The following is a 56,627-nucleotide window of genomic DNA, read 5'->3' as shown; positions in this document are numbered from 1 at the left end:
GCGAGCGCAACGCGATCACCGCGCCGCGCCTGTTCCCGTACGCGTTCTTCGGCCAGGGCCGCGAAACGCCGATCACCACCCCGGAGCAGGGCCGCCAGTGGGTGCGCGACATGAAGGCGCGCGGCGCGCTGGGCATGAAGTGCTTTGGCTTCCGCCCCGACATCCTCGAGGCCGTGTTCGACGAATTGAAGAAGCAGGGCATGGGCAGCGCCTGCCACCACGCCCAGCTCGACGTCGCGCGCGTGAACGTGCTGACCACGGCGCGCTGGGGCCTCACCACGATGGAGCACTGGTACGGCCTGCCCGAGGCGCTGTTCGAGGGCCAGACCGTGCAGCAGTACCCGGCCGGCTACAACTACCTCGACGAACAGGACCGCTTCGGCGAGGCCGGCAAGCTCTGGGCGCAGGCCAGCGAAAAGGGCAGCGATCGCTACGAGGCGGTGATGAAGGAGCTGCTTGCGCTCGACTTCACCCTCGACCCGACCTTCAACATCTACGCCGCCAGCCGCGACCTGATGCGCGCGCGCCGCGCCGACTGGCACGAGGACTACACGCACCCGGCGCTGTGGGATTTCTTCACGCCCAACCGCGGCAACCACGGCAGCTTCTTCTTCGACTGGGGCAGCGAGGAGGAAGTGGCCTGGCGCGACAACTACCGGCGCTGGATGGCCTTCGTGAACGACTACAAGAACCGCGGCGGCCGCGTCACCGTCGGCAGCGATTCGGGCTACATCTACAAGACCTATGGCTTCGGCACCATCGAGGAGCTGGAGATGCTGCGCGAGGCCGGCTTCCACCCGCTGGAGGTGATCCGCGCCGCCACGCTGTCGGGCGCCGAGGTGCTCAAGGCCGACGACCGCCTCGGTTCGGTCGAAGCCGGCAAGCTGGCCGACCTCGTCGTGCTGCCGGAAAACCCGCTGGCCAACCTGAAGGTGCTCTACGGCAACGGCCACCTGCGCCTGGGCGAAGACGGTCGCCTGCGCCGCGTGGGCGGCGTGCGCTACACGATCAAGGGCGGGCTGGTGTTCGACGCGCCGGCGCTGCTGGCCGACGTGCGCCGCAAGGTCGCCGGGGAAAAGGCGCGCCGCGGCATCGAGCGGCTCGCGCAGCCCGGCGAGTAGCCGGGCCGCGCGCGCAGGCGGTCAGGCCGCCTTCGTCGCCTTCTTCACCGCTTTCTTGGCGGCGGGCTTTTTCGCCGCGGTCTTGGTCGCTTTCTTCGCGGCCTTCTTCGTGGCTTTCTTGGCCGCCTTCTTGGCCGGTGCCTTCTTCGGCGCGGCCTCGGTGGCTTCCTTCTTCACCGCCTTCTTCGCCGGCGCCTTCTTGGTCGCGGCCTTCTTGCCGAAGCGGCCGCCCTTGCGCACCGGCTTGCCCTCGGCCAGCAGCGCCACGCATTCCTCCTGCGTGAGGCTGGCGGGGTCGCGGTCCTTCGGGATCTTGCCGTTCTTCTCGCCGTCGGTGATGTACGGGCCGTAGCGGCCGTTCAACACCTGGATGTCGGTGCCGGGGAAGACCTTGATGGTGCGGTTGGCGATCATCTCGATCTTCGCCTGCACGCGTTCCACCGCCTGCTCGAAGCTGATGGTGTACGGGTCGTCTTCCTTGCCCAGCGAGGCGTAGGTGTCGCCCCACTTGGCGAACGGGCCGAAGCGGCCGATCGCGACCGTGACGTCCTTGCCCTCGAACTGGCCCAGCGCGCGCGGCAGGTTGAACAGCGGCAGCGCCTCCTCCAGCGTGATGGTGTGCATGCTGGTGCCCGGGCGCAGCGAAGCGAACTTGGGCTTGTCCTCGTCCTCGGCGGTGCCGATCTGCGCGAACGGCCCGTAGCGGCCCAGGCGCACGGACACGGGCTTGCCCGACTTCGGGTCGGTGCCGAGCACGCGCGAACCGGTGGCCTCGGAGCGATCAACCGACTCGCTCTTCTCGTCAATCGTGGCCTTGAACGGCTTCCAGAAGCGCTCGAGCAGCGGCACCCAAGCCGCCTCGCCCGCCGCCACGGAGTCGAGCTCGTCCTCGAGCTTGGCGGTGAAGTCGTAGTCCACGTACTGCGTGAAGTGGCCGGTGAGGAAGTTGGCCACCGCGCGGCCGACGTCGCTGGGACGGAAGCGGCGGTTGTCGAGGTACACGTACTCGCGGTTCTGCAGCACCTGGATGATGCTGGCGTACGTCGACGGACGGCCGATGCCGTATTCCTCGAGCGTCTTCACCAGCGAGGCTTCCGAGAAGCGCGGCGGCGGCTCGGTGAAGTGCTGGTCGGTGTGGATGCTGCCCAGCGGCACGGTCTGGCCGGTCTTCATCGGCGGCAGCTTGCGGCCTTCGTCGTCGTCCTCGGCCGACTTGGCGTCCTTGCCTTCCTCGTACACGGCCAGGAAGCCCGGGTCGATGACGGTGGTGCCGCTGGCGCGGAAGCTGTGTTCGCTGCCGGCGGCCAGTTCGACCGAGACGGTGTTCATCGTCGCCGGCACCATCTGCGAGGCGACGGTGCGCTTCCAGATCAACTCGTACAGGCGGCGCGCGTCATCGTCGAGGTACTTCGCGATCGAGGCCGGCGTGCGCAGGGCGGACGTGGGGCGGATCGCTTCGTGCGCTTCCTGCGCGTTCTTGGACTTGGACTTGTACTCGTTGGGCTTGTCCGGCACCGCCTGGGTGCCGAAGTCGCGCGCGATCACGTCGCGGATCTCGACCACCGCGTCCACCGACAGGTTCACGGAGTCGGTACGCATGTAGCTGATCAGGCCGACCGAGCCTTCCTCGCCTATCGCCACGCCCTCGTACAGCTTCTGCGCCACGCGCATGGTGCGCGAGGTGGTGAAGCCGAGCTTGCGCGCGGCCTCCTGCTGCAGGGTCGAGGTAATGAACGGCGGCGACGGCCGGCGCTTGCGCTCCTTGCTGACCACGTCGGTGACGCGCAGGGCGTCGCCGGCGGCCTTCACCAGGCGCGCGCGCGCGGCTTCGGCGGCCTTGGAATCGGTGATCGTGAACTGCTCGAACTTCTGCCCGTCCAGCTTCACCAGCCGCGCCGTGAACGCCTGCTGCGGGTGGTTGAGCTCGGCTTCCATGGACCAGTATTCGCGCGGCACGAAGGCTTCGATCTCCTCCTCGCGCTCGACGATCATGCGCAGCGCCGGCGACTGCACGCGGCCGGCGGACAGGCCGCGCTGGACCTTGCGCCAGAGCACGGGCGAGAGGTTGAAGCCGACCAGGTAGTCCAGGGCGCGGCGCGCCTGCTGGGCGTCCACCAGGTCGCCGGCGACCTGGCGCGGGTTCTCGACCGCGGCCTTGATCGCCTTGGGCGTGATCTCGGTGAACACGACCCGGTGCAGGGTCTTGCCCTTGAGCAGGCCGCGCTCCTTGAGGATCTCGGAGATGTGCCAGCTGATCGCCTCGCCTTCGCGGTCCGGGTCGGTGGCCAGGTAGACGGCGTCGGCGACCTTGGCGGCCTTGGCGATGGCCTCGACGTGCTTCTCGTTCTTTTCGATCAGCTCGTAGCGCATGGCGAAGCCATGCTCCGGGTCGACCGCGCCCTCCTTGGGCACCAGGTCGCGCACGTGGCCGTACGAGGCCAGGACGTGGAAGTCCTTGCCCAGGTACTTGTTGATCGTCTTGGCCTTGGCGGGCGACTCGACGATGAGGAGATTCTTGGCCATGGCCGGGGGGTTGCTCCGCTGGGGCGCGCTTCGGGGCGCCCAGATGGCACGGCCCGCGGGGGTCGCGGGCCGGGGGTCTTCTTTTTCATTAAGGCACCAGCCCGGCCGGCACTGTCAAGCCGGGCCGGCGGGCCGGAGGGCGGGGGTGGGGGCCCGGCGGCGGGCCCCGGACCGGGTCAGAAGCAGTTGGACGGCAGGTATTTGGCCTGGTCCAGGTCACTGGAGCAGGCGTAGCGGCCGTTCTCGTCGCGGGTCAGGTACAGGCTCCGGCCGGCCAGGGCGCCGTTGGCATGCAGGCCGCCCAGGGCGAGCTCGATCACACATCGGCCTTCGCCCAGCGAGACCAGCTGCACCGACAGCTGGCCGTCCAGGGTCGGCTCGGACAGGCCCAGGTCGTTGAAGTCGGTCGGGCAGCGGCCCTGGGTCTGGAAGTGCTCTTCCACGGCGACCACCAGGCCGCGTCCTTCGGCCAGGGCCGTGGCCAGCTTGGCGCGGATGATGTAGTCCTGGTAGGCCGGCAGGGCGATCGCCGCCAGGATGGCCAGGATGAAGACCAGGACCATGCCGCCGCCGCCGATCACCAGGGCAGGGATCAGGCAGCCGTTCTTCTTCTTGTCCTCCGCTGCCGGCGAGGCGGCAACCGCGATGGTCGGCGCGGTGGCGGCCGGGGCCATCGGCGGGCCCATGCCCAGCTCGTCGCGGAACTGCCGCAAGGGCGCCCATTGGGCCAGGCCATCGCGCCAGACCAGGCTGTCGTCGGTCAGCTGTCCGGCCTGGAAGGCCGCCGCCACGGCCGCGGCATCCACCGGCCCCTGGCGGTTCCGGGCTTTGTCCACGTAGTACCAGATGTCCATCGTTTCCCCCATGCCGCCCCGGGCGGTTTTCCCCAAAGAAAACGCCCGGCCGGGGCCGGGCGCCGTGTCATTCCCGGCCGGGCTAGTGCACCGGTTCGGGTTCGTCCTCGAACATCTGGCTTTCCATCCAGGCGTAGGCCGCTTCCGAGCCCGGCTGGTTGAACAGCACCATCAGCACGACCCATTTCAGGTCGTCCACGTCCACTTCGTCCTGGTCCAGGGCCATCACCCGGTCGAGCACCAGCTCGCGCTGGTCGGCGTCGATCACGCCGGTCTGCTCGAGGAACATCAGGAAGCCGCGGCACTCGATGTCCAGGCGGTCGAGCTCGGGCTCGGCGTAGACGCGCACCGGGGTGTCGAGGCGGGCGACGGACGACGCCGGGCGCTGGCGCGCGAGTTCGTCGAGCCAGTCGAAGGCCTTGTTGATTTCCGCGGGGCTGAAGCCGGCCTGGATCAGGCCATTCTGGAGCGAGTCACGATCCCGGACGGCGTCGGGGTCGTCGTAGAAGTAGTGTTCGAACAGGTACAGCAGCACATCCAGGATGGTCTCTTTCATTACCCTCAGCCTGCGCCCCGGGGGCGCGTTGGGAAGGTCAGGGACGGCGGGCGTAGCGACCGTTGTCGGCGACCACTCGCCCTTCCAACTCCATGAGAAGCAGCATGGAGGACAGGGCGGCCACCGTCAATCCTGTCCGCTCGGCCAGGGAATCCATGCCGGTGGGGTCGTGGCCCAGTGCCGACCACAGCCGGTTGTGGTCTTCATCGGTCGGCGCCTGTCCGCGGGCTGACCGGGCGACGGGCGGTGGCGGGGCGGTTTCCAGGCGTCCGCGCAGGGCATCGGCCAGGGCCTGGGCCACCGGCGCGAGGGCCTCGACCACCTCCTCCGGCGACTCGACCAGGGCGGCCCCGTCCCGGATCAGGCGGTGGCAGCCGCGGGCGGTGGGGTTGTCCACCGAGCCGGGCAGGGCGAAGACTTCGCGGCCGGCCTCGGCCGCCAGCCGCGCGCTGATCAGCGCACCCGAGCGCATCGCGGCCTCGATGACCACCGTGCCCAGGCTGAGGCCGGCGATGATCCGGTTGCGGCTGGGAAAGTGGCTGGCGCGCGCGGGCGTCCCGGGCGGATGCTCGGTCACCACGGCGCCTGTGGCCACGATGCGCGCCATCAGGCCGGCATGCGAGGCGGGATAGCAGCGGTCCGGCCCGGTGCCGACCACGGCGACGGTGCGCCCGGCGGCCAGGGCGCCGGCATGCGCGGCCGCGTCGATGCCCTCGGCCAGCCCGCTGGTGACGGCCCAGCCGGCGCGCGCGAAGGCCTCGGCGAACCGGTGCGCACGCTCGCGCCCACCCGGGCTCGGATGGCGGCTGCCGACGATCGCCACCTGCGGGTGCCACAGCAGGCCGGCGTCGCCCGTCATGAACAGCAGCGGCGGCGGGTTGGGCGAGCGGCGAAGCAGCGCCGGGTAGTCCGGGTCCTGCCAGCCAAGCAGGCGGTTGCCCGGCGCGGAGCACCAGGCCAGGTCGGCCGCGAGCGCGGCGGGATCGGGCTGGCGCATGGCCATCCGCGTTTCGGGCGCGAGGTCCAGGCCGGCACCGTGGCGCGCGGCGTCAAGCGCGGCCGCGGGAGCGGGCCGGGCCTCGAGCAGGGCGCGCAGGGTCGCGGCCGGCAGGTCGGCGCGGGCCAGGATCAGGAGGGCGCGATCGTTTTCCAAGGTCCCCAAAGCATCGCGGCGCCCGAAGGCGCCGCGATGTAGGAACACTGCCTGACGCGATGTCTTACTCGGCCGCGTCCGGGTGCTTGAGCACGTCGCCCTGCGAGATCGGGCGGATGCCGTTCATCACCAGCGCGTAGCTGACCTTGTCGAAGGTGCGGAACACCATCACGTGGCCGAGGAAGTCATCCGGCATCTCGACCTTGTCCCGGCTGGCCATGAAGGCATTGCGGTTGGCGATCCGGTCCGGACGCACCGCACCCTCGCCCCAGACGGAGAAGGTGTGGCCGTTGCGGATGCCTTCGCGGGCACCCACCGACAGCGCGACCACGTAGCGCGGACCGGCGCCCATGCCATCGGCCACGGCCAGGATGCGGCCGTTGTCCGGGATGCTGTCCGGCGCCCGCGGCATGAACTGCAGGTCGTAGGGCTGCGATTCCGGCGGCAGGACGCGGTCGCCGACGCGGATCTCGCGGCCTTCGTCGCGCAGCAGCACCACGGCCACTTCGCCCTGGACGCGGGTCACTTCGCCGCTGGCGTGCAGCTGCAGCTCGTGGCCCAGGACTTCGCCCGAGGCTTCGCCGAAGCCCATCGGGGTCGTCCAGTGGCCGTGCAGGCGGTCGCCGCGGTCATCCAGGCGGGTGAAGCCCGGGATGCGCTTGCCCTTGCCACCGCCGAAGAGGTTGACCGGGCGGACGATGTCCACCAGCTGGCCCGGCTGGGCCCCTTCGAGGCCGCGGACGTAGACCAGCTGGCCAGCCGCCGCGCGCATCCGGTCTTCCTCGAGGCCGACCACGTGCGGCAGCGACTCGATGTCGTCCAGCACGGTGAACTGCTTCAGGAAGGCTTCGATGTCGGACAGCGGGATCGTGTTGACCGCCTCGCCGATCTGCGGGCCCTCGGCCTGCACGACGGGCTTGCCGTCGATGTAGACCAGGCTGAGCACGTCCCCCGGATAAATGAGGTGCGGGTTCTTGACCTGCGGGTTGGCCTGCCAGATCTCGGGCCACAGCCAGGGCTTCTTGAGGAAGCGACCGGCAATGTCCCAAAGGGTGTCGCCCTTCTTGACCGTGTAGGTAGTCGGATGATCGCCGGCAAGCTCCGCCGCGACAGCGGCAGTGGCGATGGTGAGCAACATGGCAGCAGTAACTGCAAGAAGCCGTTTAAGCATGGCGGCTATCCACCTGATTTTCCCCGGACAGGTTGGACGACTATAGCCCAAATCCCGTCCCTGAATGCAAGCCCACCCGGGCTATACTGACGACCCGGTCCCTTGAGGTCCGGTTCCGTCCTCCCCATCTCACCGTCCATGGCCAAGCTCCCCATCCTGGAATTCCCCGATCCGCGCCTGCGGACCGTCGCCAAGCCGGTCGCGCAGGTCGACGACGCCCTAAAGGGCCTGATCGCCGACATGTTCGAGACCATGTATGACGCGCCCGGCATTGGCCTGGCCGCGACCCAGGTCGATGTCCACCTGCGCCTGCTGGTATTGGACGTAAGCGAGGACAAAAGCAGGCCAATGGTCTTCATCAACCCGGAGATCCTCGAGACCGAGGGCAGCCAGGTCTACCAGGAAGGCTGCCTGTCCGTGCCCGGCATCTACGCCGACGTCTCGCGCGCCGACCGCATCCGCGTGCGTGCGCTGGACCGCGACGGCAAGCCGTTCGAGCTCGAGGCCGACGGCCTGCTGGCGGTCTGCATCCAGCACGAGATGGACCACCTGGCCGGCAAGGTCTTCGTCGATTACCTCTCGCCGCTCAAGCGCGAGCAGGTCCGCAAGAAGCTCGCCAAGCAGCAGCGCGCCGGCGCCGCCTGAGTGGCCCTGCGCATCGTCTTCGCCGGCACGCCCGGCTTCGCGGTGCCCTGCCTGCGCGCGGCCGCCGGCCGCGGCGAAGTGGTGGCGGTCTACACCCAGCCCGATCGTCCCGCCGGCCGCGGCCGCCAGCCCGCCGCCTCGCCGGTCAAGGTCGAAGCCCTCGCGCGCGGCCTGCCGGTGTTCCAGCCCGAGAACTTCAAGTCCGCCGCGGCGCGCGAACAGCTGCGCGAGCTCAAGCCCGACCTGATGGTGGTGGTGGCCTATGGCCTGATCCTGCCGCAGTCGGTGCTCGACATCCCGCGCATGGGCTGCTGGAACGTGCACGCCTCGCTGCTGCCGCGCTGGCGCGGCGCTGCGCCGATCCAGCGCGCGCTGGAAGCCGGTGACGCCGAGACCGGCGTCTGCCTGATGCAGATGGAGAAAGGCCTCGACACCGGCCCCGTGCTGCTGTCGCTGGCCACGCCGATCACCGCCGAAGACACCGGCGGCAGCCTGCACGACCGCCTGTCCCTGCTCGGCGCCGAGGTGCTGGAGGATGGCCTGAAGCTGCTGCGCGCGGGCATGCGTCCGCTGGTGCAGCCGCAGCCGGCCGAAGGCGTCACCTACGCCCACAAGCTCGACAAGGCCGAGGCCCGCCTCGACTGGTCGCGCCCGGCGCGCGAGCTGGCCAACCGCGTCCGCGCCTTCAATCCGTGGCCGGTGGCCGAGGCGGAGCTGGCCGGCGAGCGGGTGCGCATCCACGCCGCTGCGGCGCTCGACCACGCGCACGGCCGCCCGCCCGGCACGGTGCTGGCCGCGGGCCGCGACGGCATCGACATCGCCTGCGGCGACGGCGCGCTGCGCCTGCAGCAGGTGCAGCGCGAAGGCGGCCGCCCGATGGCCGCCGCCGACTACCTCAACGCCCGCCCGGCCCTGCGCGGCGCATGAATTCCCCCGCCGGCGCCGCCCTGCGCGCCCGTGCCGCCCGCGTGCTGGCGGCGGTGCTGGGCGAAGGCCGTTCACTCAAGGCGATGCTGGGCCAGGCGCTGCCGGCCGTGCAGGATCCGCGCGACCGCGCGCTGCTCGAGGCCATCTGCTTCGGCGCGTTGCGCAACCGGCGCCGCTACGACTACGCACTTTCACAGTGGCTGGCCAAGCCGCTGGCCGCGCGCGATTTCCCGGTGCACTGCCTGCTGCTGGCCGGCCTCGCGCAGCTCGATGCGCTCGGCCTGCCGGCGCACGCCGCGGTCGGCGCCACCGCCGAAGCCACCCGCGAACTGGGCCGTGCGCCCCTGGTCGGCCTGGTCAATGCGCTGCTGCGCCGCGCCAGCCGCGAGCCCTTGCCGGCCAGCAAGGACCTGGCCATCAGCAGCAGCCACCCGGACTGGCTGGTCGCCGCGCTTTACCGGGACTGGCCCGACGAGGTCGCGGCGGTGCTTGACGCCAACAACCGCCCGGCGCCGATGTGGCTGCGGGTGAACCCCGGCCAGTTGGGCATCGACCGCCTGTTGCGTTCCCTGCGCGAGGACGGCCTCGCCGCCACGGCCCTCGAGGCCTTGCCCGATGCCGCCCGCGTGGACGATCCGATCCCGGTCGAGCGGCTGCCGTTCTGGCATACGGGCGCACTCGGCGTGCAGGACGGCGCCGCGCAGCTGGCCGTGCACGCGCTCGCGCCCGGGCCGGACGACCGCGTGCTCGATGCCTGCGCCGCGCCCGGCGGCAAGACCGCGCAGATCGCCGAACGCCTCTACGGCGGCCACGGCGAGCTGCTGGCGCTCGACATCGAGTCGCGCCGGCTCGCACGCGTCACCGAGACGCTGGCGCGCCAGGGCCTCGACTACGACCGCGTGCAGGTGAAGGTCGCCGACGCCGCCGCGGTCGAGACCTGGTGGGACGGCCGCCCCTTCGACGCCATCCTGCTCGACGCGCCCTGTTCGGCCACCGGCATCATCCGCCGCCAGCCGGACATCAAGTGGCATCGCCGCGCGGACGACATTCCCGCGCTGGTGGCCCAGCAGGCGCGCCTGCTCGACGCGCTGTGGCCGCTGCTGCGCCCCGGCGGGCGGCTGCTTTACGCCACCTGCTCGGTGCTGCGCGACGAGAACGAACACCAGGTCGACCGCTTCCTGGCGGCGCATGCCGATGCCGCCGCGCTGCCGCTCGACGCGCGCTTCGGCCGGCCCAGCGGCGCGGGCCGCCAGCGCCTGCCCGGCGAGGACGGCATGGACGGTTTCTACTACGCGCTGCTGCAAAAGAAGGCGTGAGGCCGGGCGTGCCGGTTTGACGATCGTCAGGACGCACGGCCGGGCCGCCTGCTAACTTTTTCACCATGACCGCTTCCGCCACGAATCGTCGCGACGCCTGGTTGTTCTTCCTGCTGGCCTTCTGGGTGCTGGCGGTCGGCTTCGGCCTGCGCGATCCCTGGCCTGCCGACGAGCCCCGCTTCGTGCTGGTGGCCAAGCAAATGGTGGAGAGCGGCGACTTCCTGTTCCCGCATCGCGGCGCCGAGCTGTATCCGGACAAGCCGCCGCTTTATTTCTGGCTGCTGTCGCTGGCCTACGGCCTGGTCGGCAGCTGGCGCTGGAGTTTCCTGCTGCCCTCGCTGCTGGCCGGCCTGGGCACGCTGGCGCTGGTGCGCGACCTGGGCGCGCGCCTGTGGTCGCCCCGCGCCGGGCTGTGGGCGGCGACGGCGGTGCTGGTGTGCTTCCAGTTCCTCTACCAGGCCAAGCGCGCGCAGATCGATCCGACCCTGGTGTTCTTCACCACGCTGTCGCTGTACGGGATCCTGCGGCACCTGCTGCTGGGGCCGGCCTGGCGCTGGCTGTGGCTGGGTGGGTTCGCGGCGGGGCTGGGCGTGATCAGCAAGGGCGTGGGCTTCCTGCCGCTGCTGGTGCTGCTGCCGTATGCGCTGATGGCGCGGTCCGGCTGGCAGGGGCTGGCGCCGCGCGGCGCGAACAACGCCGCTCGCTGGGCGGGCCTGGCGCTCGCGTTCTTCCTGCCGGTCCTGCTGTGGCTGGGCCCGGTGCTGGCGGTGGCCTTCGCCAGCGGCAACCCGGAGCACGAAGCCTACCTGCGCAACATCCTGCTCAAGCAGACCGCCGAGCGGTACGTCGATCCCTGGCACCACAACGAGCCGTTCTGGTATTTCGGCCAGGTGGTGCTGCTGTTCTGGCTGCCGTTCTCGCTGGCGTATCCATGGCTCGTGTCGCCGTGGCGTGCGGCCTGGCGGGCGCGCGATGCGCGCGTGTGGCTGCCCTTGGCCTGGGTGGGGCTGGTGCTGCTGTTCTTCAGCGCCAGCGGCGGCAAGCGCGACATGTACATCCTGCCGGGGCTGCCCGCGCTGGCGTTGGCGGCGGCGCCCTTCCTCGAAGCGATCTCGGTTCGCGCGGGCTTCCGGCGCGCCGTGCTCGCCTTCGTGCTGCTGTTCTCCGCGTTGCTGCTGGTGGCCGGCGCGATGGCGCTGTCGGGCGAGCCCGGCTTCGAGCGCAAGCTGGTGCAGGAGCGCGGGCTGGGCGACGAGGCGCGCTGGCTGTGGTGGATGCTGGCGGGCGTGGGTGGCGTGGGCCTGCTGGCCGCCGCGCTGGGGCGTGTGCGCCACGCGCTGGCGGCCTGCGCGCTGCTGCTGGGCCTGCTGTGGAGCGGCTACGGCCTCGTCGTGCATCCGGTGCTCGACGACGAGAACTCCGCGCGGCGCCTGATGGCGCTGGCGCGTGAACGCGCCGGCGACGGCGTCGCCATCGGCCTGGTGGACTGGAAGGAACAGCAGCTGCTGCAGGCGGTGGGCCCGGTGGCGGAGTTCGGCTTCCGGCAGCCGGTGCCGGTGCAGCTGGGGCGCGCCGCCGCCTGGGTGCGCGAGGCGCCGGGCGAGCGCCGGCTGCTGGTCCAGCGCAGCGACGCACTCGCCTGCGTCGCGTTCGACGACGCGGCCCAGGCCGAACCGCTGGGCACCGCCAACCGCCGCGACTGGTGGCTGCTGCGCGCCAGGGCCCTGGCCGGCTGCCCCTGACGCTGGCCGCGCGTACACTATGCGCGCCGGGGTCGCCCCGGGCGCGACCGCGGCACCCCTCGACGACAAGGCCAAGGCTTCAATGAAGATCCTCATCCTCGGTGCCGGGCAGGTCGGCAGTTCGGTCGCCTCGGCGCTGGCCTCCGAGAACAACGACATCACCGTCGTCGACACCGACCACGCCCGCCTGCGCGAACTGGCCGAGAAGCTCGACATCCGCACCGTCGTCGGCCACGCCTCGCTGCCCAACGTGCTGGCCCAGGCCGGCGCCGACGAGGCCGAGCTGCTGGTCGCGGTGACCTCCAGCGACGAAGTGAACCTGATCGCCTGCCAGGTGGCCCAGCACCAGTTCCGCACGCCGACCCGCGTGGCCCGCCTGCGCGAGGCGCAGTACCTGGAAGTCGCGGCGCTGGCCGACCCCGAGCATTCGGCGGTGAGCGCCGCGATCAGCCCCGAGCAGCTGGTCTGCCGCCATGTCGAGCGCCTGATCGAATTCCCGGGCGCGCTCCAGGTACTCGATTTCGCCGACGGCCGCGCCCAGCTGGTGGCGGTGCGCGCCGTGCCGGGCGGTGCCCTGGTCGGCCACGAGATCCGCGAGCTGCGCGAGCACCTGCCCACCGGCGTGGATGCGCGCGTGGCGGCGATCTTCCGCAAGGGCAAGCCGGTCAAGCCCGAGGGCAACACCGTGATCGAGGTGGACGACGAGGTGTTCTTCCTCGCCGACCGCAAGAACATCCTCACCGTGATGAGCGAGCTGCGGAAGGTCGACCCGCGCCCGGCCCGGCGCCTGCTGATCGCCGGCGGCGGCAACATCGGCCGCAACCTGGCCCGCAGCCTGGAATCGCGCTATTCGGTGAAGGTGCTCGAGCGCTCGAAGGAGCGCGCCCGCGGCATCGCCGAGGACCTGCTGAACTCGATCGTGCTGGTCGGCGACTGCGCCGACGAGGACCTGCTGCGCGAAGAGAACATCGACCAGACCGACGTCTACTGCGCGATGACCAACGACGACGAGGCCAACATCCTCTCGGCGATGCTGGCCAAGCGCATGGGCTGTCCGCGCGTGATCTCTCTGATCAACCGGCCCTCGTACGCCGAGCTGGTGGAAGGCGGCAGCATCGACATCGCGGTCAGCCCGCAGCTGGTGACGCTGGGCGCGCTGCTGGCGCACATCCGTGAAGGCGCGCCGGCCCGTGTGTACTCGCTGCGCCGCGGCGCCGCCGAGGCGATCGAAGCCGTGGTGCGCGGCGACCGCCGCACTTCGCAGGTGATCGGCCGCGGCCTGGACGAACTCGAGCTGCCGCCGGCCACCACCATCGGCGGCCTGGTGCGCGGCGACAAGCTGCTGATCGCCCACCACGACGTGGTGATCGAGCCCGGCGACCACGTGATCCTGTTCGTGATGGACAAGCGCGAGATCGCCCAGGTCAGTGCCCTGTTCCAGACCGGGGCGACCTGGCTGTGATGAGCCAGCGCTTCCGCGCGATCCAGCGCATCCTGGGCGTCATCATCGTGCTGTCCTCGATGACCAAGCTGCCGCCGGCGCTGCTGGCGCTGGCCTGGGGCGAACAAGGCACGCCGCAGGTGTTCTTCGGCAGCTTCCTGGTCAGCCTGCTGATCGGCATCGGCCTGTGGCTGCCGGTGCGCAACGTCAACTACGACATGCGCCTGCGCGACGGCTTCCTGATCGTCACCATGACCTGGGTGTTCGCCAGCCTGGTGTCGGCGCTGCCCTTCGTGCACGGGCCGCCGAACCTGAGCTACACCGATGCGATCTTCGAGGCCACCTCGGGCCTGACCACCACCGGCGCCACGGTGATCAACGGGCTCGACGACCTGCCGCGCAGCGTCCTGTTCTACCGGCAGCTGCTGCAGTTCCTGGGCGGCATGGGCATCGTGATCCTCGCCGTGGCGATCCTTCCGATGCTCAAGATCGGCGGTACGCAGCTGTTCCGCGCCGAGAGCACTGGCCCGACCAAGGACACCAAGCTCACCCCGCGCATCGCCGAGACGGCCAAGGCCCTGTGGGCGGTCTATTTCGGCCTGACGGTGATGTGCGCCGCGTCTTTCTGGGTCGGCGGCATGAGCCTGTTCGACGCCATCGGCCACGCCATGTCCACCGTCTCCACCGGCGGTTTCTCGACCTATGACGCCGGCTTCGGCACCTGGAACAGCCCAGTGCTCGAGTGGATCGCGATCCTCTTCATGATGCTGGGCGGCATCAATTTCGGCCTGCATTACATCGCCTGGCGGCGGGCGTCGATGGGCGTGTATGGCACCGATTCGGAGCTGCGTTCCTTCCTGCGCATCGTGCTCGGTGCCAGCCTGATCGTCGCGGCCACGCTGTGGTTCGGCGGGGATTACGCGGGCATGACCGACGCGGTCCGCAACGCGACCTTCCAGGTGGTGTCCAACATCACCACCACCGGCTTCGTGGTCACCGGCTTCGACCAGTGGACGGGGCCCGCGCCCTTCCTGGTCGTGACCATCGGCGTCATCGGCGGCTGCGCCGGCTCCACCGTCGGCGGCCTGAAGGTCGCGCGCGTGGTGATGGTAGTGCGCCAGGGCTATCGCGAGATCAAGCAGCTGGTTCACCCGAAGGCGCAGTTCCTGGTGAAGATGGGCGGCCGGCGCGTGTCCGAAAGCGTGGTGCTGTCGGTGAGCGGCTTCATCGCGATCTGGATGCTGTGCTTCATCATGCTCGTGGTCGGCATGAGCGCCACCGGCCTCGACCTCGAGACCTCGTACGGTGCGGTGGTGGCCACGCTGGCGAACTCCGGTCCCGGGCTGGGCGAGGTGGCCTACAGCTTCGCCTCCGTCAACGACGCCGCGATCTGGCTCGGCACCCTCGGCATGATCCTCGGGCGCCTCGAGGTCTTCTCGCTGCTCGTGCTGCTTACTCCGGCGTTCTGGCGGGAGTAGCCGCGGCCTCCATCGCCGCGGCCAATTGGTCGCGCAGCGCGCGCGCCTCGGCCTCGGGCAGGTAGCGCACCCGCAGCGGGGGTTCGAAGGGGCTGGCACCCACGGTGTCCATCAGCAGGCTGGCCATGCCGTGCCGGCGGTCGAAGGGCGACTGCGCCAGCCGTAGCGACTGCAGCTTGCGCACCTGGGCGAAGCGCCAGGATTTGTCCAGCCAGCCCTCGCGTACCGCCACCAGGCCGCCTTCGAGGCTGTAGCCGGCGTAGCGTGCCCATACCACCGCGCGCAGCGCGAACACCGGCAGCAGCGCCAGCGCAGCCAGGCCCCACAAGCCATTGAGGAAAGTCAGTACGCCTGTCAGCGCGAGCGCGAACAATGCCGGGATGGCGAACTGACGGCGCCAGGCCTTGGGATGCAGCGGCCGCCACTGCGACATCGGCCAGGCGTGGCCGGGCAGCAGGTGGCGGATCAGCGCCTGCATCGCTTCCGGCGTCGCCACCGGCGCGAGGTCGCGCAGCGAACGGTTGTCGTTGGCGGTCTCCATGGAGGCGCTGTCCACCCGCAGGCCCTGCCGGCCCAGCCAGCGGTGGGTGAGGCTTTCGCGCAGGCTCCAGGCCTGGATGCGCGAGCGCGGCATGCTGGCGCGCACGCGCGTGAACAGGCCGCGCTGCGCACTGAGCCGGCGACCGTTCTCGGTGAGGACGAAGCCGTGGTATTGCAGCAGCGCCAGCAGCACCGACAGCAGCCGCAGCGCCACCAGCGCGAACACCAGCATCGCCACCGCCGCGAGCACGCTGCCCGCCACGCCGAGTTCATAGGCCCTGGACCAGTCGGTGGCGTGGTCGGCGACGTACTCGATGGCGTCGCCCACCTGCTCGCCCGCGGTCTGCGCCGCGATGCCGAAGGCCGCGGCGACCAGCAGCATGCCGCGGTTGGAGATCAGGCCGAGGCGCACGACTTCGCTGGTGGGCAGCGCGAGCAGGGCTTGAGCCTCCCGCGGCGAAGTCGTTTCGCCGGGCGCCGCCTCTCGCCGCGCCTCGCGGCCGTGGCTGCGCACCAGCAGCTCCAGCGCATGGGCATCGGCCAGCGACAGCACGCGCATCTCGCCTTCGGCCTGCATGCCGCCGGCCGATTCGAGCCGCACTTCGGCGACCTTGAACACGCGGTGCAGCAGCGTCTGGTGCAGCGCCACGTTGTGGATGCGCTGGAACGGGATGTGGCGCAGGCTCTTCTGCAGCAGGCCCTTGCGGATGACGATGCCTTCGTCGTCGACCCGGAACCGGAAGGTGAAGTATTGGCCCAGCGACACCAGCACCAGCACGCCGGCGCCGACCAGGCCCCAGAGCTCCCAGCTGTTCCCGCGCCCGGTGAACAGCAGCACCAGCAGCGGCAGCGCGAAGCTCTTGAGCTGCTGGATCAGGACGAACAGCCAGGACCAGGGATGCAGCCGGCGCTCGTCGCCGCCCGCGACCACGCCCTCAGAGGGAGTCGTCATCGCGCTCCGCCTCCGGCAGCAGGGCGTCGCGCAGGGCCAGGGCATCGGCGTCGAGCAGGCCGTGCTGGCGCAGCGCGTGCAGGCGCGTGCCGGCGGTATGCACCACCAGGGTGGCCAGGCCGAAGCGGCGCTCGATCGGGCCGCGCTCGATGTCCAGGTGCTGCACGCGCGAACGCGGCACCAGCAGCTCGTGCTTCCAGACCAGGCCGCGCCGGACCTGCAGGCCGCGGGCGTCGAGCTTCCAGTGCGTGCGGCGCGTGCGGGCGCGGCCGAGCAGGGCGCCGATGCCGGCCGCCGCCACGAACAGCGCGATGCCCAGCGCGAGCCGCGCCGGCAGCCCGTCGAAGGCCGTGCCCAGGATGCCCGCGCCGACCAGGAACGGAAGCCCGACCAGTGCGCCGACGATGGCCGAGACCTTGGCGGCCGCGGGCGGCAGCGCCTGCCAGTCGTCGGGCGTGGTCCAGGCGGAGGGAAGGGGCGTGTCGTTCAAGGCGTCACCTGCATTCTGGGCCGTAAGGGTCGATTTCGCCGGAGCCGGGTGGCCGCAGCGTGAAGCGTTTGTAGGTCCACTGGTATTGCCTGAAGTCACGCCGGGCAATCGCCTCCACGCCGGCATTCATCGCGGCGGTGGCGGCGGCGATGTCGGCGCCGCCGATCGCGGGATCGGCCGGCTCGAAGCGCAGCTCGAAGCGGCCGTCCCCGCGCCGCTCGGCATAGGCGAACAGCACGGCGGCGCCGCTGCGTTCGGCCAGCCGCGGCACCAGGCTCAGCGTCAGCGCCGGCTTGCCGAAGAAAGGCGCGAACTCGCCCGCGCCCAGCTTGGGCTGCTGGTCGGGCGTGATGCCGGCCACGCCGCCGGCCTTGAGCGCCTTCCACAGCGGGCGCATCGCGTTGCCTTCGGCCGGCACCAGGGTGATGTTCTCGCCGCCGCGGGCCAGGCGCAGGAAGCCATCGCCGATGCGGCTTTCGGGCACGCGGTAAACCAGCGTGAACGGGCCGCGCGCCGCCATCGCTTCGATCACCAGTTCGAGGTTGCCGTAGTGCGGCGCGGCCAGGATGACGCCGCGGCCGGCCGCCAGCGCGGCGGCCAGGTGCGTTTCGCCGGAGACCGCCGCCACCAGCGCGAGGTTGTCCGCGCGCGGCCGGGTCCAGATGCGCAGCGTTTCGAAGGCGTTGCGGCCGGTGGCGCGCAGGATGCCGGCGATCGCCTCGTCGCGCGCGACGTCGTGCGGCGCGGCGGCGACCAGTTCGAGGTTGCGCCGCGCGACGCGGGCCTCGCGGGTGCCGCGGCGGTGCGCGAACCGGCCCAGCGCATCGCCCAGCCGCTGCTGCAGCGCCAGCGGCAGCCGCCCCACGCACCACGCGGCGGCGAACAGCAGGCGGCTGGCGAACGGGATCGGGGGCATGCGCCGAGTGTAAGGGATGCCCGCCGGCGCCCGCGCCCTTACACTCGCGCCATGATCGCCCTCATCCAGCGCGTCACCGAAGCCAGCGTCCGCGTCGAAGGCGAGCTCGTGGGCGCGATCGGCCCCGGCCTGCTCGCGCTGGTCGCCGTCGAGCCGGGCGACGACGAGGCCCGCATCGGGCGCATGGTCGACCGCCTGCTGGGCTACCGCGTGTTCGCCGACGCCGCCGGGCGCATGAACCGCTCGCTGGCCGACACCGGCGGCGGGCTGCTGCTGGTCAGCCAGTTCACCCTGGCCGCCGACACCTCGAGCGGCATGCGCCCCGGCTTCAGCACGGCCGCCACGCCCGAGGCCGCGCGGGCCGGCTTCGAACGCCTGGTCGCCGCCTGCCGGGCCCGGCATCCGCGGGTTGAAACCGGCCGCTTCGGCGCCCACATGATGGTCAGCCTGGTCAACGACGGCCCGGTGACCTTCCGACTGCAGTCCTGAGCCCCTCCGGGGCCTCCCGTTTTCCCCAGGTTAATCAAAAGGTTATCCACGGGGCGGCGGCACCTGTATACTGCGCGGTTCCATTTTCCCAGTCTCGGGACAGTTTTCATGGCCAACGATCGTCCGGCTCAGCAGTCCGAAATCAAGCAGCTGATCAGCAAGGGCCTCGAGCAGGGTTATCTGACCTATGCCGAGGTCAACGACCACCTGCCCGACGACATCGTCGATGCCGAGCAGCTCGAAGACATCATCGGCATGATCAACGGCATGGGCATCGAGGTGCACGAGGTCGCGCCCGATGCCGAGACGCTGCTGCTGTCCGATTCGTCCTCGCAGCGCGATTCCGACGACACCGCCGCCGAAGAAGCCGCTGCCGCGCTCACCGCGCTCGACAGCGAGGGTGGCCGCACCACCGACCCGGTGCGCATGTACATGCGCGAGATGGGCTCGGTCGAGCTGCTGACCCGCGAGGGCGAGATCGCCATCGCCAAGCGCATCGAGGAAGGCCTGAACCAGGTCCATGCCTCGCTGGCCAGCTTCCCGTGGTCGATCCAGCTGCTGCTCGAGGACTACGACCAGCACCTCGAGGGCAAGAAGCGCCTGAACGAAGTCGTGGTCGGCTTCCTCGACATCGAGGAGCCGGAGGAAGTGATCCCGGTCGCCGCGGTCGAGGAGATCTCCGAGGACGACGACGACGCCGAGGTCGAGGCCGCCGACGAGGAAGAGACCGCCGTCGACACCGGCCCGGATCCGGCCGAGGTCGGTCGCCGGATGGACACGCTCAAGGGCCTGTACACCAAGTTCCAGAAGACGCACGCCAAGTACGGCGCCGCCGACAAGAAGACCATCAAGGTCCGCGAGGAGATGGCCGCCGAGTTCCTGCGCCTGAAGCTGCCGCTGGCGCTGATGGACGCCTTCGTGCGCAAGCTGCGCGAGGTGGTGAACTCGATCAAGGAGCACGAGCGCCGCATCCTCGACGTCTGCACCCGCAACGCCAAGATGCCGCGCAAGGACTTCCTGCGCGCCTGGCCGGGCAACGAGGTCAACCTCGACTGGGCCGACGACGTCATCCGCCGCAAGCAGAAGTGGTCGTCGGGCATGCGTGAGTTCAAGGACCTGATCGTGGCCGAGCAGCAGAAGCTGGTCGGCATCGAGCAGTCGCTGTGGCTCACCCTGCCAGACATCAAGGAAATCAATCGCGCGATGGCCTACGGCGAGGCCAAGGCCCGCAAGGCCAAGAAGGAAATGGTCGAGGCCAACCTGCGCCTGGTGATCTCCATCGCCAAGAAGTACACCAACCGCGGCCTGCAGTTCCTCGACCTGATCCAGGAAGGCAACATCGGCCTGATGAAGGCCGTGGACAAGTTCGAGTACCGCCGCGGCTACAAGTTCTCCACGTACGCCACCTGGTGGATCCGCCAGGCCATCACCCGCTCGATCGCCGACCAGGCGCGCACCATCCGCATCCCGGTGCACATGATCGAGACGATCAACAAGCTCAACCGCATTTCCCGCCAGATGCTGCAGGAAATGGGCCGCGAACCGACCCCGGAAGAGCTGGCGAAGAAGATGGAGATGCCGGAGGACAAGATCCGCAAGGTGCTCAAGATCGCCAAGGAGCCCATCTCGATGGAGACCCCGATCGGCGACGACGAGGACAGCCATCTCGGCGACTTCATCGAGGACACCAGCATCGAGTCCCCGATCGAGGCCACCACCAACCTCGGCCTGATGGAGACCGTGCGCGACGTGCTCGCCGGCCTGACCCCGCGCGAGGCCAAGGTGCTGCGCATGCGCTTCGGCATCGACATGAACACCGACCACACCCTCGAGGAAGTCGGCAAGCAGTTCGACGTCACCCGCGAGCGCATCCGCCAGATCGAGGCCAAGGCCCTGCGCAAGCTGCGCCACCCGACCCGGTCGGAGCAGCTGCGGTCGTTCCTCGACCTCGAATAACCTTCGGCAAGTGCTAGCATTCAGGGGCCCCGCATCCGCGGGGCCCTTTCGTTTTGGGGACCGGGATGGCAAGCAACAGCAAGCTCACGTGGTGGATCCTGGCCGGCCTCGTGCTCGGCGTGGTCGTCGGCACCACCCTCAACTACACCGTGCCGGACACGGCGCCCTGGGTCTCGGGCTTCGGCGTGGTCACCACCACCTTCCTGCGCCTGATCAAGATGATCATCGGCCCGCTGGTGTTCGCCACCCTGGCGGTGGGCATCGCCAAGATGGGCGACCTGGGAACCGTGGGGCGCGTCGGCATCAAGTCGCTGGCCTGGTTCATGGGTGCGTCGCTGGTGTCGCTGGGCCTGGGCCTGGTGCTGGTGAACCTGCTGCAGCCGGGCGTGGACCTGGGCATCGAGCTGCCGGACCTGGCCGCGCGCAGCGACATCGCCGTCACCGGCCTGAGCTTCGCCGAGTTCGTCACGCGCCTGGTGCCGACCAGCATCGCCGATGCGATGGCGCGCAACGAGATACTGCAGATCGTGGTGTTCTCGGTCTTCTTCGGCGTGGCCGCCTCGGCCGTGGGCGAGAAGGGCAAGGTGCTGGTGGATGCGCTCGAGGGCCTGTCCTACGTGATGCTCAAGGTCACGATGATCGTGATGTGGGCGGCGCCGTTCGCGGTGTTCGCCGCGGTGGCCGCCGCCATCGCCAAGAGCGGGCTGGGCGTGCTGGCGGTGTACGGCAAGTTCATGGGGCAGTTCTACCTCGGCATCCTGATCCTCTGGGGCCTGCTGTTCCTGGCCGCCGTGGCGGTGCTGGGCAAGCGGGCGCCGAAGCTTTTCCGCGCCGTGCGGGAGCCCACGCTGCTCGCCTTCGCCACCGCCTCGTCCGAGGCCGCCTATCCGAAGACGCTGGCGCAGCTGGAGAAGTTCGGCTGCAGCAACCGCGTGGCCTCGTTCGTGCTGCCGCTGGGTTACTCGTTCAACCTCGATGGTTCGATGATGTACTGCACCTTCGCGGTGATGTTCATCGCCCAGGCCTACGGCATCGACCTGACGCTGGGCCAGCAGCTGGCCATGTTGCTGGTGCTGATGGTCACGTCCAAGGGCATCGCCGGCGTGCCGCGCGCTTCGCTGGTGGTGATCGCGGCCACGCTGGCGCAGTTCAACCTGCCCGAGGCGGGCCTGCTCCTGCTGCTGGGCATCGACCACTTCCTCGACATGGCCCGCTCGGCCACCAACGTGATCGGTAACAGCGTCGCCACGGCCGCGGTTTCCCGCTGGGAGGGGCAGCTGCGTGCGGAAGGCGAGATCCCCGAAGACCTTGCCGAGGCCATCAAGCCCGTCACGCCCAGGGATCTGCACGGCTAGCGCGACCGGTGCGGGTGGCTGGCACAGGACAACGCCGCGGCTCTATCATGGCGTCGTCTTAACGGGCCTATAGCTCAATGGTTAGAGCAGGGGACTCATCGAATGGTGTCGCCGCCCGGTAACGGGCGGACGAGAACGGGATGAACTCAGGGAAGCCTCAGCGGTTCGGCCGGTGGTAACCCTGAGCCAAGCCGGCGGTACACCGCCGGAAGGTGCAGAGACTACCTGAGGGCTACAGCGCCCTTGATGACAGGCTCGAGCGTCCCGCACCCCACCCGCGACAGCGGAGGGTGAAGAGATAGTCCGCGCCGGAGGGAAATCTCCGGGCTACGCGAATCCCTTGGTTCCAGGTTCGAGTCCTGGTGGGCCCACCACGCTGCCGCATTCCGGTCATGCACGTCTGCGCGATCCACCGAAGTCTGGCCAAAACGGCCAAACCTCGATGGACGTCCGGCAAGTTTGGCCGCGGATGTGACCGGTCATGTTCCGGCTGACTTGATCTTCGTTGTCGGTCGAGGCTGACCAAGCCGCTGTTGCTGACTGCGGCGAGGCCCGGGTAGCTGGCCACCGCCGGTTCCGACCCCGAGCGGACATCGGATCTGACCGCACCTGCCAAAGCCACAGCCGCCCGCTTGAGGTCCGAACGCGGGACGGCGAGAACGGTAATAGAGTGTCGGAAGATGAATGGCCAAGCGAGGACATAGCGTGCGCACATCCCATCCCCCTTATGACGAGTACGAGGAGGAACGCCGAAAGGCTTCGGCTGACTGGCTCGATGCCGCGTCGGTTGCGGCGCGGCTGGGCAAGGTCCCAGGTGAGATAACGGCGCTTCGCAAGGCAGGCGAACTCCTAGCGGTATGGCTGCCCAGCGACCAGCGATTTCTGTACCCCACATGGCAGTTCGACGAGCGAGGCAACCCCATTCCTGAGGTTGTGGCGCTGCTGGCACTGCTGAGGTCTCCCAACGGGATGGGTATTGGCGTCCCATCTACTGGCTGGGGTGAGGTGGAGTGGTTCATCTCATATCATGTCTTGCTCGACGGGCTGAGCCCTTCCCAGGTGCTTGCCTCCGATCCCGAGCGTGTGCTCGCGATAGCTCAGGAGGAGTTCTCAGGATAGATGTTAGGCAACCATGAGCCCGGCGGGCACCCAAGCGCCTTCGTTTAAGGAATCTCGCCTTCATCCAATTCAAACCAGTCTTGGCCGACCGGACGCCTTCCTGCTTCCGGTTCCGACCCATGGCGGACGTCGCGTAGTTACGGCCCACCACCGCCGTCGATCCGAGTCGAAGTTTCAGGGATGCGGCGCGGAGGGTTGTGGGCGGCTGCAAGCAATCGGACAATTAGGCCGTCGCGGAACTACTTCTAGGTTCGCCTCTACGGATCCCGGGCTGACCACAGGAGATGGCTATGCGCAATTCAGTCTGGGGCGCGCTTTCAGCGCTACTAATGGCGGGCTCGGCGTCAGCCGCGCAGCCGCGCACCGCGCCAATGGTTTTGACGGATCACGAACGTGGCCGTGAGATTCCCGTCCAGGTCTACTTCCCCGGCGAGCACAACGACTGTGTGGCGCGAGCAACTTGCCCGGTGGCATTCTTCAGCCCGGGCTATGGCATTCCGCACACGAGGTATTCCTTCCTCACGAACAATCTGGCGGAACAGGGCTATCTCGTCGTGGCTGTTCAACACGACCTGCCGTCAGACCCGCCGTTGGTTGGAAAGGGAGACTTGGTTGTGGTCAGGACGCCGGCCTGGAAGCGGGGCGCGGCCAATCTTCGCTTCGTAAAGACTGAGCTTACCCGGTTTCTTCCCGACTACCAGTGGTCGAATCTGACCTTGCTTGGCCACTCGAATGGCGGCGATATCTCCTCGCTACTCTTGACCACGTCGCCGGAGTTCGCTGCCAGGCTTGTCACCCTGGACCATCGCCGCGTCGCCTTGCCGCGGGATGCCTCGATATCCGTGCTTTCGATCCGTGGCAGCGACTTCGAGGCAGATGATGGCGTTCTGCCCTCTGAAACGGAAAACGCAAGCCGGCGAATCTGCGTCGTCGAAATACCGGGCTCTCGGCACAACGACATGTTCGATGGAGGGCCGTCGCAACTCAAGATTGACATCAACAGTCTGATCGACCCTTTCATGCGTCAGGGCAGCTGTGAGCGATAGTCCCCGTCTGAATCAGCGGTGCGACGTCCCGAGGAGCGGGTCCGCTCCTGGCCGGCGGAAGTCGGCCGCCCCCTCCCCGGGGTACCAGTCGTCGTCGCACCAGCGGGCTGGCTCCGTCAACACCAGCATCGCTGGTCAGCTCTTTTCGGCGCATAGGTCAAAGTCGACCAGCGCCTGCAACCGGAGCCTAACTTTTAATCTCTATCTCCCGCGAGTTCGTCGCCGATGCTGAAAGCTCCAACTCATCCCTACGAAATCCATTTCGACACTCGCGCCATGGGAACGGTCGACCAGTACGCTCTGCTGGCGCGGCAGGCGTACAACCTGGGCGACCCCGGCGCGTGGTTCGGCGCGTTTCGTGGCGGCTACCAGGGATTCAACGTGCGCCTGTACGCGGTAGAAAAGCACTACGCCGAGTTGCACGCTTGGCAGCTTCGCTGTCGCTGGCACCTCGAGCCGGAGTACCATCTCGCGACGATCTTCTTCGGCCTAGACTCCGCTCTGGAGTGTTTCGTGTTCGCGATGAATGCTTTGGGCTACGCCGCGCGCCCCGCGGAATTCGTCGATATCACCTCGGACAAGGCGCTGCGTTCGATCACGCCGCGGCTAGTGCTGGGCAGCGGCCCCCAGTCAGCGCCGCACCCTGCATTTTCCAGCCACTTCTCGCGCGTGACGGCGTTGTGGCAACAACGCCGCCACCTAGTCGACGAGGTACAGCGCCAGCACGACGTGTCCAAACATCGCTCGTCCATCTACCGCGGCGGCCAGCGGCGCATGGATCCGCCTCCCGGCTTCCATGCGCGCCTAGGACTCACCGACGATCACCCGCGCCGGTTCGACTTTGCTCCAATGGCCGCGATCATTCTCGATCCGGATCCCAAGCGTCCCGGCGCTTCGCCGCGGCCGCGCGTGAAGTACGAAGACCTGCAGACGCTCGAAGGCCTGTGCGTGGAGTTCGCTGAGCTGATCGAAGACTCCTGCCAGGCCCTGCTCGACGATGTCCGGCAATTGATGCCGCTGACTCATGCAGGCTTCCTGGAGGGTTTCGTGGTGGTCGGGCAAGCCGCCATTACGTTGTTTGCCGACGAGGATTGCCAGCAGCCGATCGAAGGCATCCAGGGCGTGCGCATCGACCACGGCCATGCCGGATATGCCGCCGAAACGGGCCGCGTGACGCCAGCCTGTGCAAGCATTGCGTACCGCGTTGGCGATCGCTTGCCCCTCGGCGGCGAGCATGACAAAACACGCAAAGTCGGCCCGGCGTGGTTTCGCGATCCCGATACCGGCGCCATCGAGCGCGCCTGGTGGTCGTCCTCGCTGGTTTACGTTTCGCCGCCGCTCGTACCCGAGGCGATCAAAGGGTAGGGCTGCCACGCTCTGCGCGCCAGGACACAATCACAAGACTCGGATCCGAGCGCTCCTGACAGTCGCCCAGAATCAAGCGGGACTTCAAGAAAGGAGATAGACGCGCTCATCGCTACTGAGGTGGACGCGTGAACGAAACAGCGAATGTGGCTCGCCCGTCGCCAGACACTCGATTGCCGGCTGCTGGCACCCTGCTGAGGCTGACATCTCGGTCGGAGTTGAATGTCATGTTTCCTTGCTTTGACCAGAATTCCTAGTCGGCGACGCGTGACCGAGGCACGTGCAGTCCATTTGCCTTCCGGTATCGGGTATACGCCTGCTGGCCAAGGTGCTTCTTCAAGGCTGCATCCGCAGCAAGCCGGCCAATCCGAACCCCGACTCCCGCATTCTTGGCGGCCGCGGCTGCCAGATGATCATGGCTTGGAAAGCGAGGGGAAGGGTAATCGGATACTGGGCCCGCAAGGAGGAATCTGGTTGCTCGGTCGATGCTTTCTTGGTACTTCAGCTTTCCGCACTCGCGCCGATGGCGCCCGTACGCGGCGCAAAGCGCAGTGAGGCGATAGTTCAAGAAGCCCTTGGAAACACCCAGATCGGTGGCGACCCTGCGCAACGAAGGAATCAAGTCGTAGTCCCTGCTCTCCATAGCTGTTGATGCGCGCCCAATATTGACCAGCCCTGCGCGTTCAAAATTGACCAGGGCATGGTCCGGGGGATTCCAGCCCCGGGGTTGATCGCAGTGTAGCTTCAGCCGCCGGTTTCGGTAGCCGGTTCGGCATCCTCCTTTGCCTGTTGCGCTCGCGCCTGCTCCCGGGCCCGGATCTTGGTCTTGGCCGTCCGGCTGCTGTGCCGGAACCGGTAGGAGTCGTTGCCGGTCTCGACGATGTGGCAGTGGTGGGTCAGCCGGTCCAGCAGCGCCGTGGTCATCTTGGCGTCGATGAAGACGTTGGCCCATTCGGCGAACAGCAGGTTGGTGGTGATGACCACGCTGGTGTGCTCGTAGAGCTTGGACAGCAGGTGGAACAGCAGCGCCCCGCCGGCCTGGCTGAAGGGCAAGTAGCCCAGCTCGTCCAGAACCACCAGGTCCAGGTTCAACAGTTGGTTCGCTAGTCGGCCGGCCTTGCCGGCCGCCTTCTCCTGTTCCAGCGCATTGACCAGCTCGATCGTGCTGAAGAACCGCACGCGCTTGCCGTGCCGGCCCACGGCCTCCACGCCCAGCGCCGTGGCCAGGTGGGTCTTGCCGGTACCGGTGCCGCCGATCAGCACGATGTTCTCGGCCCGCTCGGTGAACGCCAGGGTCGCAAACTGCTCGATCTGGCGCCGATCGACCTTGGACTGTTCAAACTCGAAGCCCGCCAGATCCCGGTGCAGCGGGAACCGCGCCGCGTGCATCTGGTAACGGACCGACCGCAAGGCGCGGTCGGTCGTCTCCGCCTCCAGCAGATGCCGCACGATCCACTCGGAGGCGGCCACCTCGGGGCCGCCGTTGCCCACCAACTCGCCATAGCCGCCGGCCATGCCGTGCAGGCGCAAGGCCTTGAATGCCGCGATTAGCTCAGTCATGGGCCACCTCCGGGCGCAGGTGGTCGTAGCGGGCCGTATCGGCCAGCGGGGCCGTGGTGACGGTCAACGCCGTTTCCACCCGATCCGGCGGCGGCCCCTCGTGCAGCCGCGCCAGCAGGTTCAGGACGTGTTCGGCGCTGGGCCGACCCGATTCCAGCGCCAGTTCGACCGCCACCAGCACGGCTTCCAGCCCAAAGCGCGGCACCGCCGCCAGCACCTGGGCCATCACCCGGTCGCCGCCGGCGCGGCGCAGCAGGTGTCGGCTCAGTTGCAGCAGCGGCGCCGGCAGGTCCGCGAACGGCGCGCCGTTGCGCAGTGCGCCGGGTTTGCGCTCGATCAGCGGCACGTAGTGCCGCCAGTCGTAGACCACCCGGTCCCGATCAATGATCCGCACGTGCTCGGCCACCACGGTGCGGTTCGCCACGACGCTCACCCGCTCCGGGTACAGGTGCACCACCACCCGGTGCCCGGCCAGGGCGCATGGCACGGAATAGCGGTTGCGGGCGACGGTCACCAGGCAGGTGCTCGACACCCGGGCGTCGGCCTCGACGTAGCCGTCGAAGGCCACCGGCACCGGCATCAGCTCCGGCAGTTCCAGCGCCCGCGCCTCGGCGATGCTCATGTCCCGGCAGTCCGGATGCGGGGCCGACCAGCCCTGCGTACATTGCGTCGCCAACCAGACGTTGAGCTCGGCAAAGCTAGCCCAGCGCTTTTCCTGCGCCCGCTGCCAGATGCGCCGGCGGCCATCCAGGACCGCCTTCTCGACCCGGCCCTTTTCCCAGCCCGACGCCACGTTGCAGAAGTCCGGCTCGAACAGATAGTGCGTCGCCATCGCCGCGAACCGGCTGTTCACCTTGCGCAACCGATCCGGCCGCGGGGTCTTGTCCACCGCCGTCTTCATGTTGTCGTAGATGCCCCGGCGCGGCACCCCGCCCAGCCCGGTCAGGCACCGCAGGTGCGCATCGAACAGCATCTCGTGGCCCTGGCTCGGATAGGCCACCAGCCAGAAGGCCCGGCTGGCGCACAGCTTCATGTGCGCCAGCTGCACCTTGCGCCAGATCCCGCCGATCACCAGCCCTTCCTCGCTCCAGTCGAACTGGAACGCCTCGCCCCAGCCAAACTGCAGCGGCACGTAGGCCGAGCGGGCCGTCACCGCGCCCACCGCCGCCCGTTTGGCCCGCAGGTACTCGGTCACCCGGCAGTAGTGGCCGGCAAACCCCTGTTCCTGCAGCTGCTCAAACAGCCGCCGGGCCGTCCGGCGCTCCTTGCGTGGCCGGTGCTCGTCGGTCTTGATGGCCTGGTCGAGCCAGGCCGTGAATCCGGCCAACACCTTGGGCCCGGGAGGCCGCTGGTAGGCCATCTGCGTCCGGGGCGCGGGCTCCCGGAGCCAGGTCTTGATGGTGTTGCGGGACAGGCTGGTCCGCCGGGCAATCTCGCTGATCGACAGCCCTTCGCGCAGCCTCAGCCGCCGGACCTTCGCGTACATCGACATGGTGTGCACCTCTTCTCCCCACAGGCCTGGTCGCCTGCAAGGTAAGGGGAAACACCCTGGTCAATTTTCAGCGCGCATTACCGCCGTTTGCTGGTCAATTTTCAGCGCGCCTCAACAGTAATGTCACATGTTACGACCCAGCTTCGGGTTCCGGCACCCTCTTGATGGCCTTGGCTCACGCCATCGGTGAAGCGCATTGCAGTATCTGGTCGCAAGACATCTCGCAGAAGTCCTCCAGCCTGCTGCGCCTGAATCTGGTCCTCAACAAGCTCGTGCACTCCATCCCGAACATAACCCAGGGCAACACCATCCTGCATCCGGTACATAAAGACGGGAAGGCGCTGAAGCAGTTCGATTACATCGTGTCCAATCCGCCGTTCAAAATGGATTTTTCAGATTTTCGCGACGATTTGGATAACGACGTCAACAAACGTCGCTTTTTTGCCGGCATCCCTAAAGTACCGAAGAAAAAGATGGAGGGCATGGCAATCTACTTACTTTTCATTCAGCACATCATTGCCAGCCTCAAGCCGGGTGGAAAAGCAGCCGTTGTCGTGCCCACCGGCTTTATTGCCGCGGTCAGCGGGATAGAACTGCGTATCCGCAAGAAACTGGTTGACGAAAGGATGATCGCTGGCGTGGTATCCATGCCAAGCAACATTTTCGCAACCACTGGCACTAATGTCTCCATCCTGTTCATCGATAGGACTGCGCACGATAGCGTGGTGCTCATTGATGCATCCGCGCTTGGCGAGAAAGTGAAAGATGGAAAGAACCAGAAGACACTCCTCAGCCCCACTGAAGAGCGTCGAATCGTGGATACCTTCAACGCGCGCAAGCAGGTGGAGGACTTCTCGGCGGTGGTGGATTGCGAGACGATTGTCGCAAAGAACTACTCGCTGAGTGCAGGACAGTACTTCGGAGTAAAGGTCGCATACGAGGACATTTCGACGAAAGAGTATGCGGCACGGATGGAAGCGTACCAATCGAATATTGCGGGGATGTTCGAAAACTCGCGGGCGCTCGAGGCCGAAATCCTCAAGTCGATTAGAGGACTCAGGTATGCCGACTGAATTGCAAACTACGCCTCTCAGGCGTTGCCTCGAGAAAATCATTGACTATCGAGGCAAGACTCCAAAGAAGCTTGGTTCGGATTGGAAGAATGATGGCTATCGGGCGCTGTCGGCGATCAACGTCAAGGACTCCGGCCTGACCAGCACGGAAACGATCCGTTGCGTGGATTCTGAGACGTACAAAAAGTGGATGAGGGAAGAGGTAAGAAGGGGTGACATTCTGTTGACCTCAGAGGCACCTGCCGGCGAAGTGATGATCTGGGAGTCCGACGAGAAGATTGTTTTGAGTCAGCGCCTGTTTTGCCTCAGGGTTAACAAGCAGTTCAATAACAGATTCATCAAGTATTACCTGCAAAGCCCGACCGGAAAGCGCGAAGTAAATAGGACGCGAAGCGGGAGCACTGTCGCTGGTATCTCTGCCGAGATGTTCGACCAGATTCAAGTCGTCCATCCGGAGAAGGGCAGACAAAAAAAGATCGCCTCCGTACTCTCTGCCATTGACGCCAAGATCGATCTCAATCAGCGTATCAACTTTGAGTTGGATGCTCTGGCGAAGACTATCTACGACTACTGGTTCGTGCAGTTCGACTTTCCGGACGAAACGGGGCGCCCCTACAAATCCAGCGGTGGCGAGATGGTATGGAACGAGGCGATGAAACGGGAGATTCCGCGGGGTTGGAAAGCCCAACCCCTTTCAGCTTGGATTGCGAAGCAAAAGGGTGGCGATTGGGGAACAGATGCCGCCAGCGGAAAGAACGACGCTCAAGTCACGTGCATTCGTGGTGCAGACATCAATGCGTTGAATGGTCGTGGCGACTTGAACGCGCCTACCCGGTACATCCCGCCATCGAAGGCGGAGAAGTATCTCGCGCCCCACGACTTAGTTATTGAGATCTCGGGCGGCAGCCCGACACAGTCTACAGGGCGTGCTGCTCTCGTCAGCCCTCATGTCATCGAGCGATTCAATGTACCGCTGGTTTGCTCAAATTTCTGCAAGGCGTTGACCTTGAAAGATGCGACGCAGGCGTTTTTATTCCTCCAGCAATGGAACGCGCTCTACACCGCGGGCGTATTTTTTGGTTGGGAGGGAAAGACAAGCGGAATCAAGAACCTACAGTTCGACTCTTTTGTAGGTGACTATCGCGTCCCTGTGCCGCCGGCAGCGCTGTCGAATTGCTTCCACGATTTGTGCAGTTCGTTGGAGCAGCGAAAGCAGCGTGGGCTTCACGAGAACCACGAACTTGTTCAACTCCGTGATTGGCTGCTGCCGCTGCTGATGAACGGCCAGGTGAGTGTGACTTGATAAGTGCCTATGGGCAAGACAAGACATCGGAAGGGTACTGTCTGTGAAGCCCGCAGCAGCCCTCGAAAGGATGAGTAGAACCAATGGCAGCCCCTAAAACCGAACGCCTGGGCGTATCTACTCTTGATCATTTTTTTTCCAGGAATGGATGGTTGTTTCGCGAGCAGACCACGCACGACTACGGCATTGACGCTCACGTCGAGATCGTCGAGAAGGATCGGCCAACTGGGAAGTTGATTGCGTTTCAGATCAAGAGTGGCGCGAGCTTCTTCGCCGAAGAAACTGACACCTCGTTTGTATTTAGAACGGACGATAAGCACGTTGCATATTGGGTAGGGCACTCGATGCCCGTCGTGTTGGCCTTGTACAACCCTGCGTCCGATACCGTTCATTGGAAGCAGGTGACAAGGGAGAGCATCCAGAGGACGAAAAGTGCCTGGAAGATCGAGGTTCCCAAAAACAACGTCCTAGCAGATGTCGTCCATGCTTTGGGTGAGCTAGCTTCAATCACACAGCCAGAACCTTACATCCGTAGGCTGAATAGGCTTCGTATCGACCGCAAATGGATGGACCTCATCCAGCAAGGCGTTGAGGTTCGAGTCACTTTCGACGACTGGATCAATAAGGGGCTTTCTCGATTCCAGGTGACGATCTACACCGAGGAAGAGAAAGAAGCTTGGCCAGTGCTCTATACGCCGGGAGTCGATGTAGGCGATATGTTGGAGCACTTTTTTCCGTGGGCCGACTTCGCAGTCGACGAGGAGGAATATCGCGAGGGCGTTTGGTCCATTTGGGAAGCAAACAGCTATCAGGGTCGCGACTCAGAGACCGGAACGATCTTTTACGGAGAGAGTTTCGAGGATTGGTACGAGCCGCCGAACGGGATCGTCCCGGTGGCCGAGAATGGTGAAACGGAAACGTATGTGCTCTTGCTGTCTTTGAACAATTTCGGGAGGAGTTTTCTCGCAGTCGATGACTATCTTTCCGATCCAAACGCGGCCGAAACTATCGGCTTCACTATGGATTGAGTTGGAGTTGCCATCGCTCGTGCACTTCACCCTAGTGCCAGACCCCACCATTTAAGGTTATGGCGGCCTGAGTCGAACAATGGTTAGGGAATGTGACGTGCGTATGCGCGAAAATCTATCGGAACCACATTTGCCATATCTTGCAATCGCGCCATCAACTCAAATAGAAATCGAGTTGCGGACGTGGGTGCGACCTCAAGCGAAGCAATTCCCGCCGTCGACCGGTGAAACCACCCGTGGCTTGCGACGCAACCAATGTCCAGGATGCCGCCATCCAAGTCAGCGTCTAGTTGGCGCTTGAACGCATCGCCGAACGGGGGATTCCACGAACTAGACAAGGCCAGTAGACCCGCAAGAATCGGCTGCGGCTCGCAGTTGGCAGGACCGTTAAGCGTTTTCACCATCGCGCTGTATCGATGCAGTCGCCGAACACTAGCCGCCTTCTTCTGCGCGCACTTAATAGTCGTGCTCGAAGCCTCCTGCTTAGCTTCGAAGACGGCATACACGCTCTCTACGGGTACGAAGAGCTTATTCTTGAAGGCAAACACCGTCGGTGAGTAATACCGATCGTGAATCACGACGTCGATCTGCTCGCTCACCTTGCCGCGACAGTCAACAACGTGCGCCTTGCTTGCTACATATCGACGAGGAAGATACTCGCTCAGGAGCTCGATCCACGTCGACTCGCTCGCATCGCCCTTGTCCGTCGGGTGTGCCAACGCCTGGCGTGCCGTCGCCAGGTCGCGCTCCACCTGCTCGTGGAGGTGCTCAAAGACGGTGCCAATCTTGAAGTGCTTCATCGCACAAGGTCTCCCCATGGGGTCTGCAGGGCGCGGGACGCGGCAAACCTGATCGCGTTCTTTTCGACCACAGTGAGGTCGTTCGAGATCACGTTGTTGGTGTTGGCGGGATCGACAAACCGCGCGCTCGCGAATGGCCCGGCGAGATATCGGTAAACCTCGCCGACGCGGAAGGATAAACTCATGGCCGAGCTTCCACGAAGCGCCTCGATCACCGCAAGTTCCAGATAGAATGACGGGAATTGCAGTCGGGCTTGATTGCGCCAGAGCTTCATGACGCGAGTTTCCGCCTGGCGGCCGCCATTCCTAATATGTGAAATGTGCGAAAGGACATTCGTCTTGGTCCACGTGTCGGCCTTGCGACGGTACAGACTGTGATCGGTGGTCAGGACCGTCTGCTGTTTCCCGGGGACAAGGTCGATATCGGTTCCGTCAACACGCAACCCGATGGAGACATCCTGCCTGCGCGCCTCGTATCCTGCCCACGAAAGTGCGCCGTAGAGGGACTCGTAGAGCACCTTGAGCGGTGCAGGATGTTCGGGAGACACCGAAAGGAACAAGTCAATGTCCGTACCGCTGCGATTCGCCGTCCCTTTGGCGAACGATCCGCTCGGTTCGACACTACGCAAGTAGCGACCGCCCCATGGCACCAGTACTGGCATCAGCGCCTTTTTTGCTGCTGCCAGTATTGGAGAAGTGGGTGACGCGTCGACGCGCTCGCGAGCAAGGATGGCAAACAGGTATTCGTCTGGCGTCATCAATTCCTCCACAACGCAATAGAGCGTAGGTGCGCACCACGGGCCGGTTCGGGCTTCGGGACAAGGTTCGCGCGTGGATGCCGAAGGCATTCAGCTCTTATCGGCGGTACCACCAATGCTGGTCACGACGCTCGCATACGCCGACCAGTCGATGGCGGGCACGGTCCCCAGCGATTGCAGCTTGGACAATAGGCGAAAGAGGAAGCGGATCAACCCGCCCTCGCTTGGATATATCTGCAAGGCCGGACCAAACGTATCGAAGGCGCCATCGTCCAGAGCGCACCCGCAATCCAAGAGCTCCTCGGCGGCCACGGGCAGGTTCTTCTGGAACGTCGGGCCCAAGCCATCTGCCCAGCTGGAGCGAGGTGCCACGAGCCCAGCGACGATGGGGAACAAAGCCTTAGCCGGGAACGTACCGCCCGCGTGCGAGATCGGCACGGACGTGCGGACCAATCTGCGCACCGAAGCGGCTTTCTGGCCGGCGTACTCCAGGTAGCTCTTGTCGAAGTGCGGCTTCGACTCGAATACGGCGTACACCGCCTCGGCGGGGATGTATCGATGCCGCTGCTGGTCGAGCAGGGTGGGGGTGAAGTGCCGATCGAAGATGATGATGTCTATCTGATCGCTACGACCTCCCGCGCTGTCGATTACGAAGCCGGTCTCGACCTTATAGCGATCCGGCAGGTAAGCGCGGAACACTTCGATCCAGTGGTCCTCGTTCACGCTGCCCTGAGTGCCGGCATGGCCGATCGACTGCGCCGCGCGACGGATCTTCAGAGTGAGCTCTTCCTGCACGCCCACGAACGCGTCGCGCAACCATGCGGTATCGTCTTGCGGCGTGTTCATTCCGGCATCCTTGCTCATGATTTGGGGAACTTCGGCCCAAACAGCTTACGCCAAGCATCGAGCGCCTCGCCGTGCTTGCCCTGCCGCGCCAGGTGAATCGCCAAGGTGGCCTCGCGCCCGGCCGCCTCTAGCAGGGACTTGGCCCGGTTCTTCCTCGCCGCGTCCATCCCGTCGCTCACGGGAGGACCGAGGCCTGCCGGATCCGGCCAGCTCTCGTGGATGCGGTTAGCAAGGGTCGCGAATAGGCCCTGGAATTCGCGGTCGAACTGACCTCCCCACTTGCCGTGCAGGCAATCGAGCGCCATCACTTCCAGAAGGAAGGAGGGCTTCACCGGCTTCTCGCCGTGCTTCGGGTTGTTGTTCCAGTACTTGAGCATACGCACAAGGCCCTTCCACTCGTTCGAATAGTTCTTGTGGGCGGCCGTTGCCTTGTCGGCGTGGACTTCCGGGTTGGTCTTGATCCATTTCCCAGACGTGGTGTCCGGGATCTCGTAGTCGACCGCGGCTCGGAACGCCGGCACAACGTCGACGCTGAGGATGCGGTAGTTGGTGTTGTCGTCCTCGTCCACGTCTACCCCGAAGTCGACACAAATCGAGCGTGCCTGCTTTTTTACCTTCTTGTCGCCGTACTTCTCCACCAGCGCCTTGTGGAAGGCATCGATGATCTCGGACGGCGGCCTTTCGCGATAGCCGCGCTCGCTTCCCTGCAGCACGAAGAAGATGTCCACATCCTTCAGCGGCTTGGTCTTGGTGTAGCGCGCGTATGAGCCGGTCAGGAAATCGCACTCGATTTTAAACTTGCTACGAACGTGTTCGCGCACTTCAGTATGCCGAGCACTAGCGTTCTTCTGCTCCCTTTCGTTGAGCTCAAGTCGCGAGCGGAACTTTCGGAAGGCGTCGTCCAAGGTGATCATCCGGCCTTCCTCCAGTAGGTGGCGTTGGCGCCGAGGCCCTGGTGCTCGATTGTGGTCCCCAAGCTCTGCGGCACCATGCCGGCCGTGGAGTGGCCCGTGGCATCGCCCCAGCCCAAGACTTCGGGCGCGCCCGGTGCGACGGTCAGCAGCAGGGAATAGCTGCACTCGCTGGGCACCAGCCCTTCCTTGGCGATGGCATAGCGCAGCTGCGCGGTGTCGGTCCAAAAGGTACCGTCGCCGCTTGACCAGCTGTAGACGATCTCCAGGTCCCACCGGAAGACCAGCTTGTCGGTTTTCGGGTCAATGATCTCGAGCTTTACGCTACGCAGGTGGCCGGATTCCATCCATGCCGTGAGCGCGCGCAAGTTGCTCTCCCGGCCTTCCACGAACTTCGACGGATTCAGCCCACTGAGAAGAAGGATGTTCTTCAGGCTGGTGAGGATGTTGTCCGCCACGTAGCGGACCGAATGCGTGTACGAGTAGACGCTGACAGTGCTCATTTCAGCAGGCCCTCCAGGTCGAGCGTCAACGCGCCGGTCGACGACTGGTTGTTCGCGCCTTCCGCCAGTTCGATGCCGATGGCAGCATCGCGCGCGGTGATGCGGGTGCTCTTGCTCTTGAGCGCCCCCTGTACCCATTTCAGGTCGTCCGCCAGGCACGGCAGCGAAATCGCCCAATCGTCCTTGAGCGGGTCGAAGCCGAGCGGCTCCTCGCTGGCCTCGGACTCGTCCAGCGCATCTTCGTCGTATGTGCAATACACGCGCGTGCGCGGGCCGTTGCAGGTCACCACGATCGGCGCCGAGCGCAGGGCGCCATCGCCGATTACGCTCGCGGCGATGCCAGCCACTGCTTCCATTTCCGCGGCCGCAGCCGGGTTCTTGCCCCGGGTGAGCAGCTGCACGATCACGCTCCAGGTGGCGCCAGCGTCTCGGTAAGGGACGCTGCGGATGGTGCGACGAACGGTGCTCATCGCTGCAGCCCTCCCTCGGTGCGCATCTTGCGAGCGCGCTCGAGCGCGTCGCGGAGGACGGGCAGCGTGAGCGTGTCCGGGTTCAGCGCGATGGAGAGGGAGCTGCTCAATGCAGCGGCCACCGTCTTGCGGATGGCGCGTCCGTCCAAGCCGACCGCGGCCGCCGCGCAGGCGTCCAACTCCTTTGACTTGGCAAGCGCCTGCATTGCCGGATAACTCTCCGCAAGGCCGTTCAAGCACTCGACCAAGATCTGCCGGCACGCCGCCGCCTCAGGCAGCGGGATCTCGAGGACCAGGTCACACCGCGAGGTGAAGGCGCTATCGACCGCCTTGGGGAAGTTGCTGGTGGCGACGAAGAGCAGGTCCGGATACTGCTGCGCCAGGGCGTCGAGCTGGACGAGTACCGCGTCGGTGGCGCGGTGGGCGTCGATGGGGTTGGCGTCCATGCTCATCTTGGCGCGGTCGGCTGCCAACGTTTCGACCTCGTCGAGCAGCACGATGGTCGGCCCGCGCAGCGCCGCCTCGGCGATGGTCTTCGAGAACAAGTCGGTCACCGCGCGCTGGCTCTTGCCCATCATCGAACTGGTCAGCGAGTGGGGCTCCACCTCGACCAGACGGAATTCCTTGCCCTTGAACGACTCGGCGACGCGGTGAGCCAGTCCGCGGGCCAGTGACGTCTTTCCCGTGCCTGGCGGACCGACGAGCAGGATCACCCCGTGTAGCGGCAGCACCGTGCGCGAGACCTTGCGGCGCATGGTGAAGTTGAGGACCGCCTGTCCGAGCAGCTGTTCTTTGAGCTGTGCATCCAAAACGATGGAGTTCCACAGCGCCCCCAGCTCCGGGTCGGGGAGGGGGCGGTCAACATTAATTCCCTTGACGAGGTCGCTGGGAACTGAGGCAAGATGGGACATGGGTATTGGCTCCTTGATCGGTCGATGGACGATCCGACCCGGAGGTCCCCTCGCCCTGCTGTTGACACTGGCTTACCGGCTGCTCAACTCTTGGTTAGCCGCTCCGGCCCGCGGCTACCCTTCATTACTTGGTGACGCTCTCCCGCGAGTTCTAGTGGACCCGCCGCGCGGCGATGTTTCCGCTGCAGCAATGGCACTTGTGGTAAGGCCCGTAGCGGCCGTCGATGAGGGCCCCCAGCGGGCCACCGCACTTTGGGCATCGCAGCCCCTCCCCCCGCTCCCACTGCCAGAACCGGTACATGGGCTCACTGGCCAACAACGCGGCGAGCCCGATCCCGCCCAGGAACACCCACGGTGCGAACCCCGCGAAGGTGGCCAGGAAGGGAAATGTCCCTGCCTGCTTGAGCACCAGCGCTAGTGCCGAGGTGAAGGCCAGGACCAAGCCCGACGGCACCAGCGCCCTCATGTACATCCAGTCCAGCCGATCCATTACCCTGTCCTCGTGTAGGTGGTTGCGTTCCGGGCGGCCCCCCCCCCCGTCACCCCGTATAGCCGGGGGCGGTCTCACGAACTGAGATTCGCCGGACTGGGAGGGCCGTCACCTAGTAGGGCTCCACCGAGGGCTGGTTTCGGACACGCGTCCGAGAATGCCGCCCGGCGGAGCCCTATAAAGCAAAGGAGGCTGCATTGGCGGATTCCAGCGAAGTTGAGCAACCGCCCGGGGGTGCAGGCCAGGCCGACGTCCTTGAGGCGATTACCGAGCAGGACCTGCGCTACCTGCGCGCCTGCGCCGGGCGCATGTGCCTGGGCGACGTGGTGTCGCCCGACGACCTGGTCCAGGAAGCGCTCGCCCGCACGGTCCTGGGCGACCGGACGTGGCGGAAAGACGTGGCGTTACGTACCCAGCTGGTCAGCACGATGAAGAGTGTCCTGCATGCTTGGCGCAAGGCACGAGGCCGGAATCCCGAGGTGCAATGGCAGGAAGCCGTTGATGGTTTTGTGTTGGAAGATGGCGATGGCGAGATGTCGCATGCTGACCCGGCCTACGAAGTGCGGCTGACAGAGCAACTCGATGAAGTGGGCGCGTTTCTCGCCAGCGATCCGGCGGCCCGGGATGTGATGCACGGCGCGCTCGCCGGCTACGAGGGAGAGGAATTGGAAATCGTTACCGGACTGAGTGCCGAACAGATTATCGCCGCGCGCAAGCGTATCGCGCGCAAAATTGGCAAACGGGAGAACTGACATGAGCAGCAGTGAACGCCCGTCGCAGAAATACCTGCGCTTGCTGAATTTCCTTCACGTGGATGTCGACGACCTGCCGGCCGATGCTGAACCGGTCAATGTCGATCGGGATGCAGTGCTGGCGGCCGCGCGCCAACGGGCGGGGCGGCTACGATTCTTGCGCGCAAGATCGGAGATGGAAGCAGCCAGATCAAGGTTCTCACAACCAACGTTGTCTGAGTTGGTTGTTCAAAAAGCAAGAGCAGTGCTAGAGCAGATCGTGCAGAGCGATTCTGCATCTCGCGAAAAGTTTTCTTTAGCTTTTCGCAGCGGAAAAGCGCTTCCAGACAGCGAAGTACTATCCATCTTAAGTGAGTTCCAGGCGCTTGGACACGACCTGGAAGCTATTGCTAAAAGACTGAAAGAGTGAATACGCCTGAGTCACTGCTCCGCTCGCTAGGCATCAGTTCGGCGGACGGAATAGATCTCGAAACAATTGCTTGGCACTGTGGTTTGACGGTGCGGTTCGCGCCACTGACCGGATGCGACGCACGAATTGTCGGGAAGGGCGATCGGGGCGTACTTACCGTCAGCTCAGCGCAAAGTCCTGCGCGTCGACGATTTTCACTCGCACACGAGCTCGGGCATTGGCAGCTACACCGAGGCCGTTTGATGTTATGTAGAGCCGAAGAGATCGAGGGCTCGGTAACGGAAGCTCGAGGGTTCGAGCTCGATGCTGATCAGTATGCGGCGTCGCTTCTCATGCCGCGTTTCCTATTCGTGCCGGCAGCTGACCTCATCAAGAACAAGCCGCCATGGTTGATAGCAGAAGCATTGTCCGCGCAGTTCCAGACAAGCCTGCTCGCTACGGCGTTGCGGATGATTGCGTTGGATGTTTGGCCCGGATGGTTGGTATGCCACACGCGCCACGGCCGCCCTTTCTGCTTCAAAGCACCTTCGGTCGATGACATCGGCCGACCGCCATTGGCTGTGGACTATCGTTCCGCCGCCTTCGATGTAGTTCATGCAAATGCCAGCGGGCTACACGCTCGCAAAGTCGCCGGCGACGTTTGGTTCGCGGGAGCCAAGCACCGAATTGCCATGGAGTATGCTCGAGCCTACCCGCCAGAACGCGTCTTAACTTTCGTCCGCCTGCTCTGATTCGGGGCGGGTCCCGGGCTGCAGAACGTCGTGGCGGCGCGATAACGAGCTTCGCGTTTCCTTCGAAGATTCTCCGCGCCAGTCACGCTAGGTCGCTGGCAATAGCGACCTAGCGGAACGCCTGTTAACCTATCTGGGTGTCCAACTATTCGAGCACGCGAAACAATGGCAGTCGGGGAATTTGATGCGGCGCTTTCGGAACTCGCGGCGTTGGACCGCCTCGAGCAGTTTTCCGCAATTGCGGAAGGCATACTTGCGCAGAATGCTGTCAACCAAGTGCGTTCTGACGAGCGTTTTGCCCAAGGAATATCTCGAGCGACCGCTCTCCTTCGCCAATCCTCTGACGAGGAATTCTTGAGAGGTATCGCCGCTCTCTTTCGGATGGGATCTGCCTCAAAGCCGGTAATGACCATGGTGCGCCATGCAACGCGCGGCCAGTTGGAGAGTCCGATCCCTCCCCTCGATAGGTTGAAGGACGGAGAATCTAGGTACTATGCGGCGCTCAGTTTAGAGGACTTGAATGCTCCTTGGATCGCGCCTTACTGCGCTCGCGGCATAGCAAATGAAGAGACTGCTGAGAAGGCAAGAGCTGGTCTCTCGCGAACGCTACTTAGGCTCTTGCCTCTGGACCAAGCGCTGGAATTGATTGCCGTGGAGCTTGGTAAGCTCAAGTTCGAGACGGACGAACCAATTGAATCCGCGACGCGACGAATGAAGCGAGTAGTCGCGGCTTTGAGGCCTGCCCTAGTGTCGGGATCGGTAACGGCTGGTGAGAGCATTGGCAAAGCTATTCAGTCCTTTCTCTTGAGCGGTTTCACCAGCGGGGTGCCTGCGGCTGGTAGAGCGCTGAATGAGTTTGCGGCTGAAAGTTGCGGTTTTGTCTTTGACCTGGCGAGAACTCAGGTTGCGACAATTGCGGACCCAAAAATTTATCGAGCCCTTGGGCCAATCCGAAATTGGATGACTCCTCCTCACTGGTCTCGCTTTGTCAAGAAGACAGCTCCGGCTCAAGGACTACTTGCAATACTCGTGAGTGCAATTGTCCTTCTAGGCAGACAGAACGTCGCGGACGGCGAGCTCCTTGAGGCACTGCAAATCTTCGCTGCGAACCGCAAGGAGGCGGAGGCTATCGCGGCAAATATCGCGACGGAGCACCCCGAGCTGCCGGCGGACATCCGCGAGTGGATTTCAAAGTTTGGTCGCACCCGCTCAACTCCGGTTCTCACGTCGATGAGCGAAGCAAGGGACGCGGGCTCTGACTTCGAGCTGGCGGGAATCCTGGTCGGGGCGGCGTCCTTGCGGAGTTCTTCACCTGATGGCGAAGGTAGGGGCGTGCTTAGACTTCTTGAGGCGATTGATTCGCTGGCAACCAAGAGGGGGATGCGAGTCAAACACCAAATCGGAGACGTGATCCCCTATTCGCCAGTGGCCCACGAGCTGGTTGGCGGACACAGATTAGGTATCGCAAGGGTTAAGGTCGTTGCGCCGCTCGTTGAGCGCACTGCGGCTGATGGAAGCGCGTTAACTGTTCTTAGGGCCGTGGTTGAACCTATCGGGGATTTAGCATGACGTCGAACGAATCCGAATTACTCGGTCTGCTGAGAAGTCTGGTCGCCAAGGTTGATGCGATCGAAGCTACAGTCGCAGATGTCGCTAGAAGGGTTGGTTCCGTCGAGGAGCGGCTGAAAGGAAGAGACGCAGAAAGCAACGGTTCGGGCGCGCCGCTGGCCGTCTTACGAGGCAATGCACTTTCCGTGCGGGCGGCTGAGGACCCTGACGTGTTGCTCTGCTTGGATTTTGGCACTGCCAGATCGAAGGCATTTGCGACTCGGGGAACTGACGAGAATCTGGTCGACATCGCGGTCGGCAGGCGAGCTGGGTCTCAAACGATGCACAGCGTCTTGTCTTGCATGTTTATCGGAGACGACGAGCGAATCTATTTCGGAGAGGACGCCGCCAACCGAAGCGAGCTGGCAGTGTTGCAAGGTTCCAGACGCCGGATCGATTCTTTCAAGGCAATCATTACGAACGCGAATCCAGGCGCCGACCTGCGGGCGACTATCCTAGGCGTAGATCTAAATCCTTCGGACATTCGCTTGTCCGAAGGCGACATTCTGAGCCTCTATTTGGCGTATCTAACGGACTTGGCGGCGAGCGAGCTAGAAGCGCAAGGTATCTCTCGCTACGTTACTCGCCGGTTTACCACCCCAGTTTTCCCAGACGATCATAGGCGCTGGGCGGCTCCGACTCTAACAAGGCACTACTCGGAGGCTGTCCTGCTTGCCGACCATTTCAGTGGGCAGTGGCGCGAGGGGATCACCGTGTCCGACGCGGCAAATGCTATTCGAAGCGCGGCGGCGAATTTCCCTGCGGTACTTCATCTGGTAGCCGAGCCAGAGGTTGAGCCGGTGGCTGCATTCGGTAGCCGCTTCCGTTCATTTGAGCCTGAAAGACGCAGCCGAAAGTTGTTGACGATCGTTGATGTTGGTGCGGGCACGACTGATTTCGCGACGTTTGCGTTGATCGTGGATCCAGAGTTGGGCCTCAAGATGTACCTGGTCCCGAACTCGGTCCACGCCCTACGAAAGGCCGGCAACGAGGTCGATCGGATTCTTCAGGAACTGATTCTTCGAAAGGTTCTGGCGGAAAGGCCTGGCCTAGACGCGTCGTTGCTAGCCAGGATACGAGCAACGCTTTCTCTCCAACAGCGTGTGCTCAAGGAACGGCTCTTCAGGGATCAGGTCGTTTCATTTGAACTGGCGGATGACACGCGAGGCGAGGTTACTATCGAGGAGTTTCTAGCGGACCCGGACCTGCAGCGGTTTTCGAGCGAGCTTCGAGAGCACTTCACGCGATCGCTCGCGAAAATCGAATCTTCGTGGTTTCGGGAAGCTGGCGGAAACACCCTAGAAGTGGTTTTCACGGGAGGTGGCGCGAACTTGCCAATGATCCAGGGCCTCGGCCGAGGGCAAGTTGCTGGTCTAGCCGATTACGTCGACTGCGTTGCGTCTCCCTCCCTTCCCCGGTGGGTTAGTCGGGATTACCCAGAGTTGGGAGACGAGTTCCCGCAACTGGCAGTGGCGATCGGCGGCGCTTCCCGAAATCTGCCGCAGTACCCGGAGCAGCAATTTGCCAGCTTTGGCGGGCTAACCGAGCAGGGAGCCTGGGTGATCCCCCCTGCCAGAAAGGGATAGAGCCCGGGGTGCTGCGGCCAAACTACCCTGGATTGACATGGCCAATCTTTATTGGATCGCGCAACGTCCGCTACGCTGCCGGGCTGCATCTCCAGGAAGCTTCGTCATGACCGCCACCCTGCGCGCCACCCTGCTGGCGTCGTCCTTCGCCCTCGTCCTGGCCGCCTGCTCCGAGCCGGCCACCGCGCCCGCCGCCGATGCGCCCGGGGAGCCCGCCCCGGCGGCCGCGATCGCCCCGACCGACGAAGCCGGCCTGCGCCAGGCCGTGCGCGAGGCGACCTCGGCGCAGCGGGTCTACGCACCCGCCGGCGACAATGCGATCGAGTACTACCTGGCCCTGCGCGACCTGCGTCCGGAAGACCCGGCGGTCGCCACCGCGCTGATGGAGTTGCTGCCGTATGCCGTCATCGGCAGCGAGCAGGCCGTCGGTCGCGAGGACTTCACCGAGGCCCGCCGCCTGCTCGGCCTGATCGAGCGCACCGACGCCAACGCCCCGGCGCTGTCTCGCCTGCGCGAGAGCATCGCGGCGGCCGAGGCCAGCGCCGCGCGCCGGCTGATCGCCGAGGCCGAGGCCGAGAAACTGCGCGAGCAGCAGGCCGCCGAGCAAGCCGCGGCCGCCGAACGCGAGCGCCAGCTGGCCGAGCAGGCCGCGCGGCAAACCCCGGCGCCGGCGGCCGCTGCGCCCGTGGCGGCGGCGCCTGCCGCGGCGCCGGCTCCGCCTGCGGCGGCAGCGGCGGCCCCCCGCGTTTCTGCCAACGGCATCGGGACGGAAGTCCCTCCCACAAGGGCGGCTGCGGTCGAGCCGCGGCTGATCAGTGCGCCGCCGCCGCGCTATCCGCTCACGGCGATGCGGCGCAAGCTCGAGGGCCAGGTCACGCTGGAGTTCACCGTGCAGCCCGACGGCAGCGTGTCCTCCCCGCGCGTGGTCAGCGCCACGCCGGAGGGCGTGTTCGACGAAGCGGCGCTGGTGGCGGTGTCGCGCTGGCGCTTCGAACCGATGCCGCGCGCGGTGACCACGCGCCGGCAGCTCCAGTTCAAGCCCTGACCCCGGCGATATCCCTGGTCAGGAGCGTCAGGACTTATCCGCCGGGCGACGGGCTGTCCGGGACCCTGCATCGCCGTCGGCCTGGGCCGAGCGCTTGAGCTCGAGTTTGGCGATCGTGGTGTTGTGCACTTCGTCGGGCCCGTCCGCCAGGCGCAGCGAGCGCGCCGCCACGTAGAACTGCGCCAGCGGGAAATCTTCGCTGACGCCGGCGCCGCCGTGGGCCTGGATCGCCCAGTCCACGACCTGCTGCGCCATCTTCGGCGCCACCACCTTGATCATCGCGATCTCGCGCCGCGCGACCTTGTTGCCCACCGTGTCCATCGCCTGCGCGGCCTTGAGCGTGAGCAGGCGCGCCTGCTCGATCAGGCAGCGCGACTCGGCGATGCGCTCGTGCCACACCGAGTACTCGCCGATCGGCCGCCCGAAGGCCACGCGCGTGCGCACGCGCGCGCACATCAGCTCCAGCGCGCGCTCGGCCAGACCGATCAGGCGCATGCAGTGGTGGATGCGGCCCGGGCCCAGGCGGCCCTGCGCGATCTCGAAGCCGCGGCCTTCGCCCAACAGCAGGTTCGACGCCGGCACCCGCACGCCTTCGAGCGCGATGTCCATGTGCCCATGCGGCGCTTCGTCATAGCCGAACACGGTGAGCGGCCGGATCACGCGGATGCCGGGCGCGTTGGCCGGCACCAGGATCATCGACTGCTGGTGGTGCACGTCGGCATTGGGGTCGGTCTTGCCCATCACGATGAACAGCTCGCAGCGCGGATCGCCGGCGCCCGAGGACCACCACTTGTGCCCGTCGATCACGTAGTCCTCGCCGTCGCGACGGATCGAGCACTGGATGTTGGTGGCATCCGACGACGCCACGTCCGGTTCGGTCATCAGGAAGGCCGAGCGGATGCGGCCGTCGAGCAGCGGGTCGAGCCAGCGGGCCTTCTGTTCCTCGGTGCCGTAGCGCTCCAGCGTTTCCATATTGCCGGTGTCGGGCGCCGAGCAGTTGAACACTTCCGGCGCCCAGGGCACGCGGCCCATCACTTCGCACAGCGGTGCGTACTCGAGGTTCGACAGGCCTTCCGGCGCGCGCTCGGAGCGCGGCAGGAACAGGTTCCAGAAGCCGCGCTCGCGGGCCAGCGGCTTGAGCTCCTCGATCACCGGGTTGGGCGTCCACGGTTTGCCGGCGGCGCGGGCCTTGTCGGCCTCGGCGCGGTAGCGGGCCTCGTTCGGGGTGATGTGCGCGTCGAAGAAATCGCCCAGGTCGCGCAGCATCGCCTGCACGCGCGGGGAATAGTTGAAGTCCATGGCCATCCTGCGGAGTCGGGGATTCGCCAGGCCCGGCAGGGGCTTGCGGCGACTGCGGCCAGCCTAGGCCGCGCGGCCGAAGGCTGGCAAGGCCGCCCCGGCTTGACATGCAAATGCGAACCATTATCATCAAGACCGCACCCCGTCCCGGAGCCCGCCATGAACCTGCCGCCCTTGCCCGCCCAGGCCCACGCGCCGACCGGCGATTCCCGCGCCGACGAGCTGCCGCTCGCCTTCGACAGCCGCGAACTGCTGCGCGGCGTCCGCGAAGTGCTGATCCGCCACGCCGGCCAGGTCTACCGCCTGCGCCACACCCGCAACGACAAGCTCATCCTGGTGAAGTGAAGCCGGGTCGCGCGCGCTGGGCATAATGGCGCGTCCCGCCACCGCCCGAAGCGCACCGATGACCCTGCTAGAAACCGTCGAACACCAAACCGGCCCCGATCCGCGCTGGTCCATCCTCTGGCTGCACGGCCTCGGCGCCGATGGCCACGACTTTGCGCCGATCGTGCCCGAGCTGCTGCGCGCGGGCTGGCCGGCGCTGCGCTTCGTGTTCCCGCATGCGCCGGTGCGCGCGGTGACGATCAACAACGGCGCCCGCATGCGCGCCTGGTACGACATCCGCAACCTGCAGATCGACCAGCGCGCCGACGAGCAGGGCGTGCGCGAATCCATCGCCCAGGTCGAGGCGCTGATCGCCCGCGAGGTCGAGCGCGCCGTGCCGCCCGAACGCATCCTGCTGGCCGGCTTCTCGCAGGGCGGCGCCATCGCCCTGGCCGCGGGCGTGCGCCGCGAGGCCGCGCTCGGCGGCCTGGTCGCGCTATCCACCTACCTGCCAATGGCCAGCACCACGGGCGCCGAGGCGACCAAGGCCGGCCTCGGCACGCCGGTATTCATGGCCCACGGCGTGCACGATCCGGTGGTGCCCGAATCCCTGGGCCAGCGCAGCCGCGTGGTGCTCGAGTCGCTGGGCATGGCCATCGACTGGCACGCCTACCCGATGCCGCACAGCGTCTGCGCCGAGGAGATCCGCGACCTCGGCGACTGGATGCACCAGCGCTTCCTCGCGGGCTGAACGCGGCGCGGGCCTCGGGCATACTGCCCGCATGAAACTCCTGCTCGTCGACGACGAACCGCTGGCCCGGCAACGCCTGGCCGCGCTGCTGCGCGAGATCGGCGGCCAGGAGGTGGTGGGCGAAGCCGGCAACGGCCGCGAGGCCGTGGAGATGGCCGAAGCCCTCGGCGCCGAATGCGTGCTGATGGACATCGCCATGCCGGTGATGGACGGGCTCGAGGCCGCGCACCACCTGGCCGGCCTGCCGGCGCCGCCCGCCGTCGTCTTCTGCACGGCCTTCGACCAGCACGCGCTGGCGGCCTTCGAAGCCGCCGCGGTGGATTACCTGGTCAAGCCCGTGCGGCGCGAACGCCTGGCCGAAGCGCTGGAGCGTGCCCGCCGCCAGCTGGCCGCGCGCGAACCGACGCGCCAGCTGCCGCCCGACGCCGAGCGCCGCCGCAGCCACCTCAGCGCCCGCCTGCGCGGCAGCCTGCGCCTGATCCCGGTCGAGGACATCCACTACCTGCAGGCCGAGGAAAAATACGTGGTCGTGCACCACGCCCGCGGCGAGGACCTGATCGAGGAATCGCTCAAGTCGCTCGAGGCCGAGTTCGCCGACCGCTTCCTGCGCATCCACCGCAACTGCCTGGTGGCCAACGACGAGTTCGCCGAACTGCGCCGTTCGCCCGACGGGCAGGTGCACGCCATCCTTCGCAATTCCAAGACTCCGCTCGAAGTCAGCCGGCGCTGCCTGCCGCTGCTGCGCGAGCGGCTCAAGCATCTCTGAGGGGAGAGACCCGATGCCGACCATCCGCCTGGCCACCCGCGAAAGCGCGCTGGCGCTGTGGCAGACCAACCACGTCGCCGACCGCCTGCGCGCCGCCCATCCCGGGCTCGAGGTCGTGCTGGTGCCGATGACCACCCGCGGCGACCAGGCCATCGACCAGCCGCTGGTCGAGATCGGCGGCAAGGGCCTGTTCCTGAAGGAGCTCGAGGTGGCGATGCTGGAAGGCCGCGCCGACGCCGCCGTGCATTCGCTCAAGGACGTGCCGATGGAGCTGGACGGCCCGTTCGCGTTGCCGGCCATCCTCGAGCGCGCCGATCCCTTCGACGCCTTCGTGTCGGTGAAGTACGAAGCCTTCGAGGAGCTGCCTTACGGCGCGAAGGTGGGCACGTCCTCGCTGCGTCGCCAGGCCCTGCTCAAGGCGCATCGCCCCGACCTGGTGCTGGTGGACCTGCGCGGCAACGTCAACACCCGCCTGGCCAAGCTCGACGCCGGCGACTACGACGCCATCGTGCTGGCCTGCGCCGGCCTCGAGCGTTTGGGCATGGGCGATCGCATCCGCGAGCGGCTGTCCGCGCCGCGCTTCATCCCCGCCGCCGCGCAGGGTGCCGTGGTCATCGAATGCCGCCAGGGCGACGCCGCCATCCGCGACCTGGTGGCCGTGCTCGACCACGCCGAGACCCGCGCCTGCGTCAGCGCCGAGCGCGCCATGACCCGCGCGCTGGGCGGCAGCTGCCACGTGCCGATCGCCGCCTATGCCACGCTCAGCAAGGACCGGATGTCGCTGGAAGGCCTGGTCGGCGACGCCAAGACCGGCCAGACCGTCCGCGGCTATGCCAGCGGCCCGATGTCCGAGCCGGACAAGCTCGGCACCCAGGTCGCCGACATGCTGGTCGCCCGCGGCGCCGACGCGCTGCTGCCCTGAAATTGTAGGAGGGCCTTCAGGCCCGAAGCTTTTCGCCAAAAGCTTCGCGCCTGAAGGCGCTCCTACAGGGTGGGGTCAGTAGTACAGGGTGACTACGTGGCGGGCCTGGGCGAAGAACAGCCAGCGCTCCACGCCCGCACCCAGCATCACCGACACCGCGGCGACGCCCATCGGCCAGGCCGCGTCGAGGTGCGGCAGCAGCCACACCGGCAGCGCGCACAGCGCCGGCACCGCCGCGAACAGCAGCACGCTGATCACCCGCAGCTTGCGCGCATGCTTGCGCGCCAGGACGTGGCCCATCTCGGTGGTGAGGTAGTTGGCTTCGGTGTGCGGCCGCTCGAAGACGCGGGCCTCGCGGTCGGCCGGCAGGCCCAGCGCCGAGGCGCGCGTGGCCGGCAGCGTGCCGGCGTCGATCGCCCGCCAGTACCGCCACTTCATCCCCGCCAGCAGCACCGACGACAGCACGATGCCGAGCCCGGCCAGGTTCCAGGCCTCGGTGAAGGTCGCCAGCAGGAAGGCCATCAGCACGCCGCCGGTGTGCAGCGCGAAGACCACGTACACCGCCGGCACCCAGCGGTTCGACCAGGCCGGGATCGGCTTGAGCGAGGCGTAGATCATCGCCGTGCAGGCCACCGTGGCCAGCGACAGCATCGCCAGCGACACCAGCAGCGCCGGCGCCATCATCTTCAAGGCCTGCAGGCCGGTGAGTGCGCCCAGCACCATCAGTACGAAGGGGACGTAGCAGGCCAGCGCCAGCACGCCTTCGCGCGAGAGCCAGCTGCTGCGCCACTGGCTGAAGGCGCGCCAGGCCCGCAGCGGCTTGCCCAGGTGCAGGGTGGAGCTGAGCAGCCCGGCCGTGACCAGCACGAAGCCGAGCACCATCGCGATGCCGTGCCCCGCCAGGCCTTCCTTCCCGGGCGGGAAGCCCCACAGCGCGAACGCGGCCCAGAACCAGAGCCCGTAGCCGGCGCCCGACAGGGTGGTGAACAGGATGACGGAAAAGGCCGGATGCATGTCAGCGGCTCAGCGCGCGGTCGAGCCAGCGCAGCAGCGGGTTGAGCTTCGAGGTGTCCAGGGTTTCCTCCGGCGCGGCCTGCGCTTCGCCGGGCGGCCCGGCGCGGCGTTCGCGCTGCGGCAGGTAGCGGTTCACCGGCGCGTAGCCCAGCTCCGGCATCAGCGCCACGCCGCCGCGCTCGACCACCAGCTTCGACACGGCCGATTCGGGATCGCCGAGGTCGCCGAAGTGGCGCGCCTTGGTCGGGCAGGCCTGCACGCAGGCCGGCTGGCGCGAGGCCTCCGGGATGGTCTCGTTGTAGATGCGGTCCACGCACAGCGTGCATTTCTTCATCACGCCCTCGACCGCGCTGTACTCGCGCGCGCCGTAGGGGCAGGCCCAGCTGCAGAGCTTGCAGCCGATGCACTTGTCCTCGTCCACCAGCACGATGCCGTCCTCGACGCGCTTGTAGCTGGCGCCGGTGGGGCAGACGGTGACGCAGGCCGGCGTCTCGCAGTGCAGGCAGCTGCGCGGGAAGTGCAGGGTGGTGGCCGGCTGGGCCGCCGTGGCTTCGACCTCGTACGAGTGCACGCGGTTGAACCAGACGCCGCTGGGGTCCTTGCCGTAGGGCCGCTCGTCGGTGAGCGGGCCGGCGATGCCGCCGGCGTTCCACTCCTTGCACGACACCGCGCAGGCATGGCAACCGACGCAGGTGTCGAGGTCGATCACCAGGCCGAGCTTCTTCTTTCCGGGAGGGTCGAGCGTGGTCATCAGAACGGGAAGAACCTCGGGATGAAATAGACCGCCATGCCCCAGAACAGCAGGTTGAGCGGGATGCCCATCTTCATGAAGTCGACGAAGCGGTAGTTGCCCGCGTTGTAGACCATGGTGTTGGTCTGGTAGCCCACCGGCGTGGCGAAGCTGGTGGAGGCGGCGAACAGCACGGCCACCAGGAAGGGCGTCGGGCTCACGTCCATGGACACTGCGGTCGAGTAGGCGATCGGCGTGATCAGCACGGCGGCGGCATTGTTGCTCATCAGCTCCGTCAGCGTCGCGGTGACCAGGTAGACCGCCGCCAGCACCGCCAGCGGGCCGAACGCGCCGACCCAGTTCACGGAGAAATCGGCCACGCCCTGCGCCAGGCCGGATTTCTGCATGGCGATGCCCAGCGGCAGCACGCCGGCCAGCAGCACGATCACGCGCCAGTCCACGGCCTGGTAGGCCTGGTCATTGCCGATGCAGCGCGTGGCCACCAGGGCGATGCCGCCGAGGATGGACGAGGCCACGATCGGCAGCCAGCCCAGGGCCGCGACGCCGATCGCGGCGACCATGATGCCGATCGCCAGCAGCGCCTTGCTGCGCGGCGGGTTGGCATCGCCGCGTTCGTTGAGCACCACCAGGTTCTGGTTGGCGCGGATGGCGGCCAGCTCGGCGCGCGGGCAGAGCAGCAGCAGCACGTCGCCGACGTTGAGGCTGACGTCCTTGATCTGCTCGCGCAGCACTTCGCCGCGGCGGTGCACGGCCAGCACGGTGGCGTTGTAGTTCCACTGGAAGTCGAGCTCGCGCAGGGTCAGCCCGATCAGCCGAGCGCCCGGCGCCACCATGGCCTCCACCAGCACCTGCGCCGCGTCGCCGTCCTCGCCGGTGAACTGGCTGTCCTGCAGCTTGAACTCCGGCTCGAGCTCGAGCTTGGCGCTGTCCTTGAGGGCCTTCAGCTTCTCCCAGTCGCCGCGCACCAGCAGCACGTCGCCTTCGCGCAGCAGCTCGGCGCGCGGGGCCCAGTGCTTGTCCTCGCCGCGCAGCAGCTCGAGCACGTACACCGAATGCTTCTCCGCCAGCTGCGAAGTGGACACCGACTTGCCGATCAGCGGCGAGTCCGGCATCACCCGCAGCTCGGTGATGTACTTGCCGAGCTCATAGGTCTCGGTGATGCCCGACGGCGGGTGGTGCGGCAGCAGCCAGCGCCGGAACACCATCAGGTAGGTGAAGCCCGCGGCCATGGTCACCAGGCCCAGCGGCGCGAAGTCGAACAGGCCGAAGCCCTCGTGGCCCAGGTCCTTGGCCAGCGAGTTCACCAGCAGGTTGGTGGACGTGCCGATCAGCGTGCAGACGCCGCCCATCTGCGCCGCGTACGACAACGGGATCAGCACCTGCGAGGGCGAGCTGCGGTTGGCCGCGGTCGCCGCCAGCACCAGCGGCAGGAACACCGCCACCGCCGCCGTGTTGTTGACGAAGGCCGAGATCGGCCCGACCACGAACATGATCAGCAGCATGAACAGCCACGGCCGCTTCACCCGCCCGAACAGGCGGCCGACCGACGACAGCGCGCCGGTGTGCGCCAAACCCGCGCTGAGCACGAACATCGCCGCCACCGTGATGGTCGCCTCGCTGCTGAAACCCGACAGCGCCTCGGCCGGCGTCACCAGGCCCAGCACCAGCAGGCTCGCCAGCACCAGCATCGCCACCACGTCCACGGGCAGCTTCTCGGTGACGAACAGCGCCACCGCGCCCACCAGCACCAGCAGCGTCAGCAGGGCATCCATCTCCATGCTCAGGGCTTCCTGAAGCCGGCGCCGTAGCGCAGCGGGCGGTCGTCACCGGGCCCGGCGCCGAGCGGCGGGAACTGCGGCAGGCTGGCTTCGTGCTCGCCGGCCTTGTGGATGCGTACGCGCAGGTCGAACCAGGCGGCCTGGCCGGTCACCGGGTCGGCGTTGGCGTAGTCGCCGCCGGGCAGCTGGTCGGAGATCAAATGGTTGAGCAGGAAGCCCTTGCGCGATTCCGGCGCGTCCGGCGACAGCTTCCAGGCGCCGCGGCGTTTGCCGATCGCGTTCCAGGTCCACACGGTGTCCGGCTGCACGTTGCCGGCGAGGCGGCACTGCACGGTGATGCGGCCGTGGTGCGAATCCACGTGCACCCAGTCATCGTCGGCCAGCCCGTGGCGCGCCGCGGTGTCAGGATGCAGGTAGAGGAAATTGCGCGCGGTGATCTGCCGCAGCCAGGCGTTCTGCGAGCCCCAGGCGTGGTACATGAAGGGCGGGCGCTGGGTCACCGCGCTCAGCGGATAGTGTTGCAGGTCGAGCCTGGCGCCTTCGAAGGGTTCGTACCACGTGGGCAGCGGATCGAAGTAGCGCGCCACGCGTGCGCGCTCGGCTTCGGGCGGCTGCACCGGGCCGTGGCCCTGGGCCGCGAGCCGGAACTTCTGCAGCGTCTCCGAATAAAGCTGCAGCACCACCGGCTCGGCCTTGGCGATGAAGCCCATCTGCTGCGACCACTGCAGGTAGTCGCGGTTGGCCATCTTGAAGTAGCGGCCCGCGGCCGGCACCGGCGCCTCCCAGAAGCCGCCGTGGCTGCGGTAGCGCTCGAGCTGCTGCGGATTCGGCGGGCCCTTGCCGTGCTGGCTGCCGTCGCCGCGCCAGCCGGCCAGCAGGCCGACGCCGGGCGCACGCTCGTGGTTGACGATGTAGTCGGCGTAATCGGCGTAGCGCGGCGTGCCGTCGTCCTTCAGCAGCGCGGGCAGGCCGATGCGCGCGCCCAGGTCGAGCAGCGCCGACTGGAAGCCGCGCACGTCGCGGCCCTCGCGCTGCGCCGCGGCGTCGAGCACCGGGTGGCGGATGGCGTCGGCGGCGTGGTCGGCGTCGGAGATCGGGCGGTCGAGCAGCGAGATCGCGTCGAAGCGCTCGAGGTAGGTGGTGTCCGGCAGCACGAGGTCGGCGTAGGCCACCATCTCGCTCGAGTAAGCGTCCGAGTAGATGATCTTCGGGATGCGGTACTCGCCGCTGGCGTCCTTGTCGGTGAGCCACTGCTGGGTCTCGGCGGTGTTCATGGCCGAGTTCCAGCTCATGTTGGCCATGAACAGGAACAGCACGTCCACCGGCTTCGGGTCGGCCGCCCAGGCGTTGCGGATGACGGTGTGCAGCATGCCGTGCACGGCCAGCGGGTAGCGCCAGGAATAGGCGTGGTCGAGGCGGCGCGGCTGGCCTTCGCCGTCCACCAGCAGGTCTTCCGGCCCGTGGATGAAGCCCAGCGGCGGCGCGTCGAGGGCGCCGTTGGGCTGGCGCGCCTTGCCCGGCCGGTTCGCCGGCGGGATCGGCCGCGGGAACGGCGGCTGGTAGCGGAAGCTGCCCGGCGTATCCACCGCGCCCAGCAGCAGCTGCAGCAGGTGCAGCGCGCGGCAGGTGTGGAAACCGTTGCTGTGCGCGCTGATGCCGCGCATGGCGTGGAAGGACACCGGGCGGCCGACCATTTTCTCGTGGCGCACGCCGTGGCTGTCGGTCCAGGGCTGGTCGATCACGCAGGGCGCATCGAAGGCCGCGGCCGCGAGCTCCTTCGCGATGCGGCGTATGGTGGCGGCGGGCACGCCGCAGCGCTCGGCCACGGCGTCGGGGGCGTATTGCGGGTCGAGGTAGCGTTCGGCGACGAGGTGGAAGACCGGCACGGCGCGGCGGCCGTCGGGCAATACGTACTCTCCGACGATGGCCGGCTGGACGCCGGTAGCCTCGGCCTGTGCCACGCCCCCTGTGGGAGGGACTGCAGGAGGGCCTTCAGGCCCGAAGCTTTCGGCGAAGGGCATCGGGCCTGAAGGCCCTCCTACAGGTTCGGCGCGGTTCCAGCACAGCGCACGGCCCTCGGCATCCCGCGCGAACAGGCCATCGTCGGCGCCGCCGGGATTCCGCACCACCAGCCAATGCGCATTCGTGTACCGCACCAGGTAATCCAGGTCGACCTTGTCCGCCTTCAGCAGCTCATGGATGAGCGCAAACGCAAACAACCCATCCGTACCCGGCCGGATCCCGATCCACTCATCCGCAATCGCGCCGTAACCCGTGCGCACCGGGTTCACCGCCACCACCTTGGCGCCGCGGCCCTTGAGCTTGCCCAGGCCGAGCTTGATCGGATTGGAATCGTGGTCTTCGGCCACGCCCCAGAGCATCAGGTACTTCGAGTGCTCCCAGTCGGGCTCGCCGAACTCCCAGAAGCTGCCGCCCAGCGTGTACAGCCCGCCGGCGGCCATGTTCACCGAACAGAAACCGCCGTGCGCGGCGTAGTTGATGGTGCCGTACTGCTGCGCCCACCAGCCGGTGAGCGCCTGCGACTGGTCGCGGCCGGTGAAGAAGGCCAGGCGGTCCGGGTCGCGCTCGCGGGTTTCGCGCAGCCAGCCGGCGGCCAGGGCCAGCGCCTCGTCCCATTCGATCTCGCGGAACTTGCCTTCGCCGCGCTCGCCCACCCGCAGCAGCGGCTTGTCCAGCCGCGCCGGCGAGTAGTGCTGCATGATGCCGGCCGAGCCCTTGGCGCAGAGCACGCCGCGGTTCACCGGGTGGTCGGGGTTGCCCTCGATGTAGCGCACCTGGCCATCGCGCAGGTGCACGTTGATGCCGCAGCGGCAGGCGCACATGTAGCACGTGGTCTGTTTGACCGCGTCGCCGACGGGCTTTTGCAGTTCGAGCACGGGATCCGACATGGCGCCATTGTGCCGGTCATGGCCGTCCGCGGCGAGGGCCGCGGCCTGGCATCATTCCGGCGGCAGGATCCGGATCGCGCTGCTGTTGAAGTCGGAGTAGCGGATCTCCGAGCGGGTGGGCTGGTCGCCCTGCTGGCTGGTGACGTCCAGCTTCAGGATCAACCCGGTCCTGGCCGATACCCAGGCCACCGTGGTGGCCTCGCCGGCGCCCGCGGCCGCGGCGGGCGCGCCGGGCAGGGTGGAGGGCGGGGCCACGGCCTGTACGTAGCGGTACTTGCGCACCGGCTCGCCGTCCAGGCTGTCATCGCCCAGGTCTTCGACCACCATGCCGTCCTGCAGCTTGCGCAGGAAGGCTTCGTCGCGGTACTGCGCGGTCAGGCTGTCCATGGCCATCGGCAGCTTCATGGTGCGGCCGCCGATCTGCATGTAGCCCGAGTCGCCGATCACCACGGTGGTCGGGCCGTCCGGGATGCTGACGCGGTAGCGGTCGGGCGCCTGGAACTCGAGCTGGGTGACGAGGCGGTTCGGCTCGATCAGGACGATCTCGGCGCGGAAGCTCTTCACGGCGAGGAAGGCCTGCCAGGCCTTGAACAGTTCGTCGCTGGCGTCGTCGGCGCGGGCAGCGGCGGGGGCCAGGGCGAGCAGCAGGGGCAGCAGGGCGAGCGTGGTGAAAAGGCGGCGGGGCATGGGGGGACTGACCTTCGCTTGGAGGCAGGATGCGCCAATGCCATTCTAGGCACACCCGCGAACCCACTGGAACGAAACGATGGACCGCTACGAGCGCATCCTGGCCCTGCACCGCAGCCTCAAGACCGCCCGCTACCCGGTGCCGATCAAGGGGCTGATGGAAGAGCTGGCCTGCTCGCGCGCCACGCTTTACCGCGACATCGCCTTCCTGCGCGACGCGCTGGGCGCGCCGATCGAGAGCGAAGGCGAGGGCAGCATCCGCTACGACCAGAAGGAAGCCGAGCGCTTCGAGCTGCCGGGCCTGTGGCTGAACTCCGACGAGCTGCACGCGCTGCTGGCCGCGCACCAGCTGCTCGACCGCACCGGGCAGGGCGTGCTGTCGAGCGCGCTGGCGCCGCTGAAAGGGCGCATCGAGTCGCTGCTGGCGCAGCAGGCCGGCGGCAAGCGCTGGCCGGTGGAGCGCGTGCGCGTGATCGCCAGCGGCGTGCGGCGCCGCGACGAGCTCGCGTTCCGGCTGGTGGCCAGCGCGGTGCTGGAGCGCCGGACGCTGGCCTTCGACTACCTGGCGCGTTCGACCAACGAACGCACCCACCGCACGGTGTCGCCGCAGCGGCTCACGCACTACAAGGACAACTGGTACCTCGACGCCTGGGACCACGACCGGGAGGGGCTGCGCAGCTTTTCGGTCGACCGCATCCAGCACGCCAAGCTGCTCGACGGCACCGCGCGCGACCTGCCCGATGCCGAGCTGAACCAGCACCTGGCCTCGAGCTACGGCATCTTCTCGGGCACGCCCAAGGGCATCGCCACGATCGTGTTCTCGGCGAAGGCGGCGCGCTGGGTGGCCGACGAACACTGGCACTCGAAGCAGGAGGGCCGCTTCCTGCCCGACGGCCGCTATGAGCTGAAGCTGCCCTACAGCCACGCCAAGGAACTGCTGATGGACGTGCTGCGCTACGGCGCCGATGCCGAGGTGGTGGCGCCGGAAGCGCTGCGCCAGCAGGCGCGCACGCTGCTGCAGCTGGCGTTGTCCTCGTATGAGCGCTGAGGCGCCCCGGAAACGGGTGGCGCCCGGGAAGAACGTCGCCCTGGTGCTGGGCGCCGGCGGCGCCCGCGGCATCGCCCATGTCGGCGTGATCCAGGCGCTGGAGGCGCGCGGCTATCGCATCGCCGGCATCGCCGGGTCTTCGATGGGCTCGCTGGTGGGCGGCATCTACGCGGCGGGGCGGCTGAACGAGTACAGCGAGTGGGCGCGCGGGCTCGAGCGCGGCGATGTGCTGCGCCTGCTCGATTTCGCCTTCGGCTACCCGGGCCTGATCCGCGGCGACCGCGTGATCGGCGCGTTGCGCGAGCTGGTAGGCGAGCACCTGATCGAGGAACTGCCGATTCCCTACGTCGCCGTCGCCACCGACCTGGTGCGGCAGCGCGAGGTGTGGCTGACGCGCGGCAAGCTGTTCGACGCGATCCGCGCCTCGATCGCGATCCCGATGGTGTTCACGCCGCACGTGTTCGACGGCCGCGAGCTGGTGGACGGCGGCCTGCTGTCGCCGGTGCCGATCGCCGCCACCCGTGCGATGCGCGCCGACCGCGTGATCGCAGTGGACGTGAACGGCCCGGTGAGCTGGCTCAATCCCGGCCTGGAGCCGCGCCACGAGGAGCTCGAGGCCGGCCACGGCATCGACGAGAGCGTCGAAGCGCTCGACGAGGACGGCCCGGCCACGCTGCGCGAGCGCATGGCCGCGATCTGGGAGGGCCTGGCCAAGCCCGGCAACGGCGCCCCCAAGCCCGAGAAGAGTCGCGGCGTGATGGACCTGATGTCGCGCTCGCTCGACACCATGCAGGCCCACATGTCGCGCGTGCAGCTGGCCCAGGACCCGCCCGACCTGCTGATCCAGATCTCCCGCGAAACCGCCACCTTCTACGAATTCTGGCGCGCCGCCGACCTGGTCGAAAAAGGCCGCGAAGCCGCCGAAAAAGCCCTCGACGCCGCCGGCC

The 56,627-nt window shown here is 66.8% G+C and carries 52 protein-coding genes (1 of these 52 running past the window's edge); 28 read left to right on the top strand and 24 right to left on the bottom strand.

What is annotated here, in order from left to right:
• Window positions 1–1,121: the 3' portion of an amidohydrolase family protein gene (locus N787_RS06140; protein ID WP_034211761.1), read on the top strand. 457 nt of this gene lie to the left of the window's left edge; only the last 1,121 of its 1,578 coding nucleotides appear in the window; the start codon falls outside the window, past its left edge; the stop codon is at window positions 1,119–1,121.
• 21 nt (window positions 1,122–1,142) lie between these two features.
• Here N787_RS06140 and N787_RS06135 read toward each other — a convergent pair whose 3' ends face one another.
• The 5 genes from N787_RS06135 to N787_RS06115 all read right to left on the bottom strand — a co-directional run bounded on the left by N787_RS06135 (window position 1,143) and on the right by N787_RS06115 (window position 7,378).
• Entirely contained in the window at window positions 1,143–3,644 is a 2,502-nt protein-coding gene (locus tag N787_RS06135) for a DNA topoisomerase I (RefSeq protein ID WP_034211709.1), read from the bottom strand.
• A 176-nt stretch (window positions 3,645–3,820) separates the two neighbouring features.
• Entirely contained in the window at window positions 3,821–4,498 is a 678-nt protein-coding gene (locus tag N787_RS15410; protein WP_034211707.1) for a pilin, read from the bottom strand.
• Between the two features lie 82 nt (window positions 4,499–4,580).
• A complete protein-coding gene (locus N787_RS06125) occupies window positions 4,581–5,054 on the bottom strand; it encodes a DUF494 family protein (protein WP_034211705.1) in 474 nt (157 codons plus the stop codon).
• Window positions 5,055–5,091: 37 nt separating this feature from the next.
• A complete protein-coding gene (gene dprA / locus N787_RS06120) occupies window positions 5,092–6,216 on the bottom strand; it encodes a DNA-processing protein DprA (protein WP_034211703.1) in 1,125 nt (374 codons plus the stop codon).
• Between the two features lie 55 nt (window positions 6,217–6,271).
• Window positions 6,272–7,378 carry a LysM peptidoglycan-binding domain-containing protein gene (locus N787_RS06115; RefSeq protein WP_034211701.1) on the bottom strand — a complete coding sequence of 369 codons (1,107 nt, stop codon included), beginning with the start codon at window positions 7,376–7,378 and terminating at the stop codon, window positions 6,272–6,274.
• A 138-nt stretch (window positions 7,379–7,516) separates the two neighbouring features.
• Here N787_RS06115 and def point away from each other — a divergent pair, with 138 nt between their 5' ends.
• From def to N787_RS06085, 6 genes are all read left to right on the top strand, one after another.
• A complete protein-coding gene (def, locus tag N787_RS06110; RefSeq protein ID WP_034211699.1) occupies window positions 7,517–8,023 on the top strand; it encodes a peptide deformylase in 507 nt (168 codons plus the stop codon).
• Window positions 8,024–8,029: 6 nt separating this feature from the next.
• Entirely contained in the window at window positions 8,030–8,950 is a 921-nt protein-coding gene (gene fmt / locus N787_RS06105) for a methionyl-tRNA formyltransferase (protein WP_034211754.1), read from the top strand.
• Window positions 8,947–10,266 carry a 16S rRNA (cytosine(967)-C(5))-methyltransferase RsmB gene (rsmB, locus tag N787_RS06100; RefSeq protein ID WP_034211697.1) on the top strand — a complete coding sequence of 440 codons (1,320 nt, stop codon included), beginning with the start codon at window positions 8,947–8,949 and terminating at the stop codon, window positions 10,264–10,266. The genes fmt and rsmB overlap by 4 nt, the downstream gene beginning before the upstream one ends.
• Window positions 10,267–10,331: 65 nt before the next feature.
• Window positions 10,332–12,008, top strand: a complete 1,677-nt coding sequence (locus N787_RS06095; protein ID WP_034211695.1) for an ArnT family glycosyltransferase — start codon at window positions 10,332–10,334, stop codon at window positions 12,006–12,008.
• Window positions 12,009–12,090: 82 nt separating this feature from the next.
• The gene (trkA, locus tag N787_RS06090; RefSeq protein ID WP_034211752.1) at window positions 12,091–13,470 is read left to right on the top strand and encodes a Trk system potassium transporter TrkA; all 1,380 of its coding nucleotides are present in this window, start codon (window positions 12,091–12,093) and stop codon (window positions 13,468–13,470) included.
• Window positions 13,470–14,927 (top strand): potassium transporter TrkG, encoded by a 1,458-nt coding sequence (locus N787_RS06085; protein ID WP_034211693.1) that lies wholly within the window; start codon window positions 13,470–13,472, stop codon window positions 14,925–14,927. Before trkA ends, N787_RS06085 begins: the two co-directional genes overlap by 1 nt.
• Here N787_RS06085 and N787_RS06080 read toward each other — a convergent pair.
• Genes N787_RS06080 through N787_RS06070 form a run of 3 tightly spaced genes read right to left on the bottom strand, consistent with a single transcriptional unit; the run spans window position 14,902 to window position 17,825 of the window.
• Window positions 14,902–16,419 carry a PH domain-containing protein gene (locus N787_RS06080; protein ID WP_052575197.1) on the bottom strand — a complete coding sequence of 506 codons (1,518 nt, stop codon included), beginning with the start codon at window positions 16,417–16,419 and terminating at the stop codon, window positions 14,902–14,904. The two genes, N787_RS06085 and N787_RS06080, sit on opposite strands and share 26 nt — an antisense overlap.
• A complete protein-coding gene (locus N787_RS06075; RefSeq protein ID WP_034211691.1) occupies window positions 16,403–16,909 on the bottom strand; it encodes a PH domain-containing protein in 507 nt (168 codons plus the stop codon). Before N787_RS06075 ends, N787_RS06080 begins: the two co-directional genes overlap by 17 nt.
• 4 nt (window positions 16,910–16,913) lie before the next feature.
• Window positions 16,914–17,825 carry an LpxL/LpxP family acyltransferase gene (locus N787_RS06070; RefSeq protein ID WP_034211689.1) on the bottom strand — a complete coding sequence of 304 codons (912 nt, stop codon included), beginning with the start codon at window positions 17,823–17,825 and terminating at the stop codon, window positions 16,914–16,916.
• A gap of 51 nt (window positions 17,826–17,876) precedes the next feature.
• On the opposite strand from N787_RS06070, the gene dtd reads away from it, so the two are divergent.
• The 6 genes from dtd (at window position 17,877) to N787_RS06045 (ending at window position 25,155) form a co-directional block, all read left to right on the top strand.
• Window positions 17,877–18,314, top strand: coding sequence for a D-aminoacyl-tRNA deacylase (dtd, locus tag N787_RS06065; RefSeq protein ID WP_034211687.1), 438 nt, complete (start codon window positions 17,877–17,879; stop codon window positions 18,312–18,314).
• 108 nt (window positions 18,315–18,422) lie between these two features.
• Window positions 18,423–20,270 (top strand): RNA polymerase sigma factor RpoD, encoded by a 1,848-nt coding sequence (gene rpoD, locus N787_RS06060; RefSeq protein WP_034211685.1) that lies wholly within the window; start codon window positions 18,423–18,425, stop codon window positions 20,268–20,270.
• 65 nt (window positions 20,271–20,335) lie between these two features.
• Window positions 20,336–21,625, top strand: a complete 1,290-nt coding sequence (locus tag N787_RS06055) for a dicarboxylate/amino acid:cation symporter (protein ID WP_034211683.1) — start codon at window positions 20,336–20,338, stop codon at window positions 21,623–21,625.
• Window positions 21,626–22,330: 705 nt separating this feature from the next.
• The gene (locus N787_RS14925) at window positions 22,331–22,744 is read left to right on the top strand and encodes a hypothetical protein (RefSeq protein WP_156968927.1); all 414 of its coding nucleotides are present in this window, start codon (window positions 22,331–22,333) and stop codon (window positions 22,742–22,744) included.
• A 290-nt stretch (window positions 22,745–23,034) separates the two neighbouring features.
• The gene (locus N787_RS14665; RefSeq protein WP_034211750.1) at window positions 23,035–23,790 is read left to right on the top strand and encodes an alpha/beta hydrolase; all 756 of its coding nucleotides are present in this window, start codon (window positions 23,035–23,037) and stop codon (window positions 23,788–23,790) included.
• Window positions 23,791–24,066: 276 nt separating this feature from the next.
• A complete protein-coding gene (locus tag N787_RS06045; RefSeq protein WP_156968926.1) occupies window positions 24,067–25,155 on the top strand; it encodes a hypothetical protein in 1,089 nt (362 codons plus the stop codon).
• A gap of 744 nt (window positions 25,156–25,899) precedes the next feature.
• On the opposite strand, the gene istB is transcribed toward N787_RS06045, so the two are convergent.
• A complete protein-coding gene (gene istB, locus N787_RS06040; protein WP_034211680.1) occupies window positions 25,900–26,715 on the bottom strand; it encodes an IS21-like element helper ATPase IstB in 816 nt (271 codons plus the stop codon).
• On the bottom strand, window positions 26,708–28,207 hold the full coding sequence (gene istA / locus N787_RS06035) for an IS21 family transposase (protein ID WP_156968925.1): 1,500 nt from the start codon (window positions 28,205–28,207) through the stop codon (window positions 26,708–26,710). The genes istB and istA overlap by 8 nt, the downstream gene beginning before the upstream one ends.
• Window positions 28,208–28,233: 26 nt before the next feature.
• Here istA and N787_RS06030 point away from each other — a divergent pair, with 26 nt between their 5' ends.
• The 3 genes from N787_RS06030 (at window position 28,234) to N787_RS06025 (ending at window position 31,611) form a co-directional block, all read left to right on the top strand.
• A complete protein-coding gene (locus N787_RS06030) occupies window positions 28,234–29,280 on the top strand; it encodes an HsdM family class I SAM-dependent methyltransferase (protein WP_342668011.1) in 1,047 nt (348 codons plus the stop codon).
• Complete coding sequence (locus N787_RS14660; protein ID WP_169742288.1) at window positions 29,270–30,583, top strand: restriction endonuclease subunit S; 1,314 nt, start codon at window positions 29,270–29,272, stop codon at window positions 30,581–30,583. Before N787_RS06030 ends, N787_RS14660 begins: the two co-directional genes overlap by 11 nt.
• An 83-nt stretch (window positions 30,584–30,666) precedes the next feature.
• Window positions 30,667–31,611, top strand: a complete 945-nt coding sequence (locus N787_RS06025) for a DUF4365 domain-containing protein (protein ID WP_034211678.1) — start codon at window positions 30,667–30,669, stop codon at window positions 31,609–31,611.
• An 83-nt stretch (window positions 31,612–31,694) separates the two neighbouring features.
• Here the strand turns inward: N787_RS06025 and N787_RS06020 are convergent, their stop codons facing one another.
• From N787_RS06020 to N787_RS05985, 8 genes are all read right to left on the bottom strand, one after another.
• Window positions 31,695–32,411, bottom strand: coding sequence for a DUF6602 domain-containing protein (locus N787_RS06020; protein WP_034211676.1), 717 nt, complete (start codon window positions 32,409–32,411; stop codon window positions 31,695–31,697).
• The gene (locus N787_RS06015; RefSeq protein ID WP_034211748.1) at window positions 32,408–33,169 is read right to left on the bottom strand and encodes a nucleotidyltransferase family protein; all 762 of its coding nucleotides are present in this window, start codon (window positions 33,167–33,169) and stop codon (window positions 32,408–32,410) included. The genes N787_RS06020 and N787_RS06015 overlap by 4 nt, the downstream gene beginning before the upstream one ends.
• Window positions 33,170–33,259: 90 nt before the next feature.
• Complete coding sequence (locus N787_RS06010; RefSeq protein WP_052575195.1) at window positions 33,260–34,033, bottom strand: DUF6602 domain-containing protein; 774 nt, start codon at window positions 34,031–34,033, stop codon at window positions 33,260–33,262.
• Window positions 34,030–34,929, bottom strand: a complete 900-nt coding sequence (locus tag N787_RS06005; RefSeq protein WP_034211671.1) for a CBASS oligonucleotide cyclase — start codon at window positions 34,927–34,929, stop codon at window positions 34,030–34,032. Before N787_RS06005 ends, N787_RS06010 begins: the two co-directional genes overlap by 4 nt.
• On the bottom strand, window positions 34,926–35,429 hold the full coding sequence (locus N787_RS06000; protein ID WP_034211670.1) for an HORMA domain containing protein: 504 nt from the start codon (window positions 35,427–35,429) through the stop codon (window positions 34,926–34,928). The genes N787_RS06005 and N787_RS06000 overlap by 4 nt, the downstream gene beginning before the upstream one ends.
• The gene (locus tag N787_RS05995; RefSeq protein ID WP_245593975.1) at window positions 35,426–35,830 is read right to left on the bottom strand and encodes a hypothetical protein; all 405 of its coding nucleotides are present in this window, start codon (window positions 35,828–35,830) and stop codon (window positions 35,426–35,428) included. Before N787_RS05995 ends, N787_RS06000 begins: the two co-directional genes overlap by 4 nt.
• Before the next feature lie 65 nt (window positions 35,831–35,895).
• On the bottom strand, window positions 35,896–36,810 hold the full coding sequence (locus N787_RS05990) for an AAA family ATPase (protein WP_034211666.1): 915 nt from the start codon (window positions 36,808–36,810) through the stop codon (window positions 35,896–35,898).
• 151 nt (window positions 36,811–36,961) lie between these two features.
• The gene (locus N787_RS05985) at window positions 36,962–37,300 is read right to left on the bottom strand and encodes a hypothetical protein (protein WP_034211664.1); all 339 of its coding nucleotides are present in this window, start codon (window positions 37,298–37,300) and stop codon (window positions 36,962–36,964) included.
• Between the two features lie 197 nt (window positions 37,301–37,497).
• Here N787_RS05985 and N787_RS05980 point away from each other — a divergent pair, with 197 nt between their 5' ends.
• The 6 genes from N787_RS05980 to N787_RS05975 all read left to right on the top strand — a co-directional run bounded on the left by N787_RS05980 (window position 37,498) and on the right by N787_RS05975 (window position 43,431).
• Window positions 37,498–38,052, top strand: a complete 555-nt coding sequence (locus N787_RS05980; protein WP_034211660.1) for an RNA polymerase sigma factor — start codon at window positions 37,498–37,500, stop codon at window positions 38,050–38,052.
• A 1-nt stretch (window position 38,053) separates the two neighbouring features.
• Complete coding sequence (locus tag N787_RS14920; RefSeq protein WP_156968924.1) at window positions 38,054–38,461, top strand: hypothetical protein; 408 nt, start codon at window positions 38,054–38,056, stop codon at window positions 38,459–38,461.
• Window positions 38,458–39,192 (top strand): ImmA/IrrE family metallo-endopeptidase, encoded by a 735-nt coding sequence (locus N787_RS14655; RefSeq protein ID WP_084590666.1) that lies wholly within the window; start codon window positions 38,458–38,460, stop codon window positions 39,190–39,192. The genes N787_RS14920 and N787_RS14655 overlap by 4 nt, the downstream gene beginning before the upstream one ends.
• 210 nt (window positions 39,193–39,402) lie before the next feature.
• Complete coding sequence (locus tag N787_RS14915) at window positions 39,403–40,761, top strand: hypothetical protein (RefSeq protein WP_156968923.1); 1,359 nt, start codon at window positions 39,403–39,405, stop codon at window positions 40,759–40,761.
• Window positions 40,758–42,386, top strand: a complete 1,629-nt coding sequence (locus N787_RS14910; RefSeq protein ID WP_156968922.1) for an acetate and sugar kinases/Hsc70/actin family protein — start codon at window positions 40,758–40,760, stop codon at window positions 42,384–42,386. The genes N787_RS14915 and N787_RS14910 overlap by 4 nt, the downstream gene beginning before the upstream one ends.
• A gap of 106 nt (window positions 42,387–42,492) precedes the next feature.
• The gene (locus N787_RS05975) at window positions 42,493–43,431 is read left to right on the top strand and encodes an energy transducer TonB (RefSeq protein ID WP_052575194.1); all 939 of its coding nucleotides are present in this window, start codon (window positions 42,493–42,495) and stop codon (window positions 43,429–43,431) included.
• A 27-nt stretch (window positions 43,432–43,458) separates the two neighbouring features.
• Here the strand turns inward: N787_RS05975 and N787_RS05970 are convergent, their stop codons facing one another.
• Complete coding sequence (locus N787_RS05970; RefSeq protein ID WP_245593974.1) at window positions 43,459–44,736, bottom strand: acyl-CoA dehydrogenase family protein; 1,278 nt, start codon at window positions 44,734–44,736, stop codon at window positions 43,459–43,461.
• Between the two features lie 153 nt (window positions 44,737–44,889).
• Here N787_RS05970 and hemP point away from each other — a divergent pair, with 153 nt between their 5' ends.
• Genes hemP through hemC form a run of 4 tightly spaced genes read left to right on the top strand, consistent with a single transcriptional unit; the run spans window position 44,890 to window position 47,493 of the window.
• Window positions 44,890–45,075 carry a hemin uptake protein HemP gene (gene hemP / locus N787_RS15505; protein WP_034211658.1) on the top strand — a complete coding sequence of 62 codons (186 nt, stop codon included), beginning with the start codon at window positions 44,890–44,892 and terminating at the stop codon, window positions 45,073–45,075.
• 58 nt (window positions 45,076–45,133) lie between these two features.
• On the top strand, window positions 45,134–45,805 hold the full coding sequence (locus N787_RS05960; RefSeq protein WP_034211656.1) for an alpha/beta hydrolase: 672 nt from the start codon (window positions 45,134–45,136) through the stop codon (window positions 45,803–45,805).
• Between the two features lie 31 nt (window positions 45,806–45,836).
• Window positions 45,837–46,571, top strand: coding sequence for a LytR/AlgR family response regulator transcription factor (locus N787_RS05955; RefSeq protein WP_034211655.1), 735 nt, complete (start codon window positions 45,837–45,839; stop codon window positions 46,569–46,571).
• Window positions 46,572–46,584: 13 nt separating this feature from the next.
• Entirely contained in the window at window positions 46,585–47,493 is a 909-nt protein-coding gene (gene hemC / locus N787_RS05950; RefSeq protein ID WP_034211654.1) for a hydroxymethylbilane synthase, read from the top strand.
• Between the two features lie 75 nt (window positions 47,494–47,568).
• Here hemC and N787_RS05945 read toward each other — a convergent pair whose 3' ends face one another.
• The 5 genes from N787_RS05945 to N787_RS05925 are packed head-to-tail and all read right to left on the bottom strand — an operon-like array spanning window position 47,569 to window position 54,632.
• Window positions 47,569–48,507 carry a dimethyl sulfoxide reductase anchor subunit family protein gene (locus N787_RS05945; protein WP_034211653.1) on the bottom strand — a complete coding sequence of 313 codons (939 nt, stop codon included), beginning with the start codon at window positions 48,505–48,507 and terminating at the stop codon, window positions 47,569–47,571.
• A gap of 1 nt (window position 48,508) precedes the next feature.
• Window positions 48,509–49,258: a 4Fe-4S dicluster domain-containing protein gene (locus tag N787_RS05940; protein WP_034211652.1), complete on the bottom strand. Its 750-nt coding sequence runs from the start codon at window positions 49,256–49,258 to the stop codon at window positions 48,509–48,511.
• A complete protein-coding gene (locus N787_RS05935; RefSeq protein ID WP_034211649.1) occupies window positions 49,258–51,036 on the bottom strand; it encodes an SLC13 family permease in 1,779 nt (592 codons plus the stop codon). Before N787_RS05935 ends, N787_RS05940 begins: the two co-directional genes overlap by 1 nt.
• Window positions 51,037–51,038: 2 nt before the next feature.
• A complete protein-coding gene (locus N787_RS05930; RefSeq protein ID WP_052575193.1) occupies window positions 51,039–53,945 on the bottom strand; it encodes a molybdopterin-dependent oxidoreductase in 2,907 nt (968 codons plus the stop codon).
• Window positions 53,946–53,996: 51 nt separating this feature from the next.
• Entirely contained in the window at window positions 53,997–54,632 is a 636-nt protein-coding gene (locus N787_RS05925; protein ID WP_034211647.1) for a hypothetical protein, read from the bottom strand.
• Between the two features lie 79 nt (window positions 54,633–54,711).
• On the opposite strand from N787_RS05925, the gene N787_RS05920 reads away from it, so the two are divergent.
• Both N787_RS05920 and N787_RS05915 read left to right on the top strand, forming a co-directional pair.
• Complete coding sequence (locus N787_RS05920) at window positions 54,712–55,680, top strand: helix-turn-helix transcriptional regulator (RefSeq protein ID WP_034211646.1); 969 nt, start codon at window positions 54,712–54,714, stop codon at window positions 55,678–55,680.
• A 16-nt stretch (window positions 55,681–55,696) separates the two neighbouring features.
• Window positions 55,697–56,627 (top strand): patatin-like phospholipase family protein (locus N787_RS05915; protein WP_052575192.1); only part of this gene is annotated, 931 nt, incomplete at its 3' end.

The sequence above is a fragment of the Arenimonas metalli CF5-1 genome (assembly GCF_000747155.1).
GTDB classification, from domain to species: Bacteria; Pseudomonadota; Gammaproteobacteria; order Xanthomonadales; family Xanthomonadaceae; genus Arenimonas; species Arenimonas metalli.
This window is presented reverse-complemented; position numbering and strand designations above follow the sequence as displayed.

Coding starts and splice junctions, on each gene's coding strand:
- N787_RS15410 (WP_034211707.1), bottom strand. CDS start 4,498: ATGGACATCTGGTACTACGTGGACAAAGCCCGGAACCGCCAGGGGCCG.
- N787_RS06085 (WP_034211693.1), top strand. CDS start 13,470: ATGAGCCAGCGCTTCCGCGCGATCCAGCGCATCCTGGGCGTCATCATC.
- istB (WP_034211680.1), bottom strand. CDS start 26,715: ATGACTGAGCTAATCGCGGCATTCAAGGCCTTGCGCCTGCACGGCATG.
- N787_RS06095 (WP_034211695.1), top strand. CDS start 10,332: ATGACCGCTTCCGCCACGAATCGTCGCGACGCCTGGTTGTTCTTCCTG.
- N787_RS06020 (WP_034211676.1), bottom strand. CDS start 32,411: ATGAAGCACTTCAAGATTGGCACCGTCTTTGAGCACCTCCACGAGCAG.
- N787_RS06070 (WP_034211689.1), bottom strand. CDS start 17,825: ATGCCCCCGATCCCGTTCGCCAGCCGCCTGCTGTTCGCCGCCGCGTGG.
- N787_RS06015 (WP_034211748.1), bottom strand. CDS start 33,169: ATGACGCCAGACGAATACCTGTTTGCCATCCTTGCTCGCGAGCGCGTC.
- N787_RS05990 (WP_034211666.1), bottom strand. CDS start 36,810: ATGTCCCATCTTGCCTCAGTTCCCAGCGACCTCGTCAAGGGAATTAAT.
- N787_RS14660 (WP_169742288.1), top strand. CDS start 29,270: ATGCCGACTGAATTGCAAACTACGCCTCTCAGGCGTTGCCTCGAGAAA.
- N787_RS06055 (WP_034211683.1), top strand. CDS start 20,336: ATGGCAAGCAACAGCAAGCTCACGTGGTGGATCCTGGCCGGCCTCGTG.
- N787_RS05940 (WP_034211652.1), bottom strand. CDS start 49,258: ATGACCACGCTCGACCCTCCCGGAAAGAAGAAGCTCGGCCTGGTGATC.
- trkA (WP_034211752.1), top strand. CDS start 12,091: ATGAAGATCCTCATCCTCGGTGCCGGGCAGGTCGGCAGTTCGGTCGCC.
- N787_RS06125 (WP_034211705.1), bottom strand. CDS start 5,054: ATGAAAGAGACCATCCTGGATGTGCTGCTGTACCTGTTCGAACACTAC.
- N787_RS05925 (WP_034211647.1), bottom strand. CDS start 54,632: ATGCCCCGCCGCCTTTTCACCACGCTCGCCCTGCTGCCCCTGCTGCTC.
- N787_RS06135 (WP_034211709.1), bottom strand. CDS start 3,644: ATGGCCAAGAATCTCCTCATCGTCGAGTCGCCCGCCAAGGCCAAGACG.
- hemC (WP_034211654.1), top strand. CDS start 46,585: ATGCCGACCATCCGCCTGGCCACCCGCGAAAGCGCGCTGGCGCTGTGG.
- N787_RS06010 (WP_052575195.1), bottom strand. CDS start 34,033: ATGAGCAAGGATGCCGGAATGAACACGCCGCAAGACGATACCGCATGG.
- hemP (WP_034211658.1), top strand. CDS start 44,890: ATGAACCTGCCGCCCTTGCCCGCCCAGGCCCACGCGCCGACCGGCGAT.
- dtd (WP_034211687.1), top strand. CDS start 17,877: ATGATCGCCCTCATCCAGCGCGTCACCGAAGCCAGCGTCCGCGTCGAA.
- N787_RS05985 (WP_034211664.1), bottom strand. CDS start 37,300: ATGGATCGGCTGGACTGGATGTACATGAGGGCGCTGGTGCCGTCGGGC.
- N787_RS14910 (WP_156968922.1), top strand. CDS start 40,758: ATGACGTCGAACGAATCCGAATTACTCGGTCTGCTGAGAAGTCTGGTC.
- N787_RS05970 (WP_245593974.1), bottom strand. CDS start 44,736: ATGGCCATGGACTTCAACTATTCCCCGCGCGTGCAGGCGATGCTGCGC.
- N787_RS06005 (WP_034211671.1), bottom strand. CDS start 34,929: ATGATCACCTTGGACGACGCCTTCCGAAAGTTCCGCTCGCGACTTGAG.
- rpoD (WP_034211685.1), top strand. CDS start 18,423: ATGGCCAACGATCGTCCGGCTCAGCAGTCCGAAATCAAGCAGCTGATC.
- N787_RS05960 (WP_034211656.1), top strand. CDS start 45,134: ATGACCCTGCTAGAAACCGTCGAACACCAAACCGGCCCCGATCCGCGC.
- N787_RS14665 (WP_034211750.1), top strand. CDS start 23,035: ATGCGCAATTCAGTCTGGGGCGCGCTTTCAGCGCTACTAATGGCGGGC.
- def (WP_034211699.1), top strand. CDS start 7,517: ATGGCCAAGCTCCCCATCCTGGAATTCCCCGATCCGCGCCTGCGGACC.
- N787_RS06115 (WP_034211701.1), bottom strand. CDS start 7,378: ATGCTTAAACGGCTTCTTGCAGTTACTGCTGCCATGTTGCTCACCATC.
- istA (WP_156968925.1), bottom strand. CDS start 28,207: ATGTCGATGTACGCGAAGGTCCGGCGGCTGAGGCTGCGCGAAGGGCTG.
- N787_RS05945 (WP_034211653.1), bottom strand. CDS start 48,507: ATGCATCCGGCCTTTTCCGTCATCCTGTTCACCACCCTGTCGGGCGCC.
- N787_RS06000 (WP_034211670.1), bottom strand. CDS start 35,429: ATGAGCACTGTCAGCGTCTACTCGTACACGCATTCGGTCCGCTACGTG.
- N787_RS05930 (WP_052575193.1), bottom strand. CDS start 53,945: ATGTCGGATCCCGTGCTCGAACTGCAAAAGCCCGTCGGCGACGCGGTC.
- N787_RS06080 (WP_052575197.1), bottom strand. CDS start 16,419: ATGACGACTCCCTCTGAGGGCGTGGTCGCGGGCGGCGACGAGCGCCGG.
- rsmB (WP_034211697.1), top strand. CDS start 8,947: ATGAATTCCCCCGCCGGCGCCGCCCTGCGCGCCCGTGCCGCCCGCGTG.
- N787_RS06045 (WP_156968926.1), top strand. CDS start 24,067: ATGGGAACGGTCGACCAGTACGCTCTGCTGGCGCGGCAGGCGTACAAC.
- N787_RS05955 (WP_034211655.1), top strand. CDS start 45,837: ATGAAACTCCTGCTCGTCGACGACGAACCGCTGGCCCGGCAACGCCTG.
- N787_RS05935 (WP_034211649.1), bottom strand. CDS start 51,036: ATGGAGATGGATGCCCTGCTGACGCTGCTGGTGCTGGTGGGCGCGGTG.
- N787_RS14920 (WP_156968924.1), top strand. CDS start 38,054: ATGAGCAGCAGTGAACGCCCGTCGCAGAAATACCTGCGCTTGCTGAAT.
- N787_RS06025 (WP_034211678.1), top strand. CDS start 30,667: ATGGCAGCCCCTAAAACCGAACGCCTGGGCGTATCTACTCTTGATCAT.
- N787_RS05975 (WP_052575194.1), top strand. CDS start 42,493: ATGACCGCCACCCTGCGCGCCACCCTGCTGGCGTCGTCCTTCGCCCTC.
- N787_RS05920 (WP_034211646.1), top strand. CDS start 54,712: ATGGACCGCTACGAGCGCATCCTGGCCCTGCACCGCAGCCTCAAGACC.